This is a genomic window from Asticcacaulis sp. YBE204 (assembly GCF_000495855.1).
Lineage (GTDB): Bacteria > Pseudomonadota > Alphaproteobacteria > Caulobacterales > Caulobacteraceae > Asticcacaulis.
In genome coordinates this window covers 1-57,671 of sequence record NZ_AWGF01000009.1, presented here as the reverse complement: position 1 = coordinate 57,671, position 57,671 = coordinate 1, and the positions used below count along the sequence as shown (strand labels likewise).

Annotated in this window: 39 protein-coding genes (1 of these 39 running past the window's edge); 17 read left to right on the top strand and 22 right to left on the bottom strand. The window is 62.3% G+C overall.

The window, feature by feature from the left end; translation table 11 throughout:
- From AEYBE204_RS31205 to AEYBE204_RS31185, 5 genes are all read right to left on the bottom strand, one after another.
- On the bottom strand, positions 1-623 hold the 5' portion of the coding sequence (locus AEYBE204_RS31205) for a rhamnogalacturonan acetylesterase (protein ID WP_155908371.1). 223 nt of this gene lie to the left of the window's left edge; the window shows 623 of its 846 coding nt (coding positions 1-623); its start codon is at positions 621-623; the stop codon falls past the left edge of the window.
- Between the two features lie 64 nt (positions 624-687).
- Positions 688-1,986: a pectate lyase gene (gene pelA / locus AEYBE204_RS31200; RefSeq protein WP_023462477.1), complete on the bottom strand. Its 1,299-nt coding sequence runs from the start codon at positions 1,984-1,986 to the stop codon at positions 688-690.
- A gap of 61 nt (positions 1,987-2,047) precedes the next feature.
- The gene (locus AEYBE204_RS31195) at positions 2,048-3,382 is read right to left on the bottom strand and encodes a trehalase family glycosidase (protein WP_023462476.1); all 1,335 of its coding nucleotides are present in this window, start codon (positions 3,380-3,382) and stop codon (positions 2,048-2,050) included.
- 8 nt (positions 3,383-3,390) lie between these two features.
- A complete protein-coding gene (locus AEYBE204_RS31190; protein ID WP_023462475.1) occupies positions 3,391-4,644 on the bottom strand; it encodes a family 43 glycosylhydrolase in 1,254 nt (417 codons plus the stop codon).
- A 36-nt stretch (positions 4,645-4,680) separates the two neighbouring features.
- Positions 4,681-6,270 carry a DUF5060 domain-containing protein gene (locus AEYBE204_RS31185; protein ID WP_023462474.1) on the bottom strand — a complete coding sequence of 530 codons (1,590 nt, stop codon included), beginning with the start codon at positions 6,268-6,270 and terminating at the stop codon, positions 4,681-4,683.
- A gap of 444 nt (positions 6,271-6,714) precedes the next feature.
- Between AEYBE204_RS31185 and AEYBE204_RS31180 the strand changes: the two genes are divergently transcribed.
- Positions 6,715-10,251, top strand: coding sequence for a TonB-dependent receptor domain-containing protein (locus AEYBE204_RS31180; protein ID WP_023462473.1), 3,537 nt, complete (start codon positions 6,715-6,717; stop codon positions 10,249-10,251).
- A 62-nt stretch (positions 10,252-10,313) separates the two neighbouring features.
- Here AEYBE204_RS31180 and AEYBE204_RS31175 read toward each other — a convergent pair whose 3' ends face one another.
- The gene (locus tag AEYBE204_RS31175; RefSeq protein ID WP_023462472.1) at positions 10,314-12,692 is read right to left on the bottom strand and encodes a glycoside hydrolase family 3 N-terminal domain-containing protein; all 2,379 of its coding nucleotides are present in this window, start codon (positions 12,690-12,692) and stop codon (positions 10,314-10,316) included.
- A 185-nt stretch (positions 12,693-12,877) separates the two neighbouring features.
- Positions 12,878-15,748, bottom strand: a complete 2,871-nt coding sequence (locus AEYBE204_RS31170) for a TonB-dependent receptor (RefSeq protein WP_031230683.1) — start codon at positions 15,746-15,748, stop codon at positions 12,878-12,880.
- Between the two features lie 440 nt (positions 15,749-16,188).
- Between AEYBE204_RS31170 and AEYBE204_RS31165 the strand changes: the two genes are divergently transcribed.
- Entirely contained in the window at positions 16,189-17,592 is a 1,404-nt protein-coding gene (locus AEYBE204_RS31165; protein ID WP_023462470.1) for a glycoside hydrolase family 28 protein, read from the top strand.
- Between the two features lie 126 nt (positions 17,593-17,718).
- Positions 17,719-20,907: an alpha-L-rhamnosidase gene (locus tag AEYBE204_RS31160; RefSeq protein WP_023462469.1), complete on the top strand. Its 3,189-nt coding sequence runs from the start codon at positions 17,719-17,721 to the stop codon at positions 20,905-20,907.
- Here AEYBE204_RS31160 and AEYBE204_RS40040 read toward each other — a convergent pair.
- The 7 genes from AEYBE204_RS40040 to AEYBE204_RS31130 are packed head-to-tail and all read right to left on the bottom strand — an operon-like array spanning position 20,897 to position 27,237.
- On the bottom strand, positions 20,897-21,196 hold the full coding sequence (locus AEYBE204_RS40040) for a type II toxin-antitoxin system RelE/ParE family toxin (RefSeq protein WP_081724673.1): 300 nt from the start codon (positions 21,194-21,196) through the stop codon (positions 20,897-20,899). The two genes, AEYBE204_RS31160 and AEYBE204_RS40040, sit on opposite strands and share 11 nt — an antisense overlap.
- Before the next feature lie 3 nt (positions 21,197-21,199).
- Entirely contained in the window at positions 21,200-21,457 is a 258-nt protein-coding gene (locus AEYBE204_RS31155) for a CopG family ribbon-helix-helix protein (RefSeq protein ID WP_023462468.1), read from the bottom strand.
- 56 nt (positions 21,458-21,513) lie between these two features.
- Complete coding sequence (locus tag AEYBE204_RS31150) at positions 21,514-22,968, bottom strand: DUF1593 domain-containing protein (protein ID WP_023462467.1); 1,455 nt, start codon at positions 22,966-22,968, stop codon at positions 21,514-21,516.
- 16 nt (positions 22,969-22,984) lie between these two features.
- On the bottom strand, positions 22,985-23,980 hold the full coding sequence (locus AEYBE204_RS31145) for a sugar phosphate isomerase/epimerase (protein WP_023462466.1): 996 nt from the start codon (positions 23,978-23,980) through the stop codon (positions 22,985-22,987).
- A 10-nt stretch (positions 23,981-23,990) separates the two neighbouring features.
- Positions 23,991-25,430, bottom strand: coding sequence for an FGGY family carbohydrate kinase (locus AEYBE204_RS31140; protein WP_023462465.1), 1,440 nt, complete (start codon positions 25,428-25,430; stop codon positions 23,991-23,993).
- A complete protein-coding gene (locus AEYBE204_RS31135) occupies positions 25,427-26,389 on the bottom strand; it encodes a transketolase family protein (RefSeq protein WP_023462464.1) in 963 nt (320 codons plus the stop codon). Before AEYBE204_RS31135 ends, AEYBE204_RS31140 begins: the two co-directional genes overlap by 4 nt.
- A complete protein-coding gene (locus AEYBE204_RS31130) occupies positions 26,386-27,237 on the bottom strand; it encodes a transketolase (RefSeq protein ID WP_023462463.1) in 852 nt (283 codons plus the stop codon). The genes AEYBE204_RS31135 and AEYBE204_RS31130 overlap by 4 nt, the downstream gene beginning before the upstream one ends.
- A 280-nt stretch (positions 27,238-27,517) precedes the next feature.
- Here AEYBE204_RS31130 and AEYBE204_RS39550 point away from each other — a divergent pair, with 280 nt between their 5' ends.
- The 7 genes from AEYBE204_RS39550 to AEYBE204_RS31100 all read left to right on the top strand — a co-directional run bounded on the left by AEYBE204_RS39550 (position 27,518) and on the right by AEYBE204_RS31100 (position 35,359).
- On the top strand, positions 27,518-28,177 hold the full coding sequence (locus tag AEYBE204_RS39550; protein ID WP_052019434.1) for a DUF2291 family protein: 660 nt from the start codon (positions 27,518-27,520) through the stop codon (positions 28,175-28,177).
- Positions 28,174-29,715: a sugar ABC transporter ATP-binding protein gene (locus AEYBE204_RS31125; RefSeq protein ID WP_023462461.1), complete on the top strand. Its 1,542-nt coding sequence runs from the start codon at positions 28,174-28,176 to the stop codon at positions 29,713-29,715. The genes AEYBE204_RS39550 and AEYBE204_RS31125 overlap by 4 nt, the downstream gene beginning before the upstream one ends.
- Positions 29,715-30,761: an ABC transporter permease gene (locus tag AEYBE204_RS31120; RefSeq protein ID WP_023462460.1), complete on the top strand. Its 1,047-nt coding sequence runs from the start codon at positions 29,715-29,717 to the stop codon at positions 30,759-30,761. Before AEYBE204_RS31125 ends, AEYBE204_RS31120 begins: the two co-directional genes overlap by 1 nt.
- Entirely contained in the window at positions 30,758-31,579 is an 822-nt protein-coding gene (locus AEYBE204_RS31115) for a DeoR/GlpR family DNA-binding transcription regulator (RefSeq protein ID WP_023462459.1), read from the top strand. Before AEYBE204_RS31120 ends, AEYBE204_RS31115 begins: the two co-directional genes overlap by 4 nt.
- Positions 31,576-32,526 carry a D-ribose ABC transporter substrate-binding protein gene (locus tag AEYBE204_RS31110; RefSeq protein WP_023462458.1) on the top strand — a complete coding sequence of 317 codons (951 nt, stop codon included), beginning with the start codon at positions 31,576-31,578 and terminating at the stop codon, positions 32,524-32,526. The genes AEYBE204_RS31115 and AEYBE204_RS31110 overlap by 4 nt, the downstream gene beginning before the upstream one ends.
- 61 nt (positions 32,527-32,587) lie before the next feature.
- Positions 32,588-34,177, top strand: a complete 1,590-nt coding sequence (locus AEYBE204_RS31105; RefSeq protein WP_023462457.1) for a DUF5605 domain-containing protein — start codon at positions 32,588-32,590, stop codon at positions 34,175-34,177.
- A 504-nt stretch (positions 34,178-34,681) separates the two neighbouring features.
- Positions 34,682-35,359 (top strand): hypothetical protein, encoded by a 678-nt coding sequence (locus tag AEYBE204_RS31100; protein ID WP_023462456.1) that lies wholly within the window; start codon positions 34,682-34,684, stop codon positions 35,357-35,359.
- Positions 35,360-35,366: 7 nt separating this feature from the next.
- Here AEYBE204_RS31100 and AEYBE204_RS31095 read toward each other — a convergent pair whose 3' ends face one another.
- From AEYBE204_RS31095 to AEYBE204_RS31065, 8 genes are all read right to left on the bottom strand, one after another.
- Positions 35,367-36,098, bottom strand: a complete 732-nt coding sequence (locus AEYBE204_RS31095) for a FadR/GntR family transcriptional regulator (RefSeq protein WP_023462455.1) — start codon at positions 36,096-36,098, stop codon at positions 35,367-35,369.
- Positions 36,099-36,626: 528 nt separating this feature from the next.
- A complete protein-coding gene (locus AEYBE204_RS31090) occupies positions 36,627-37,760 on the bottom strand; it encodes an exo-alpha-sialidase (RefSeq protein ID WP_023462454.1) in 1,134 nt (377 codons plus the stop codon).
- A complete protein-coding gene (locus AEYBE204_RS31085) occupies positions 37,757-39,037 on the bottom strand; it encodes an MFS transporter (RefSeq protein ID WP_023462453.1) in 1,281 nt (426 codons plus the stop codon). Before AEYBE204_RS31085 ends, AEYBE204_RS31090 begins: the two co-directional genes overlap by 4 nt.
- Positions 39,034-41,775 (bottom strand): alpha-L-rhamnosidase, encoded by a 2,742-nt coding sequence (locus AEYBE204_RS31080; protein ID WP_023462452.1) that lies wholly within the window; start codon positions 41,773-41,775, stop codon positions 39,034-39,036. The genes AEYBE204_RS31085 and AEYBE204_RS31080 overlap by 4 nt, the downstream gene beginning before the upstream one ends.
- A 40-nt stretch (positions 41,776-41,815) precedes the next feature.
- On the bottom strand, positions 41,816-42,748 hold the full coding sequence (locus tag AEYBE204_RS31075; RefSeq protein WP_035442025.1) for a dihydrodipicolinate synthase family protein: 933 nt from the start codon (positions 42,746-42,748) through the stop codon (positions 41,816-41,818).
- Positions 42,749-42,807: 59 nt separating this feature from the next.
- The gene (locus tag AEYBE204_RS31070) at positions 42,808-43,812 is read right to left on the bottom strand and encodes an alpha/beta hydrolase (protein ID WP_023462450.1); all 1,005 of its coding nucleotides are present in this window, start codon (positions 43,810-43,812) and stop codon (positions 42,808-42,810) included.
- Between the two features lie 9 nt (positions 43,813-43,821).
- Positions 43,822-46,911 (bottom strand): DUF6298 domain-containing protein, encoded by a 3,090-nt coding sequence (locus tag AEYBE204_RS0120360; RefSeq protein ID WP_023462449.1) that lies wholly within the window; start codon positions 46,909-46,911, stop codon positions 43,822-43,824.
- 252 nt (positions 46,912-47,163) lie between these two features.
- Positions 47,164-48,204, bottom strand: a complete 1,041-nt coding sequence (locus AEYBE204_RS31065) for a family 43 glycosylhydrolase (RefSeq protein WP_023462448.1) — start codon at positions 48,202-48,204, stop codon at positions 47,164-47,166.
- Positions 48,205-48,783: 579 nt separating this feature from the next.
- On the opposite strand from AEYBE204_RS31065, the gene AEYBE204_RS31060 reads away from it, so the two are divergent.
- The 7 genes from AEYBE204_RS31060 to AEYBE204_RS31030 form a co-directional block, all read left to right on the top strand.
- Positions 48,784-49,470: a ParA family protein gene (locus AEYBE204_RS31060; RefSeq protein WP_023462447.1), complete on the top strand. Its 687-nt coding sequence runs from the start codon at positions 48,784-48,786 to the stop codon at positions 49,468-49,470.
- Complete coding sequence (locus AEYBE204_RS31055) at positions 49,471-49,812, top strand: hypothetical protein (RefSeq protein WP_023462446.1); 342 nt, start codon at positions 49,471-49,473, stop codon at positions 49,810-49,812.
- A 3-nt stretch (positions 49,813-49,815) separates the two neighbouring features.
- A complete protein-coding gene (locus tag AEYBE204_RS31050; protein WP_023462445.1) occupies positions 49,816-50,751 on the top strand; it encodes a replication initiator protein A in 936 nt (311 codons plus the stop codon).
- Positions 50,752-51,419: 668 nt separating this feature from the next.
- Positions 51,420-53,150, top strand: a complete 1,731-nt coding sequence (locus AEYBE204_RS31045) for a DUF885 family protein (RefSeq protein WP_023462444.1) — start codon at positions 51,420-51,422, stop codon at positions 53,148-53,150.
- A gap of 138 nt (positions 53,151-53,288) precedes the next feature.
- Positions 53,289-55,721, top strand: a complete 2,433-nt coding sequence (locus AEYBE204_RS31040; RefSeq protein WP_023462443.1) for a beta-galactosidase — start codon at positions 53,289-53,291, stop codon at positions 55,719-55,721.
- Positions 55,722-55,832: 111 nt separating this feature from the next.
- The gene (locus tag AEYBE204_RS31035; protein WP_023462442.1) at positions 55,833-56,804 is read left to right on the top strand and encodes a pectinesterase family protein; all 972 of its coding nucleotides are present in this window, start codon (positions 55,833-55,835) and stop codon (positions 56,802-56,804) included.
- Positions 56,805-56,885: 81 nt separating this feature from the next.
- Positions 56,886-57,671 (top strand): pectinesterase family protein (locus AEYBE204_RS31030; RefSeq protein ID WP_023462441.1); only part of this gene is annotated, 786 nt, incomplete at its 3' end.

Sequence of the window (57,671 nt, the reverse complement as noted above, 5' to 3'; positions counted from 1 at the left end):
TTCATCGCCTCGACCGGTCCCATCGCCTGTACGGCCTCCAGCGACCGGGCGTGCAAATCGACCAGCGGCACCTTCATCTCCCTGGCGACCGTCCGTGCGGCCTCGGCCCACGGCGCCAGACTGTCGTCCAGCTTGCCGTTTTTGAACCCGCGCCGCGTCAGGGGCGTGACCAGCACCGGCACGGCGCCCGCCGCGCGTACCTCTTCCACGAAGCGACGCAGGTTTTGCGGGAACTCGGTCGCCAGATCGGTCGTGCGGCCCGGCTTTCCCGGCTGATCGTTATGGCCGAACTGGATCAGGACGTAGGTCTTGTCGTAGACCCCGGCCCCGGCCTTCGCTTCGGCCAGAACCATGTCCCACGTCCCTTCGGCGCGATAACTGAAGCTGGAGCGCCCGGCGCGACCCATATTGACGCAGACCACGTTCCCCTTGACGCGATGCCCGCAAAACCCCGGCCCCCAGCCGCCATAGACCGCCGTCGTGGAATCGCCGACCAGAATGATCTTGGTCGCCGAAGCGCGTTTGATCTCGGCGCGCAGTTTCGCATCGGCCACCGCCGGGAGCGGTGTGGGGGCTTGCGCATAAACGGGCATGGCCAGCGCCGCCAGGGTTGTGAGGAGCATAAGTTTTTTCATGTAGTTCCCTGTAATTGAAAGGCCGTTTCCACGAGGAAACGGCCTTAAAACATCAGCGCTTGTAAGCCCATTTATCGTAGGCCTCGATGGCCTTTTGCGGGCCGTTGCCGAACCAGGCATAGCCGTTGCGGCGCTCCTTCTCGATGTCGTCGATCGAGTCGTAGAGCTTGCGGTCGCGGTTGCCGAAGATCGGTTTCAGGGTCTTGGCGTCATAGTAGCGCGCCCACAGCGGACCCGCCCCGGCCTGCGGCACCAGACGCTTGCCCTCATCTTCGCTCACCTTGACGAAGGCGACGCCTTCGAGTTTCGTTTCGCGCAGCACGGTCACGCCCGCCGCGACGCTGGCGATGATCTGCGGCGACGGGTTTTTCAGCGACATCAGATAGATCAGCACCCCCGCGCTTTCCGATCCCGACAGCGACGACGGTTCATAGGCCCGCGCCGTGGCCGGCGCGAGCGTCAGCACATCGTGCTGCTGGGCCCACAAGGTCTTACGGCCATTGACGGTGACCTGCGCTGCCAGCAGCCACGCAATGCCCTTTTGCTCCGCCGCCGCGGCACGGGCGCGATCCGACGCCGACACGAAAGCGAAGGCCTCTTCGCCGCGCCCGATCGCCGCCAGAACCTTCAGCACATGCACCATAGCGTCGTCATTGAGCGTGATGGCGTCGTGATATTCGCCCTGCAACGGCCAGATCTGCGGCCACCCGCCGTTGGGATACTGCGCATTGAGGAGCCAGTTCAGACCCTTGCCGAAGCTGGTGCGATAGACGTCGCCGTCCTTGCCCGGCAAGGCCGTGGCAACCCGCGCCAGAAAGCCCAGTTCGGTCGTCGCCGCGCCGTTGTCGATGGTGCCCACATAGGACCAGCGGATCTCTTTCGGCGGCACCGCCGGATCGACTTTGAAGGCCGCCACGTCGCCGGGGACGTAGGTCTGGCCTTTCAGGCGCGGCGGCGTATTGCGCAACTGGTTCTTGCCCCAGCCGCCCGCCGGGGTCTGGAAGCTGACGATATTGTCGGCGATAGCCCGCGCCTCAGGACCGGCGTACCAGTCGGCGGGCCTGGTGAGCGGCATGGTCGGTGCCGTGCCGCCCTTGGGGTCCGCCGGGATCTCGGTCAGGCCCTTGCGCTCGGCGATCAGGGCGGCCTTGTCTGCCGCCCCTTGCGCGTCGGATTTGGCGAGGTAATCGAGCCACGGCTTCTGTTCGCCCGCGGGCAGGGCGGCGATACGCTCGCGCGTCAACGGATGGGCGGGTTCGTTGACCCCGACCTGCGCCGCGAACAGCGACGACGGCAGGGCGGCCGATCCGGCGAGAAGCGTCATCGACGCGAGAAAATGGCGACGCAGCATGGTAGTCTCCCCATAGATATTTGTTGTTATATGGGCCATCGAAACATGTCCCGTTGCTTGTTTACATCTCAATCATTTCCAGCACCAGCAGGTTCCAGTTCATGAACCCTTTGTGGCTGAGGGCTTTCGCCGTATCGGGATGATAATATTCGTTGAGCGAGCCCGACGCCGCCAGATCGTCGGCCAGAAGCTTCACCGTCTTCGCCGACAGGTCCGCCGCTTCGGCGGCAAAGCCGTAGTTTTTCAGGCCGCGCCAGACGAAATAGTTGACCACGATCCACACCGGCCCCAGCCAGTTCGACGGGTTGGTGCTGGCGCGCAGGTCGTACATCGACTCCGCCGCCGACAACGAGCGCACACCCGCTTTCGAATGGAAGGTGCGCGGATCGAGATAGTGCTGACGCAGGGCCTCGGCCTGATCCTTGGTCGCCAGACCGCACCATAATGGCAGGAAACCGGTAAAGGTCTGGATGCGCAGAGGAATCGTCTGCCAGTCCATATCCATGCCACGCGCAATATTGGGAATCAGTTCGGCGCGACGGTCCTTGCACTGCACGTCCGCCGTATAGAAGAAGCGGTCGCGGGCGTCCCAGTTGTGTTTATGGATGGCCTTGGCCAGTGGTTCCAGCCGATCGGTAAAGGTCTTTTGCCACTCGGTCTTGCCCAGCCGCTTGGCGATTTCCGCCGCCGCTTTCAGATCGCTGTAATAGAGGCAGTTGAGCAGCAGATTGGCCGAGGAAAACTCCGGCCGCCCGAAGGTCGTCGGGTCGTTGTCGTTGCCGATGGCCACGTCATTGCCCCAGACCAGCAGCCCCGAAGCCTTCAGATTGTCCTGCGTCCACGACTCGTAAAAGCGCAATAGATTCTCGAACCACGGCGCGAACCAGCTGATGTCGCCCGTCTCGTCCGCCGCCATCAGAGCCAGTTGCGCCAGGATCGGCTTGGCCTGATTGCGCGGATTGGGACGCTCACCTTCGAGGCAATGCAGCGGGTCGGGGTTTTCCACCGTGATCAGCATGGGGATGCGGCCTTCCTTCGACTGATGGTCGAAGAAGTTGGCCAGAGCCCCGCGCGCGTGTTCGGCGATCCCCTTGCGCAACGCGGCGTCGTTCGTCAGGCGCGCGACGTGGAACAGGCCGCGCACCGTCCACATCGTGTCCCAGTCCCATTGCTCGGTCGAATACTGGCTTTTCGGCAGGCTGGGCGAAATGCTGGGATATTTGAGGTAGCCCGCCGGCTGGCGCAGCAGCTGCTTCGCATTACCGGCGAAATAGTCGATCAGCTTGCGCGCATCGGCGGGCGACGCGGTCACCTTGGACGTCGCCGCCGATGCGGCACCCGCCGCCAGCGTACCTCCGGCCATACCGGTCAGAAAATCACGTTTGGAAACCGTCATGATGCGCCTCACACTAAGGGTTTGAAGGGTTGATCGGCAGAAGCCACAACGCGCCCGCTTGCGTCGAATTCGATGGCGATCAGGCCGGGTTTTTCGCGGAACGGCATCTGGTCGTCATTGCCGAAAAAGGTCTGCCACCACTTGCCGGACGTGTCGCGGAAGACATTGCCGCCTCCGCCGCCCCGCGGGCCTTCATGGCGGTTACCATAGGGACCGGTCAGCTTGTCGGAGGTGACGAACATGAAGGAATAACGGCCTTCGTGGTGGTTGCAGGCGCCCAGATAATAGGTCTTGCCGCGCTTGAAGATCGTGACGCCTTCAAAGCCCGCGCGTCGGACCGGCTTGCCATCCTTCTGCGCCGCCGGATCGACGCCGGAGTCGTCATAGACGATGTCCTGCCAGTCGCCCGCGAAGTCGCTGAAATCCGGCTTGATCTCGCGGATGCGCTGACCGGCGCCCCACGACAGATAGACCTTGCCGTCGTCGTCGCGGAACAGGGTCGAGTCGATCCCGCCCTTGATCGGCTCTTGCGAAATCACGTGGACATAGGGGCCTTCGGGCTTGCCGGTCGTGCTTTTCAGCACCCCCATGCCGACACCGCTGATGCAATGGCAGAGGTAGTAATTGCCGTTGATATAATGGAACTCCGGCGCCCAGATCGAGCGGAACGGCACCCCTGCCCGCGCGGTCCAGTTCTTTTCCCACGTCCCGTCGCGTTCGATGCTCCAGATCAGGCCGCGATATTCCCATTTTTTAAGGTCGCGCGAGCGGTAAAGCTCGATCCCGTCGGTAAAGGCCCAGCAATTGTCGCCGGTCGAGCCCGACATATAGTACCAGCCGTCGCCGCCCCCTTGCACGATGGTGTCGCGGATATGGACGTCCCAGATCGGGCGGATGGCGGGCAGCAGGCCCTTGGCCACCGCTGAGCCGCTATCGGCTGTGCCCCAGTCGGCGACCGGATATTTACGCGCCACCGGGCCCTTGTAACGCACATCGATCAGACCGGAGACCCAGCCGCCGGTTTGGGTGGCCTTGGTCACCGGCTGACCGGCGCCGCTGATGCCGGAATAGGGCCAATAGTCCTTCGCCGGGGCCGGGATGATCCGACGGCTGTTGTCGGCGTTGTCGAGTTTCGGCGTCCCCGGCCTGGGGTAGGTCGGGTACAGAATGCCCGAATTCGACTGCGCGAAAGCCACGCTACCGGCTGCCCAGAAGGCTGCCGCCGCGCCGCCGCTCAGGATGCTGCGGCGATGAATGTTCATATGAGACACGGTTTTCCTCTTATTATTATGGGAGTGTCAAAGACGCAGGAAGCGCACCGCCTGAAACGGTTTGCCGGGCAGGATCAGCTTGGCCTTGGTGGTAAAGTCACCGGCGACCGGCGCAATCGTCATCTCCCACGGATCGATAATCTCGGCGCGGAAGCGGCCTTCGGGCAGGGGAAATTCGTACCAGACCGGACGGTGAAAATCGAGGAAGTAGAGCAACCCATCGACGGTCTTGCCGTCGCTCCTCAGGGTCGAAGCATAGCGGTAATAGGGCTTTTCCGGCGGCACCAGACCCGGCGTCACGCCCGGTCGCGCATTCATTTCCTCGACCAGTTGGCGCAGGAAACCGATCCGCGCGGGGCTGGTGCCTTTCAGCTTGCCGCCGTGCGACCACCACAGGGTCGGGGTCGAGTCCTCGCTATAGTCCGCCGCCGCGTCGAGCAGGGTCTCGCCGTGCGAGACATAACCGCCCGCCAGCACGCCGCGCCAGAAGCGCCAGGTCAGTTCTTCACCGGTGATATTGCCCCACCGTCGGTTCAGATTGCCTTCATAGGACACCTCGTCATTGAGGACAGGCTTTTTCCAGACCTTCAACTGCTCCGGCGTCGTCTCGAAATGCTGAGGTTTGAACGGCAGGGTCTGCATGCTGGCGTGGGTGACGATCGGCTGGCTGTAGTCCCACGGCGTCACCGAATAGTGGACCGAGCGCAAATGGTTATACGGGTCGTGTTGGGCGACCAGCCCCAGCAAACGCTCGAAATCCGCCGTCGTCTTGCCCTTCATCAGGTCGTATTCGTTGGCCAGCGACCACCAGATATTGGAAAAACTCGACAACCGCGCCATCAGGTAACGCACATAGGCGTCATCCTGCACCGGGGTCATCGACGCATAGCCCCAGCGGTCGTAAGGGTGGAACAGGATGAGGTCGGCCTCGATGCCCATTGTGCGCAGATCGGCAAGCCGCGACTCCAGATGCCGGTAAAAGGCCGGATTGGGCCGGTCGTAATCGCTCTTGCCCGCCGCATTGCGCTCGAACGGATAAAGCCCCGGTTCGTTGTGATTATATTCGTAGTGCTTCGGGAAGACCGCCATGCGGATCTTGTTGAAGCTTGAGGCCTTGAGCGTCGCCAGCGTTTCCTGCTGCAAGGCTTCCGACTGATGTATCCAGGCATAGCTGGTCGTGCCGAACGGAAAATAGGGCCTTCCGTCCCGATATATGAAATGCACGCCCTGAGCCTGTACCGGCCCATGCGATCCGTTTGTTGCAGGTGCGCAATCGAACCGGCCGGTCTTGCCGTCGAGGCCCTTGATCGGGCTTATCGTCCGGTACGTCCAGCGGCCCACCGCATCGGGCATGAACCGTATGCGGTAAATCCCGTCGCCGTCGTAAAATCCGTCGACCGTGACCGAACGTGCGTCGAACGTGAAAACGGCCTGAACTGTATGATCTGAAAAAGGATTTCCGCTTTTCGGTCCCGCCAGGGTCAGTTCGAACCGGTCCCACAGTCCGACGGACGGCGGCGCGGTTTTCGCCGCCGCAGGCAGGCTTGAGGCCACACCAAGGCTTACCGGCACAGCCAGAATCGCGCGACGGCTGAGCGCCATATCGTCCGTTTTCATGTGAAGCCTTTCTCGTTTCCTGTGCAGTGCGGTATCGAATTTTATGTTTTTTTGACCGGCAGCATCACCTTCGATCTTTCGTCCGGCGACCGGATTTTGTCCAGTGCATAATTTGGCTCAAGGCCTGAAAAAACACCATGCACAAAAAGGAATTTTATTGGAAAATCCTTTGCATACACCTGCCGGTCAGTCCTGCATCTGCCCTTAGCCCTTTGAAAGGCAACTACAAATTTTCATGGGCTCAAACCTCCCGACGACCATTTCACCTGTTGAAATATTGACACATCAATTTCGATTATTTTTGTTTTTGCAAAATACGAAAATTTTCGATTTTCAATGCAGCCAGATTGCGTCTATTATGAAACAGCGTTTCAACAGACGTGCACCGCCGCCCGCCATCCGTGAGATGGGAAAACAATAAACGGCGGCCAAAGGAGAGGAAAAATGCTTACACAGAACACGCCGCACCGGCGCCGTTCCGCCTTGACGGGCGCATCCATCGTCGCCCTGTGCCTGGCCATCGGTGCCCCGGCCTTCGCCCAGAATACTCAGAACACCCCGGCGGCCAAAGACGACACCACCACCGTCGTCGTCACCGGCTATCGCCAGTCGCTGCAACAGTCGCTGAGCCAGAAGAAGAATTCCGACGCCCTGATCGACGTCATCACCGCCGAAGATGTCGGCAAGTTCCCCGAATCGAACCTCGCCGAAGCGCTGCAACGCCTGCCGGGCATTTCGATCGAGCGCGAAAACGGCGAAGGCCGCACCATCACGGTGCGCGGTCTGGGCGGCGATTTCGTGCGCACGCGCCTCAACGGGCTGGAAACGGTGGCCGCGTCCGGCGTCAACGAAGGCCAGACGGCGGTCAACCGCACGCGCGGTTTCGACTACAACGTCTTCGCTTCCGAGCTGTTCAGCTCGCTGTCGGTGCGTAAATCCGCCGAAGCCAACGAGGACGAAGGTTCGCTCGGCGCGACCGTCGATATCGACACCGGCCGCCCGCTCGACATGCGCTACGAAAAAGGCAAGACGCACAAGGTCCTGTTCTCGGTGCAGGACACCTATTACGACAATGGCGGCGAGCATAATCCGCGCTACGCCGTGCTGTTCGCCAAGAAATTCATGGGCGGCAAGCTGGGCGTGCTGTTTTCGGGCGCCTATTCCAAGCGCGATACGGGCCTGAGCTTCTACGACCGCAACCCCGGTCAGTTCGAATTCTATTACCGCGGCTCCAACCACGGCACCGCCAAGGTCCAGAACGGCACGGGCTCCTCGGTCGCCCCGGTCTGTTCGACGACGGTCAATACCGTCAATGCGACGACCAATACCTCGCCGCTGAACTGCTTCTACGGCTTCGCCTCGCCCTTCCCGACCACCGTCTCGCCCGCGCCGTCCGGCCTCGGCACGGTCGCCAACGGCATCTCCTCGGCGTCCTACATGTACGGTTCGGACCCGGTCGCCTGGGCCAAGCTGAACCAGAACCTCAACACGACCATGCCGTCTCTGGCCAGCCTTCAGCAGCAGGACATCCAGCAGGAACGCCTCGGCCTGACCTTTACGACGCAATGGAAGCCGACGGACCGCACCAAAATCACCTTCGACGCGCTCTATTCGGAGTTCACGGTCGATAACCAGTCGCACATTCTGGGTTCGTTCGGCCTGAACCGCCACTTCTTCAACGACCGCGCCGAAATCGGCCTGACCAACACCACGACGGGTCTGCGCCCCTATTCTACGGCGAACAATAACTATTTCGCCGACCGTCGCGGTGTCTATGGCAACCGTTGCGACTACAATGCGGTGACCAACCTCTGTCAGGGCAGCCTCGGCGACGCCACCAAGCCCGTCTTCTCGACGACGCAATACTGGAACGGCACGGCCTATATCCCGGTCGCGACGGTTCTGACGACGGGTACGGTGGCCGGGAACACCTGGTCGACAAACCCCTACAACCTCGACACCTACGACTATTACAACAACCCCGGCTCGGTCGGTTACAGCGCCGCCGGAGCCGCCGCCGACCGTCGCGGCATCCTGATGTACGATCAGATCATCGGCAAGGAAGCCGTGCTTCTGCGCGACATTTCGATCAACAGCGCCAATCAGGTCGAATATATGAAGCTCGACCGCGTCGACTGGCAGACCAACGACGCCTACGCGAAAAACGAGACCTATTTCAGCCAGATGGGCTTCACCCTCGACCACCGCTTCAGCGACAAGTTCGTGATGCAGGCGGTCTATGGGGCCTCTTACTCGCAACTGAAGATCGACGGGGGCCGGACCGACATCTTCGCCCTCGACAAGAACGGCTTCATCTACGATCAGCGTTCGACCGGCAACGGCATGCCCGTCTACAATCCGGGCTTCAATGTCGCCGACCCCAACGAATACGGCGATATCGTCAAGGGCTATGCCAGCATCAGCCGCTACGTGCGCTCCTCGGTCAACCGCTACGAGACCCTGCGCGCCGATTTCAAGTACGACTTCAATGACCGCTATCGTCTCGATTTCGGCTATTCGAAGCGTATCTATCAGTTCTCGACCCGCGCCAGCACGGTGGGCCGCAGCGTGCTGCCGACCATCGCCGAACTCAACAAGTACGGCCGCGAGCAGAACAAGGCGGAATACGCCAATCTGAAACTGGCCGATCTGGGCTCGGTCGTCAGCTTCGGCGCCGGTCTCGACCTGCCGGCGGGCGTGCCGACCAAGTGGTGGTCCCCGGATCGCGACACCTTCTCGCGCATCCTCGGCTACGAGTGCAACTGCGTCAACGCGTTTGCCGACTGGCGCCTGCAAACCTCGCTCGGCGATTCGTTGTCGGTCAAGGAAACCGACTCCAGCCACTATATCCAGGGTACGTTCAATATCGACCTGTTCGGTCGTCCGCTGCGCGGCAATACCGGTGTGCGGGTCGCCAATACCAAGGTCGAAAGCGCCTCGAACGGAACCTCGGGCGTGTTCAACGGTACGGGTTTCACCGGCAGCAACGAATATACCGACGTCCTGCCGTCGCTGAACCTGACCTATGAAGTCATCCCCGATGTCTTTGTTCGCTTCGCGGCGGCCAAGACGATGGCGCGTCCGTCGCTGGGCAATCTGACGCCGGGCGTGACCGGCATCACGCTCAACGCCGCCCCGGATTCCGGCGCCAACGCCCCGCGCCTGACCATCGGCAACCCGAAGCTGTCGCCGTTCCGTTCGACCAATTTCGACCTGAACGTCGAATGGTACCCGACCCGCGACACCCTGCTGTCGGTCGCCTTCTTCCACAAGGACATGGGATCCTATCCGCGTCAGCAATCCTACTACGCCAAGCTGAACGAGTTCCTGCCGGCGGAAACCTACAGCGCCGTCCGGGCCGGTCTGACCACCCTGACGCCGGTGCAGGCCGCCTATATGGATACGGGCGAAAACGTGTGGAACATCACCACCTATGTCGACAGCCCCGGCGGCATCATCAACGGTATCGAACTGCAATACCAGCAGACCTTCACCTTCCTGCCCGCGCCGTTCAACGGTCTGGGCGTGCAGGCCAACGCCACCAAGCTGGACTCCGAGCTCAACTACCTGACGCAGTCGGGCCGCTGGGCCGCCGCGCCGTGGCCCTTCGCCTCGCCGCAAGCGTTCAACTTCACTGTCTTCTATGAAAAGGGCGCCTTTGAAGGCCGCGTCGCCTATTCGTGGCGCGACCGGTTTGCCAGCCGCTTCCCGCAGGCCGAAGGCACCTGCTCACCGGGGATCACCACCAATGCCGGCGGGGTCTGCGGTGCGCCTTATAACGACTTCCTGGGTACCGAAGCGCAGCAATATGTCGACCTGAAACTGTCCTACAAGTTCAGCGACAAACTGCGCGGCGACTTCTCGATCCAGAACGTTCTCAACGAACCCGAAGTCCAGTGGCTTTATGAGCCGAGCGTCGTGCGGAAATACTCTGCCGGGGCCGGGATCATCATGTCCACGGGCCTGCGGTACACGTTCTAACCTCTTCTCCTTACATCCCCAACTGAAACGCCGCAGCCCCCAAGCTGCGGCGTCTTTTTATGTCAGGCGACGGTCAGGGTGACGGTTTGCAGGTCGCGGCTGTTCGGCCCCGTCATGACCGTAAACGTACCCGGTTCAACAACGCGTTTCATGTCGGTGTCGTAGAATTGCAGGTCCTCAGGCGTGATCGTCAGTTCAACTGTCGTGGTCGCCCCCGGTGCCAGAGTCACGCGTTTGAACCCTTTCATTTCCTTGATCGGCCGCGTCACCGAGGACACGTCGTCGCGGATATAGAGCTGCACGACCTCGTCGCCCGCGCGCTTGCCCGTATTGCGCACCTCGACCGAAACCGTCACGCTGTCGGTCGTCTTGATGGTCGCCTTCGACAGGCGCGGCGCGGACAGGGCGAAGCTCGTATAGCTCAGCCCGAACCCGAACGGATAGAGCGGCGTGTTGTCGCCACCCAGATAGTTGCGGTTGGCCGTCGGCTTGGCGTTGTAGAAGACCGGCAATTGCCCGACGCTGCGCGGCACCGAGATCGGCAGCTTGCCGCCCGGATTGGCGCGCCCGAACAGCAGGTCGGCGGCGGCGTGGCCGGTTTCCTGCCCCAGATACCAGCCCTCGATGATGGCATTGGCCTTGTTTTGCAACAGGTTGATCGACAAAGGCCGCCCGTTGAGCAAAAACACCACCGTCGGCTTGTTCAGCGCGAAGATGGCGGCGGCCAGATCGTTCTGTTGCCCGATCAGGTCGAGCGAGTCGCGGTCGCCGAGGTGCGTCTCCCACCACGCTTCGCGTGAGGTCTGTTCGTTGTCACCCAGCACCATGACGATGGTATCGGCGGATTTTGCCGCCTCGACCGCTTCGGCGATCAGTCTGGCATTGACCGCCGGATCGGTGAATTCGACCTTGTCCTCGGCCCAGTCGCGCACCTTCGTCAGGCGCACGGCCTCACGGTACTCGAGCGTGAAGCCCTGCGTCTTGGCCTCTTTTTCCAGTCCTTCGTGGATCGAGACGACGTGGCGCGGGATGTCGGAATAGCCACCGATCGGCGTGTCCTTGGCGTGGGTGCCGAGCAACAACAGCTTGCCAACCTTTTTACCGTCAAGCGGCAGGACGCCGTCGTTCTTGAGCAGGACCGCCGAACGCACCGCCGCCTCGCGCGCCAGTTTCACGGCGTCGGGCGTGGCGGTCAAACCGTCGGCGGCACCGGCATCGACATAGGGCGCTTCGAACAGCCCGCCGAGGAACTTCAGCTCCAGAATTCGCCGCACGATGGCGTCGATCTCGGCCTCGGTGACGCGGCCCGCCTTCACCAAGGCGATGAGATTGGGATAGGCCTCGCCATCGGGTGTTTCGATATCGACTCCGGCCTTGACGGCGCGATAGGCCGCCTCGGTCAGGTCCGGCACCAATCGATGCCGCGTCTGCATTTCCTTGAGTGCGAAATAGTCGGACACGGTGACGCCTTTAAAGCCCCATTCCTTACGCAAAATGGTGGTCAGCAACCACCTATTGGCGTGGGACGGAATACCGTCGATCTCGTTATAGGAGGGCATGACTGCCGCGATCGGCGTTTCCCTGACGATTTTTTCGAACGGCGGGAAGAAGACCTCGCGCAGGACACGCTCCGAGATCTGAGCCGGAGCGGTGTTGATACCGCGTTCGGGCTGGCCGTGGCCGGTCATGTGCTTGAGCGTGGCGAAGACCTTGTCCCTGGCCAGCTTTCGGTTCGTACCCGAAAAGCCGGTCACCGCCGCCTTGCCCATCACGCCCATCAGGTGCGTGTCTTCGCCATAGGTTTCCTCGACGCGGCCCCAGCGCGGATCGCGGCAAACATCGACCACCGGCGCCAGCGCCAGATTGGCCCCCCGCGCCCGCATTTCCTTCGCGCAAACCGAGAAGACGCGCTCGACCAGTGCCGGATCGAAAGACGAAGCTAAAGCAATCGCCTGCGGGAAGCAGGTCGCGTCGCGCGCCGTATAGCCGTGCAGGCTCTCTTCGTGCAGGAACAGAGGAATACCGAGGCGCGTCTGCTCGACCGCCCATGTCTGCGCCGCATTGGTATAGGTCGCGGTCTCCAGCGCGTTGCGGTTGGCCATGCCCGCATCGGCCCCGGCATTCGTGTTCTTGACGCCCTTGCGGTCGGAGGGACGGGCGATCATCCCCAGCCCGTTCGGATAGGCCTGAGACGCCTTCGCTGCGTCGAAATCGCCGCCCACGGTCTGGATGCGGTCCTTGTGCAGCCAGACGCACTGCATCTGGGCGACCTTCTCCTCAAGCGTCATCCGCCCGATCAGGTCCGCGACGCGTTGCTCGACCGGTAAGGCCGGATTTTTGTACGGCAACGTAGCGGCGGTCGCGCGGCGGGCAGCCACGGTCAAAGCGGCCGTGCTGACCCCGGCGATGACATGCCGGCGTGTTGGATAAGGCCCTGTCATGGTGCTTCCTCTTTTTTTTTGGCAATCTGGCACTGGCTCTGCTTCCCGTCAAAACGAAAGAGGCGCCGGTTCCTGTCATAGGGAACCGGCGCCCAAGTTTACCGACTGTCACAACGGGGAGTCGGGTCGTAAACCGCATCAGGGAGGGAAGCGACCCGATGCGGGAGGTGTACGGAGTCCGGCACTTAGTAATTATACCGGACGCCCAGATAGAATTGCCGGCCGGCTTCGCGGTAATCGCCGACACGGTGAGTTTTGGAATCGTCCCAGCTGACGTGGGCTTCGTTACCGAGATTGAGCGCCTCCAGGCTGATCGACACCCGCTTGGTCAGTTGGTAGCTTACCGACGCGTCGTAATAGGTCGCCGACTCGATACCTCCCAGATCGGTGTTGAAACCGCCCGGCACCGCACGCAGATAGCCGTCGCGATAGTTCATCGACACACGGGCCTGGAACGGACCGTCTTCGTAGTAGAGGGTCGCATTATAGGCCTTTTTCGACAGGTTGAGCAGGTCGGCCTTGACCGTCGTCGCCCCCACCGCCGTCGAGGTGAAGTAATCGATCTGGCTGTCGACATAGGTGTAGTTGAGCAGGGTGCCGAAATTGCTCAGCTTGCCCGGCAGGAAGGTGAAGGGCTGCTGATAGTTCAGCTCGAAGCCTTTCAGCGGCCCGCCCGGCGTATTGATGACGTTCGAGATCGAGAAGTCGTCGGTCGCCGCCACGCCCGTATTGGCGATCAGGCTGACGGGCAGGCCGGTCGTCGAATAGGGCGCGATGCGCGTCACGCTCTGGATATAGGTCTTGATATCCTTGTAGAAGAAGCCCGCCGAGACGATGGAGCCCGAATTCGGATACCATTCGAACGACAGATCCAGCGTATTGGCGCGGTACGGCAACAGGTTCGGGTTACCGGTCGTGACCGTGCGCGACCCGCCGGCCACCGACACGGAGGTCGCCGCCGCGATATTGGCCAGAGGCGGGCGCACCATGACGCGGGCGGCGCTGAAACGAATCGCCGTCTGGGAGGTGGGTTCGAGGATGAAGTTCATCGACGGCAGGAAGTCGTCATAGGACCGCTCGACCGTCGTATAGACGAAGCCCGAGGCGTTCACCGTCGTCGGTACATTGGTGTAGAAGTGCGAGGTCTGCTGGGTGCGGACCTGACGGACGCCCATGTCGCCGCGCAGACGCATGCCGTTGATATCGACATTGAAGTCGACCATGGCGTAGATCGAGCTGTCCTGTTCGGTCACGCTGCGGTTATCGCCACGCGCCGCCGCGATGGTTTCCGAAATGGCGGCGCGACCCGTGCCGGACAGGATGCCGAACTTGTCGACATAGGCCTGCACGTTCGGCACGATCCAGCATTTCGGCGACGGCGACGGCACATCGATATCGTCGAGACCGCAGAAGGACTGCGTGATATCGGCCATATTACCGGTAAAGGCCGGCCAGTCGGCTTCGCCCGACACGTAGCGGAAGGCGACGGATTCGAAGTAATATTCTTTCCATTCCGCGCCCACGTGCAGGTTCAGCTCGTCGCCCAGATTATAGGTCAGGCCGCCGCGCACCAGCTTATAGGCATTGTCCGTATAGTTCGGGCGCAGGCGGATTTCCGGCCCGGTCGAGCCCGTGCCGCCCGGTTGCGTGACGCGCGGCCCGAAGTACCAGTTGGAGGCATTATTGACGTCGAAGCCGTAATTGATCGCCGGGTGGTTCTGCCCCGCGCCACGGATATCGAAGGAATAGCCGTCGACATTGAAGCGGTCGATCTGGGTCGCCAGATCGAGATAGTTGTCGAAGTCCGACTGCGACCAGCCGATCATCCCGTCGAAGTGCAGCTTGTCGCTGAAATCGTGCTGCACGCGCAGGGTCGCCTGAGCGAACTTGGTCGTGAATTCGTCGAGATTGTGCTCGGCGCGCATGTCGACATTGTCGAACAGGCCGTAAACCGCCGTGCCGTTGGCATCGAGTTCCAGCGCGCGGACCAGCGTTTCCGGCTTGCCGCCCTGAGACGCGCCACGGCTGAAGCCGATGGGCTCCATCGTGTAGTTGTCCTGCCGCGTTTCGTACTGCGAATAGAGCAGGTCGGCGGTGATCGTCGTGGCGTCCGACGGCCGCCACTGAATGCTGCCGGTCAGGCCCATGCGTTCGACTTCGCCCTTGGTGTGGACGTAGCGATAGAAACGCGGATTATAGGTCGTGGCCGAATTGGCCTTGTTATAGAGCGCCGTATAGGCCGCCAGCTCGCCCGCCGGGACGTCGCACAGCCCACCTGTGCCGGTCGTCGGCTTGCAGAAACCGCCGTCACCCGTGCCCTGGTTCCAGCCGCCGGAATTCGAGGTCTGCTGATCGATCGGCGTGGTCGAATAGGCCGCCGAGAACAGGACGCCGATCGTGTCGTCGGCAAAGGTGTCAGAGACCAGAAAGGCCGTGCGGTAGCCCTGCTTGCCGCTGTGGTCGTTATAGCTGACCTGACCCGAGGCTGCCGCCTTGAAGCCCTTATAGTCGAACGGATGGCCGGTATAGAGATCGACCGTGGCCCCCAGCGAGCCTTCGGGCAGCTTGGCCTGCGCGGTCTTGTTGACGTCGATACGGCTGAACAGTTCCGAGGCGAAGACGTTGAAGTCGAAGCCGCGCCCGCGATTGGCCCCGCCAGCCAGACCGTCGGTCGAGGCCTGAGATTCCATGCCGTTGATCTGGACGCGCGTGAAGTCGGGCCCAAGGCCGCGCACGGAAATCGAGCGCCCCTCGCCCTGATCGCGCGAAATCGAGACGCCCGGCACGCGCTGGATCGATTCGGCCAGATTGTTGTCGGGAAACTTGGCGATGTCTTCGGCGATGATCGAATCGACGACGCCGGTCGAATTGCGCTTGATGCTGAGCGCCTTGGCCAGGCTGGAACGGTACCCCTTGACGACGACCTCGGTCACGTCGGCGTCGGGCTTGGCGTCCTGCGCCTGAGCGGTCATCGCCGTCAGCCCCGCCGCCATCAGAACCCCAATGGAAATACCTGTTTTCAGACGCCCGCGCAGAGACCCATACTTACAAACCATAATACCCTCTCCTGATAGTCGATTGCGTTTCCTCAGGCGGCTCATGGGCTCGCCCTTTTATTATGCTCACACCACGCATGACACCGGTGTCAGTTAGCGGTATCCTAATTCAGATTTGCCATACCGGCAATATCTATTTTTTTCGTTTTCTTTCGTTTGTTGTTTGCGCGCGCACGATGATGTAAAACGCATGGCGCGCCAAACTAACTTGTTATGTTTGTTGTATTTTTTAACAATACAAATTCGTATTATTCGTGCATCAGGCTAATTATTTCATTGCGCTGCGGCATTTTGAAATATTTATATGAGAAATAATTATCGATTTTTTTCAATCGCGAAATCGCCTCGCGACATTCCCTCTTGGCGACGCCCGCGCCCCACGTTAAACATAACAGGTCTTATAAAAATCAGCTTCGAGCTGCATAACCGGGAGTTACGCCATGACCACCCCTGCCCTCGTCGTGTCGCGTCGCGGCTGGCTGATGCGCGCCAGCGCCGCCCTGCTGACCACAGGTATCGGCCTGCCCGCACGGGCGGCGGATAACTGGGCACCGGCGGAGGTCATCCTGAAACGCATCAAGGCGCCGGTCTTCGCCAAACGCGATTTCGACATCACGCGTTTCGGCGCGTCGCAAAGCGATCAGGCGAAAACCACCGCCGCCCTGACACAGGCCATCGCCGCCTGCGCCAAGTCCGGCGGCGGGCGCGTCGTCGTCCCGGCAGGTGTCTGGCCGACCGGACCCATCCATCTGAAAAGCAAGGTGAATCTCCACATCTCGAAGGGCGCGACCCTGAAGTTTTCGACCGATCCGAAGGACTATCCGCTGGTCGTGACGCGCTTCGAGGGCGAAGAGCTGATGAACTATTCGCCGCTGATCTATGCCTATGGTCAGACGGACATCGCCATCACCGGCGAAGGCACGCTGGACGGTCAGGCCAGCGATCAGAACTGGTGGAACTGGGTGACGCGCAAGGACGCGGCCATCATGACGCCGCGCAAGGCCGCCTTCGACCGCCTGCACGCCCTGGCCGAAAAAGGGACGCCGGTGGCCGGGCGCATCTTCGGCGACGGGCATTATCTGCGCCCGAACTTCATCCAGCCCTATAATTGCAAGAACGTCCTGATCGAGGGCGTGGCCATCAAGGGCTCGCCGATGTGGATCGTCCACCCGGTCCTGTCGCAGAACGTCATCGTGCGTAATCTGCGCATCGAAAGTCTGGGGCCGAACAACGACGGCTGCGATCCCGAATCGTGCCGCGACGTGTTGATCGAGGGGTGCGAATTCATCTGCGGCGACGACTGCATCGCCATCAAGAGCGGGCGCAATTTCGACGGCCGCCGCGTCAATGTCCCCTCCGAGAACATCATCGTGCGCAATTGCCAGATGAAGGACGGCCACGGCGGCGTGTCGCTGGGCAGCGAGGCGTCCGGCGGTATCCGCAACGTCTATGTGCGCGACTGCCACATGGGCGGGCCGGAGCTTCTGCGCGCCCTGCGCCTGAAGACCAACTCCTATCGCGGCGGCTATATCGAAAACGTCGTCTTTCGCGACGTGAAGGTCGATCAGGTGGCCGAGGGCGTGCTGGAGGTCAGCCTCTATTACGGCGAAGGGGCGAACGGTAAGTTCTATCCCCGCCGCGTCGGCGGCATCGTCATGGACAATGTGGTGTGCGAAAAGAGCCTTTATGCGCTGGATGTGCGCGGCTATGCCGACCTGCCGGTGGATTCGATCGCGCTCAGCAACTGTACCTTCCGCGGCGTCGCCAAGGGTAATCGGCTGGAACACGCGCAGGTCAAGGCTTCCGGGGTCACGATCAACGGTCAGGCGTGGACCGGCACCTGACGGCACAAATCGAAACAAAACAATAAAAATCGAAAATTAACCCTTCCCGTCACGCGCCGGTTGTGGCACCCATAACGGTATAAAAAGCGTCCACCAAGGCCGCAGGATTCAGGAAGGAACCCTCTAATGACCCGGCTGAACCGCCGTCACTTTCTGGCCGCCAGCGGTCTCGCCGCTACCGTCGCGCCGACCATGTCCCGGTCCAAGACCTTGGCGAAAACAGCCCTTGGCGTGACCGATCTGCGCGCCGAGCAGAGCGAAAACCTTCTGGGGACGCAAGCGCGCGAACCGCGTCTGTCGTGGCGGCTGACCGGCACCGAACGCGGGATCATGCAGGCCGGGTACCGCCTCCGTGCCGGTTCGAAACCAGGGACGGCGGACCTGTGGGACTCCGGCAATATCGCCTCGGACGCCTGTTTCGACATTCCGTACAAAGGCAAGCCGCTCAACGCCATGCAGCGCGTCTGGTGGACGGTCGAGGTCCGCGACGCCAAAGGCCGCACAGCGACCTCGGCACCGGCGTGGTTCGAGACGGGTCTGCTGGCCCCCGGCGACTGGAAAGCGCAATGGATCGTCGCCGAAGACGCTCTGGCCGAAGGTGACCGCAAGGCCGGTCTGCAATGGATATGGTCGGAAAAGGCGCTCGACAACCGCCTGCACGCCTTCCGCCTCGACTTCGATGTGCCCGCCAACCTCGCCTCGTCCGAGGTGCTGATCGCGGGCAAGGACTGGATTCGGGGCGTGTGGGCCAATGGCGAACAATTGCCGACACCGGATCAACTGGTGCCGAACTGGGGGACGCTGGTGCCCGTTCCCGCGAAACTGAAACCCGGCAAGAACAGCGTCTGCGTGCTGGTGCAGGCCGAAACGACCGGCTTCTTCCCGGTCGACGGCGGGGCTTTTGCCGCCCTGATCCGTCTGCGCCTGTCCGACGGCACGATAAAACGTCTGGTCAGCGACACGAACTGGAAGGTCCGCCCCCTGCCGCCCGAAGCGTGGACGACGGCCGATTTCGACGCCTCCGGCTGGGTCAGGGCGCAAAAATCGGGCGCCGATGCTCAGAACGATCCGCGTCCGGCGGAACCGGCCATGCTGCTGCGCAAGGCCTTCACCCCCGCCAAAAAGGTGGTCAATGCCCGCCTCTATGCCACGGCGCTGGGGGCCTATGAGGCGCGCCTGAACGGTCAGCCGGTCTCGACCGCGAAGATGGCACCCGAAATCTCCGTCACCAAGGACCATATCTATTATCAGACCTACGACGTGACGAAGCTGATCCGTGCCGGAGACAATGCCCTAGGCGTGGTGATGGGCGACGGCTTCTACGCCTCGGCCTTCGGGTGGCGACTGGAGCGCTACGGCTTCGGCCCTGCCCCGCGTCGTCTGCTGGCGCAACTGCGTCTCGATTACGCCGATGGCACGTCGGAATGGATCGTCACCGACGACAGCTGGCGCATCGGGCAATCGCCGATCGTCACCTCGGAAATCTATGACGGCGAGGTCTTCGACGCGCGCCTTAAGACCGACGGCTGGGACAAAACCGGCTTCAACGCCGCGCGCTGGCCCGCCGTACGGCTGGGTCAGGCCCCCCATACCAAAATCGTCGCCCAGACCGGACCGCTGCTCGTCCCCGTTTCCAAACGTCGTGGCACGATCACCCAGCCGAAACCCGGCATCTACGTCATCGATTTCGGTCAGAACTTCGCCGGGTGGGCACGCCTGAACGTCAAGGGCACGTCCGGCCACACCGTGACGCTGAAATTTGCCGAGTACCTCAAGGCCGACGGCGAGGTCGATCAGGCCAATCTGCGCATGGCGAAGTGCCGCGACATATACACCCTGCGCGGCGATGCGGGCGGGGAGACTTTTGAGCCGAGTTTCACCTATCACGGCTTCCGCTACGTGCAGGTCGAAAACTTTCCCGGTGTGCCGACGCCCGCCGATATCGAGGGCATCGTCGTGACGTCCTATTGCCGCGAAACCGGCAGGATGACCTTCGACGACCCGATCATCCAAAAGTTCTGGCAAAACTCCGTGTGGAGCCAGCGCTCGAACTTCTTCATGGTCCCGACCGACTGCCCGCAGCGCGACGAGCGCATGGGCTGGATGGGCGATATTCAGGTCTTCCTCGACGCCGCCACCTTCAACATGGAATGCGACCCGTTCATCCGGCGTTACCTCGATGAGGTGCGCGCCTCTCAGACCGCCGAAGGGGCCTTCCCCATCGTCTGCCCGCAGCCGGAATCCTTCCCGGAAGTGACGACGGCGGGCTGGTCGGAAGCCGGCGTCATCCTGCCCTGGACCCTGTGGCGGCGCTACGGCGACACGGCGGTGATCGATGAGAACTGGGTCGCCATGACGAAGTGGATGGATTACCTCTTCAAGTACAATCCCGACTATGTCTGGCGCAAGGAACGCGGCCTCGACCTCGGCGACTGGCTGTCGGTCGATGCGGTCAAACCGGACGACGAGACCACGCCGCGCATCCTGTGCGCGACCGGCTACTGGGCCTACTGCGCCGACCTGATGACCCAGATGGCCGCCGCCACGGGCCGCGAGGCCGAGGCCGCGAAATACCGCGAGGTGCGCGCCAAGATCGGCGCGGCCTTCGCGAAAGAGTTTGTCGATAAGGACGGCAAGGCCGGTAACGGCAGCCAGACCTCGCAGATTCTGGCGCTTTATTTCAACCTTGTGCCCGCCGAGCGCCGCGCCGCCGCCGGTGAGATACTGGCCAAGGAAATCCGTGGCCGCGGCATGAAGCTGTCGACCGGTTTTTTGGGCACGCCTTATCTGCTCGACGTGCTGGCCGACACCGGGCATCTCGAAGAGGTGTCGGGCCTGCTCAAGCAGCGCGAAAAGCCGTCCTGGGGCTATATGCCGCTCAAGGGGGCAACGACCATGTGGGAGCGCTGGGACGGGGATACGGGCGATCTGGCCATGAACAGCTATAACCACTACGCCTATGGCGCGGTGTGCGGCTTCATGTACCGGCGACTGGCCGGTCTGGCACCCGCCGCGCCGGGCTTCCGCAAGATGACGGTCGAGCCGATCTACCTGCCCCATGTCGGCAAGGTGACGGCGAACTACGAGTCGTGTCTGGGGACGATGGCCGGGGCCGTGACGGGGAATGCCTCAGGCCTGAAAACCTACGACCTGACCGTGCCGCCGAATGCCGTGGCCGAAGTCATCCTGCCCGACGGTGCCTGGCGCGAAGGCGGCAAGGCCCTGACCGGTCACGCCGATATCCGAGCCTTACGCCGTGATAGCGGCAAGGTGCGCTTCGAAGTCGGTTCGGGAAGTTACCGGTTCAAGATTTAGGAAAGGTGCCGGACGGCCAGTCACGGGCGGTGTGGATGACACGTAGGACATAGACCGAGTCATCCGGCCACACCTCATAGCAGAGGATATAGGGCACGCCGGTTACCGACTTCTCGTAGCTGCCTGTGACCCGTCCGGGACGCCCGGTTAACCGGCGACCCAATGCGTCAGCAGCCGTGTTCAAACGGTCGAGCACCCTTTGAGCCGCCAGAGGATTATCGGCGGATATGTGGGTAACCTGCACCTTGACATCATCAAGCGCACCACGCGACCAACGAACCGTCGCCAAGACTTACGCCCGGCCCGTTTGCGCCGCATCGATGATGGATTGTAACTCGGCCATCGCCTCTTCATGGCTGACCGTACGACCCGCACGAGCGTCTTCCATGCCTTGCCTGATGCCTTCGACAATGGCCAGTTCGCGCTCGACATAGGCGCTCACCGCTTCACCGGCCAGCCACGATTGGGTGCGCTGCGTGCTCTCGGCCAGCCGCTCAAGACGCGCCTTGACGTCGGTGCTGACGCGGATGGTCAGGGTGGTGCTGGGCATGGTCGGCTCCGGGTGTGTGCAGATGTACACATCCTAACACACCCGGAGTCTGACCGCTAGGGCTTGGGCTCAGGCTGCACGTCGATGATCACCCGCTTATAACGCGTCAGGCGCGGTGTGCCGTGGTCGGTGACGGCCAGAATGACGTGGATCGTCCCCGTCCCTGGCTTGTTGACCCGGTCCTTCTTGACCGTCAGCCACGCTTTTTGCTGATCGAAGTTCTGAACCGGCAACTTGACCCCGGTGAACGAGTTCATCATGCCGCGCGTCCCGGCCTCCTCATAGACGAACCAGTTGTAGGACACCGCATCGCCGTCCGGATCGCTCGTACCGACGGCGCTCAGATCCACACGCTCACCCGGTTTCGCCTTGATATAGGCCGGCATGTCGAGCTTGACGACCGGCGGGTGATTGGCCTTGTCGTAGGGCCTGGTCGTCCAGTCCATGCGGGCGGCGAAGTCGTTTTGATAGGCCTCGCGCCAGCGCCAGACCGTGGCGTGCATCGTGGTGTGCCACTCGTTATCCAGCCCCAGCACCTCGTCCATCGCCGTCGTCCAGATCGGCCGGGTTTCCGGCTCGAAGAACCACTTCTGCGTCGGTGGGGTGTAAAGCTCGTACCGCCCGCCCCAGTCGCCCCAGTTGGGGTGTTCCGGCGCGCTTAGGCCATTGTCGACCAGATAGAGGAAGGACGGTGTATCGCCTTCCATCTGGAACTTCCACGCGGGATAAACCGCGCCCAAAGGCCCCTTGGTGCGGATATTCTTGTCCAGCCACTCATTGGTGACCAGCGACCAGTCGGCCCCGCCGAAACGGCCGTGGAACTTGTCGCCGCCGATGCCGATCCAGGTCGACATATGGAAATTGCCGCCGGGATTGACGATGTAGAACAGGCCCGGAAACTCACGCCTGATCCACGGCCCGGCATCGTCCTGATCCGAAATCGCATAGACGCGGAGTTTCGACACGAATTTCGCCACCTCGGCCTTCGACCGTGTGGCCTTCACCTTCCACAGGGCTTGCGCCAGCACGCTGGGGCCGCCCCAGACCGTCACCCAGACCGGGCGCGGATCGTCGCGATCGACCGCCTTGATCAGAAGCTCGGACCCGGCGGAGTCCTTGCCCTTGCCGATGGTTTCGATCCCGTCGAAATTGGGGCCCGACGCGATGGTGGCCCGCAGGGCCTGCTCGGTCGGGAAGCCTTTTTCATGCAGCTCCAGATTATCGCGCACCTTGCCATAGGCTTCGACGACGTGATCGATCTGCTCCGGAAACACTCCGGCGCTGTTCTTCGTCGCCACCAGACCTTCGATATCGAACTGGTTGGCGTAGGTCATCAGACGGACCATCGACTGCCGGTCGTCGGGATCGCCGCCGATATCGGTCAGGACGAACAGGCGCGTTTTTTCACGGGCGGCGCTGGCCTCAACCGCCGAGGTCTGGGCCGCCACGGGCATACCGGTCGTCAGCATCAGCCCGGCGCACAGCCACGCGGCCATATTGGATTTCGTCATCGTCGCCTCCGTACTTTTAACCGAGATTGAACAGCGCCGCCCGCGCCAGATTGGTCGCGACCACGGCATCCTGACGCGATTGCGCATCCTTCATGGCGTCCCAGTCGAGCCGGTCGAGCGCCTGATCGATGTGTTTGAGGAACGAAATCGCGCTCTTGGCCGCGCCGACGCAGTCCTCGCGGAAGGGGAACTGATCGAGCTGCCAGACGCCTTCCCACCTGTTCTTGCGCAGGACGTAGAAGAATTCCATCAGCTCCATCGGGTGGATCGAGCCGGCGATCATGTCGTCGTCCCAGCCGCGCAGGTTATCGTTGACGTCCATGCCGAACAGGCGGCCATAATCGATGGCCAGCTGCGCCGAATCCGCCGGGGACTCGCCGCCGTACAGCGCGTGGCCGAAGTCGAGCAGGATGCCGATATTCGGCAGGCCGATCTTCTCGATACCCAGAAGCGTCCGCGCCACCGAGTCGTAGCTCATGTGGTTGCGCGGCTCGCGCGGCTTGTATTCGATGACGAATTTCAGGTCCGGGTTCTGGCTGGCCAGTTCGCCGACGCCGTCCATCGAAAGCTTCCACAGGTCGTGATAATCGACCTGAAACGGGTAGTCCCAGCCGTCCTGACCTGGCCACAGCTTGACGTAATCGGCGCCGAAGCGACGCACGACCTTCGCCGCTTCGTTGCACATTTCGTTGGCCAGACGGCGCACGCCCGGATCGGGGTTGGTGAAGGAACCCTTGGCGAACACCTGCGTGTAGATTTCCGGTGTGATGCCGATGACCGAGAGATTGTTGCGCTTGAGCGCCGCCTCGACCTCTTCGAAGGATACGCCGCCGCCGGGGAAGGGATAGTTGATATCGACCACCGACAGGTCGCCGACCTGACCGGCCAGATCGATCATCTCCAGCAGGCTGCGCTGGGGGCCGTAACCGTCGGTGGCGTAACGATCGACATAGGTCGCGAAATGCCAGATGCCTGCGCCATAGCGTTGAGCGGGTTTTTGCTGTCCGGTCATGAGTAACTTCCTATTCCTGTTTGGCTTTTTCTATGGCCGCGTACCATTGCGACAAAATCTGAGTACGCGCGGCCTGATCGAGACGTGGCGTGAATATGGTGTCTTCGGCGTCTGCCGGCCCCTGCCACAGGCCGAGCGCCTCGCCCGCCATGCGCGCCACGCCGCAGGCCGTGACCTCGGTCACCGCCGGACGACGAACGGGCCGGTTGAGGATGTCGGCGAGGATCTGCATCAGCACATCGCTGGCCGCTGCGCCGCCGTCGACGGAGATGTCGGGCAGTTCGGAACCCAGATCAGCTTCCATGGCGACGAAGACATCGCGGATTTGCAGGGCGATGGCTTCCAGTGCCGCGCGCGCCACGTGGGCGGGTTCGGTGGCCAGGGTCATGCCGGTGATCTGACCCCGCGCGCGATCCTTCCAGTGCGGCGCCCCAAGCCCCGCCAGCGCCGGGACGAAGACCACCCCGCCATTGTCGGGCACGGTTTGCGCCAGTGCGGTCAGGGCCGCTTCGTCTTTCAGATTGAGCAGCCGCGTGGCAAAGGCCGCCGCCTGACCCGACACGGAGATATTGCCTTCCAGCGCGTGTACGACGTCACCGTGGCGCGACCACGCCACCGTCCCCGACAGGCCGTGCGTCGAATGCGCCCGTGCCCCGGTGACCGCCATCAGCGAACTGCCGGTCCCCAGCGTCGCCTTGATGCGACCGGGGGCGGAAATGCCGTGCCCGAACAGGGCGGCGTGCGAATCGCCCATAAGGGCGTGGATCGGAACACCGTCAACCGTATGCCCAAACAGGGCGTCCGAGGACCTGATCTCCGGCAACAACGACAACGGGACGCGGAATAGCTCGGCCAGATCGGCATCCCAGCGCCCGGTATCGATATTCATCAATTGCGTGCGCGACGCGTTCGAGGCGTCGGTCGCGTGGACCTTGCCACCGGTCAGGTTCCACAAAAGCCAGCTATCGACCGTCCCGGCGCGCAACTCGCCGCGTTCGGCCCGCATCCGCGCGTCGGGCAGGTTGTCGAGCAACCAGGCCAGCTTCGCCGCCGGAAACAGCGGATCGATGCCGAGGCCGGTCTTTTCGACGATCATCGCCTCATGCCCATGTTCGCGCAACAGAGCGCAAGCATCGGAGGAGCGCCGGCACTGCCAGATAACGCACGGCCCGACCGGTTCGCCCGTCGCCGCGTCCCACAGCAGGATCGACTCGCGCTGATTGGAAATGGCGATAGCGGCGACATCGCGCCCGGCGCTGACCTCCTCTATGGTCTCGCGTACCGTCCGCCAGATGCCACGCGGATCAAGCTCGGCCCAGCCCGGCTGAGGGTGAGTCACGGTCATCGGGCGCGAGGCTCTGGCGACGATCCCGCCCTGCGGATCGATCAGGAACGCCTTGGAATTGGTCGTCCCCTGATCGATGGCCAGTATGAGCGGCGATGCGCTCATCCGGCCCGCCGCGCGTTCAGCAGCTCGCGCACGTTCTGCGCAATGCCCTCGGCGGTGAGGCCGAAATGCTCGAACAGGAACTCCGCCGAACCGGTCGGGGCGAAGTTGGGGAAGCCCAGAATGCGCATCGGGCACGGCTGATGCACGGCCAGCACTTCGGCCACCGCGCCACCCAGTCCTCCGCGGATATTGTGTTCCTCGACGGTCACCACGGCGCCGGTTTGCCCGGCCTCGACGATGGCGGCTTCATCGAGCGGCGAGATCGACGACAGGTTGACGACGCGCGTCGCGATCCCCTCGGCGGACAGGGCTTCGGCGGCGGCCAGCGCCCGGTGAACCATGGTGCCATTGGCGATGATCGCCGCATCGTGACCCTGACGCAGGATCTCGGCCTTGCCGATTTCGAATTTTGCGTTTTCGCGCGGCAGGGCCGGGACCGGCGTGCGGCTGACGCGGATGAAGACCGGCCCTTCGAGCGCGGCGGCGGCCTTGATGGCTTCCGCCGTCTCCCACGGATCGGACGGCACCAGGATGGTCAGGTGCGTCAAAGGCCGCAACCACGCCAGATCCTCGATCGAATGGTGCGTCGGCCCCAGATCGCCATAACCGACCCCCGGCGCCATGCCGCACAGCTTCACATTGGCCTGACTATAGGCGATGTCGGCCTTTATCTGCTCCAGCGCCCGCCCGGTCAGGAAGCACGATGCCCCCGACACGAACGGAATCTTGCCGCCATTGGCCAGACCGGCGCTGACGCCGATCATGTTCTGCTCGGCGATGCCGACATTGACCAGACGGTCGGGAAAGCGGTCGCGAAACTTATTGAGTTTGGACGAACCGACGCTGTCGTTGCACACGGTGACGATGCGCGCGTCGTTGGCCGCCAGCTCTTCGACGGCCTTCACATAGGCGTCGCGACAATCGAACATATCGCTCGCCACAGGGGTAGCCGCACTCATAATTCCAACTCTTTCATAGCGGTAGCAAACTGTGCCGCCGTCGGCACACCGTGGTGCCAGGACGCCTTGTCCTGCATGAAGGAGACGCCTTGCCCCTTATGGGTGTGCGCAATGACGCACAGCGGTTTATCGCGGTTTTCCGGCGGCGCTTCAAGCACCGACAAAAGCCTCGCCACGTCGTGGCCGTCGACCTCTTCGACCGCGAAGCCGAAGGCCCGCCACCTGTCGGCCAACGGCTCCAGCGCCACGGTTTCCTCGGTCCCCATGCCCTGTTGCAGGCGGTTGCGGTCGACAATGACGGTCAGGCGATTGAGCTTTCGGTGACCGGCGGTCATGGCGGCTTCCCACATGCTGCCTTCCTGAAGCTCGCCGTCGCCGGTGAGGACGTAGGTGCGGAAATCGGCCCTGTCGATCTGACCGGCGATGGCGATGCCGACGCCGACCGGAAAGCCATGGCCTAGCGGCCCGGTATTGGTCTCGATCCCCGGCAGATACATGCGGTTGGGGTGGCCGTTCAGCCGCGACAGGGGCTGAAGATAGGTGTCGAGTTCGGATTCGGGGAAATAGCCCGCCGTCGCCAGCACCGAATAAAAGGCACCCGTAATATGCCCCTTGGACAGGATAAAGCGGTCGCGCGCCGGATCATTGGGGCGCGCCGCGTCGTAGCGCATGACGCCGAAATAGAGCGTCGCCAGAATATCGGCTGCCGACAGGTCGCCGCCGGGATGCCCCGCCTGCGCGTCGAAAACCATCCTGAGGGACCGGCGGCGAATCCAGTTCGCGCGCTCGGCAATATGGGCAATGCGGGCATCCCGGTCGGGGGCGCGCACGGCAGCCGTGAGAGACATATTCAATCCTTAAACAGACCGCTCATTCCGGCGAACCCGGAAGCGGCATAACCCATTCCTCCCGCGCCACCTTATCTATGGTGTGCGCTACAGGGTGTTCATCACCTCTTGATCATCACCCTACCCCCAGCCGTCGCGGTTGACAATAAGGTTCACTTTCGTTTTTTATCGATTTATTCCTTTTTGTCGCGATTGACAAGAATTTCAAAAAATGTAGCCTGTCGAAAAGCAATACGACTTCGGCTCCGTTCAGGGGTCCGGACATAAGAACAGGCAGGACATGCGACAGACACTCACCAACCGCCGATGGCGCGGACATCGTCATGCGTCGGCGCTTGCAGTCATGATGTGCCTGTCGGTCGCGCTGCAAGCCTGTACCGTCGTGTCGATCGAAGAGGATCGCATGGCGCGCGCCCAGCAAAGCGACAGTTTCGACGCAAAGGCCTTTGCCGAACAGGTGTGGACTGCGAAGGTACTGCCCGCCACCGACGGTCGCGCCCAGCCGGTCGACACGCTTCTGACCGCGCTCAAAACCGACGCCGCCACCGCCGAAAAAAGCTTCGGCCGTCAGGCGGGCGAAGGCTCGCCCTACACCTATGCCATCACAGGGGAAGGCATGGTCACCGCCGTCGATGCCTCAGGTCCGGCAGGCACAGCCACGGTGCGCGTGGGTGACACCGACGTACTGATCCGCACCGGTCCCTATGTGTCGGGCACCACGCTGCGCGACAGTCTCGCCTTTATCTCGTTCAACGATTTCACCAATCAGCTCGTCTATGCCGACGTGTCGAAATCCCTGAACGACAAGGCCTTGCGCGCCAATGCCGCCGCTATCGGCGCCTTGCGCGTGGGACAAAAGGTTCGCTTTACCGGCGTGTTTGCACACGCTGCCGACGCTCAGGTCCGCCTGACGCCGGTGCGTCTGGACGTCGTATCATGACCCTGCTGCGGGCCGAAACCATCGTCAAACGCTACGGCGCGACCGAGGCCCTGAAAGGCGTCGATTTCGACGTCCATGCCGGGGCGGTCAATGTCCTGATCGGGGAAAACGGCGCGGGCAAGTCGACCCTGATGAAGATTCTGGCCGGGGTCGAAACCCCGACCTCGGGCCGCCTGCTGCTCGATGGCAAAGAGGTCCGCATCGGCTCGGTCAAGGACGCCGCCGCTCACGGCATCAGCATCGTCCATCAGGAGCTGAACCTGTGCCCGAACCTCAGCGTCAGCGAAAACATTTTCCTGGGCCGACATAACGCAGGCCTGGGCAAGAGCCTGATCGACCGCCGCAGCGAGCGCGCGGAAACCGCCGCCCTGATGAAACGGCTGGAGCAGGATATCGACCCCGACACCCTCGTCGGCGACCTGCGCATCGGTCAGCAGCAGATCGTCGAGATCGCCCGCGCCTTGTCGGACAAGGCCCGCGTCCTGATACTGGACGAACCGACCAGCGCGCTCAGCCCGACCGAGGTCGAGGTGCTGTTCCGCATCATCCGCGACCTCAAGGCCGCAGGGACGGGTATCGTCTATATCTCGCACCGCCTCGAAGAACTGCTGCGCATCGGCGACCACATCACCATCCTGCGCGACGGATCGTGGCAGGCCACCGCCCCCGTCGCCGAGGTATCTATGCCGTGGATCGTCCGCCACATGCTGGGCCACGACGGTCAGACCGCCGTCGCCACCCCACGCGATAGCAGCGCCACAACCGTGCTGAGCGTGCGTGATTTGACCCTGACGCGCCCCGACGGCGGTTACAGCCTCGACCACGTCGATTTCGACATCAAGACCGGGGAAATCGTCGGCATCTACGGCCTGCTCGGCGCGGGGCGCAGCGAGCTTCTGGAGTCGCTGATCGGTGCCTGTCCGGCGCGCGGCACGGTCCGCCTCGACGGCAAGGATATGATGGGACTCAACGTCTCCTCACGCGTGGCGCGCGGCCTGTGTCTGGTTCCCGAAGACCGCAAGGCCGAGGGTCTGTTCCCCAATCTCAGCGTCGGCGGCAATCTCGGCCTGTCCAGCCTGCCGAAATTCAGCCGTCTGGGCCTGATTTCCGAAACCGCCGCCGGACGCGCCATCACCGCCATGATCGGCCTGATGGGCGTCAGGACGGCGTCGCCGGACCTGTCCATCGGTGCCCTGTCCGGCGGCAATCAGCAAAAGGTCGTCATCGGTCGCTGCCTGATGCCCGGACCGCGCGTCCTGCTGATCGACGAACCCGGTCGCGGCGTCGATATCGGCGCCCGTCACGACATTTTCGCCCGTATGCGCACCCTGGCCGAAGGCGGGATGAGCGTCGTTTTCACCACCTCCGACATGGCCGAGGCCCAGACCGGGGCCGATCGCGTGCTGGTCATGGCGCGAGGCCGTATCACCGCCGATTTGTCGCCGTCCGAAGCCACGGAGGCCGCCCTGATCGCCGCCGCCAATGGCGTTCCCGAACCTGACCCCAACCTGACCCTACCTGAAATGAGCCCCGCCTGATGAGCGCCACCACCCCAACCACCCCCGCGCCATCCGACAGCAAAGGCGGCGCGCTCAGCCTGATCCTGCAACTGCGCACCTATATCGCGCTGATCGCCGTGCTGGCCTTCTTTGCGTTCGCCGCGCCGAACTTCCTGTCGGTGGCCAGCTTCACCATCATGCTTCAGCACATCGCCATCATCGCGATTCTCGGCATAGGGATGAGCTTCGTCATCCTCACCGGCGGCATCGACCTGTCGGTGGGCTCCACCGCCGGTCTGGCCGGGATGGTGGCGGGGATGCTGATCCTCAACGGCATCGTGCTGGAGCCCCTGGGCATCGTCATCTATCCGTCGATCCCATTGGTCGTCGTGATTACACTTGGAGTCGGCGCTCTGGTCGGCCTGATCAACGGGGCGCTGATCACGCGCTTCGGTGTCGCGCCGTTTATCGCTACGCTGGGGATGCTGTACGTGGCGCGCGGCTCGGCGCTTTTGTCGTCAAACGGCACGACCTTCCCCAATCTGGTCGGCACCTCAGCCCACGGCAATACCGGTTTTCCGTTCCTCGGCGCCGGACAGTTATTAGGCGTGCCCGTGCCGATCTGGCTGATGATCGTCATCGCCGCCATCGCCATGCTCGTCGCCGGTCGCACGGCGTTCGGGCGCTACGTCTACGCCATCGGCGGTTCTGAACGCGCCGCGACTCTGGCCGGGGTGCGCGTCAATAAGGTCAAGACGCTGGTCTATATCATCTCGGGCCTGTGCGCGGCGCTGGTCGGGCTTATCATCTCATCGCAGCTGGTGTCCGCCCACCCGGCGACCGGCGAGACGCTGGAGCTGTCGGCCATTGCCGCCGTCGTTCTGGGCGGGGCGTCGCTGTCGGGCGGGCGCGGCACAATCCTCGGTACACTGATCGGTGCCTGCGTCATCGGCGTCCTCTCCGACGGCATGATCATGATGGGCGTGTCCGAGTTCTGGCAGATGGTTATTAAGGGCAGCGTGATCGTCGCCGCTGTGGTACTGGATCAGATTCAAAAACGATTCATTACCGGGGCCCGTTCATGAAAAAAAGCGATACCGCGCGCAAGATCAAGGACAAGGTCGGCATCGCCAGCACGAACCTGCTGGCCGATACGCGCCGCAAGAAGATCATGGAGTGGCTTCAGGAAGAGGGCTCGGCGCGGGTGCGCGACCTGTCGGAAGCCTTCGGCGTGTCCGAGGCCACCATGCGGCAGGACCTCGAAAAGCTGGAGGGCGAAGGCCATATCGTGCGCGAACACGGCGGGGCCTTCCTCAAATCCGTGCCGCAGCAGGTCAAGGCGCTGGCCTTGCAGCACATGGTCAATATGGACGCCAAGCGCCGCATCGGCATCGCCGCCGCCGCCCTTGTCCACGACGGCGAGACCATCATCCTCGATTCGGGCTCGACGACGACCGAGGTCGCCAACCATCTGGTCGAGCGGCAGAACCTCAATGTCATCACCAATGCGCTGAACATCGCCCTGACGCTCGGCGGTCTGCCGAGCTGTTCGGTCCACATGCCCGGCGGTCATTTCAAGCCGCCCACACTGTCGCTCAGCGGTGAGAAATCCGCCGACTATTTCAATGGCATCTACGCGGAAAAGCTGTTCCTGGCCACCGCCGCCGTCTCGTTCGAGGCCGGCCTGACCTATCCGTCCATGGCCGACCTTTACGTCAAGCGCGCCATGATCAAGGCCGCCTCGCGCGTCTATCTGGTCGCCGACTCGACCAAGATCGGCCGCACCTCGTTCTCGTCTCTGGGCGGGCTCGACACCATCCACACCCTGATCACCGATACCGGCATCCGGCCCGAAGACCGCGAGGCCTTCGAGCGGCTGGGCATAGAGGTTATTATTGCATGACGCGCTACCTGAAGTTCCTGCTGCCCGCCCTTGTGGTGATCGCCGCCCTCGCCTTCTTCGCCCTTGCGCCGAAGAGCCGCGATAATCTGGTGGTCATCATCACCCCGTCGCTCGACAATCCCTTCTTCGGCTGGGAAGCGCGCGCGGCGGAGGCGAGAGCGAAGGCACTCGGGTACAAGACGCTCACCTTCTCGCACGGCGACGACGCCTATAAGCAGAACGAGCTGATCGACACCGCCATCGCGCGCAACGCCGCGGCCATCATCCTCGACAATGCCGGGGCCGACGCCTCGGTCGCCGCCGTGCAAAAGGCGCGCAATGCCGGGATCGCCGTTGTCCTCATCGACCGTGAGATCAATGTGCGCGGCGCGGCCCACGCCCAGATCGTCTCGAACAACTATCAGGGCGCCACCGTCGGCGCCGAAAGCTTTATCACCGCGATGGGCGGCAAGGGCGCCTATGTCGAGCTGGTCGGCAAGGAGTCCGACACCAACGCCCTGATCCGCTCCAAGGGCTATCACGAGGTGCTGGACCAGTATCCCGGCATGAAGATGGTCGCCCGCCAAAGCGCCAACTGGTCGCAATCCGAAGGCTTCACCGTCATGCAGTCTCTGCTTCAGGCGCACCCCGAAATCAAGGGCGTCATCGCCGGTAACGACACGATGGCGCTGGGCGCACTCGCTGCGCTGGAAGCCGCGGGACGCACCGATGTCGTCGTGGTCGGCTTCGACGGATCGAACGACGCCCGCGACGCCATCCTGCGCGGTCGAATGACCGCCACGGTCCTGCAACCAGCCTTCCGTCAGGCGCAATATGCCGTCGAACTGGCCGACACCCACATCAGGAGCGGCAAGACCGGTCAGGTCGAGAAGCTGCTGATGGACTGCGTGCTGGTCGATGGGACCAACGCCAGACAACTCGATAATTTCGGCCTGAAAAAGGGCTGAAACGACCTTCCCTGCGCGTCATCGCGCCCCAATAAAACATAACATATATGAGGAGACGACCATGTCCTTTACCCGACGCGCCGCCTTCACCCTGCCGGTTGGTCTATATGCGACCGCGGCTTTTGCCGCGCCCAAAAAGCCGGTGACACCCGCTACGCCTGCGCTGGAACGCTGGGGCCTGCATGAGATCAGCCTGAAAGGCCCCGACACCGGCAACCCGTTCCTCGACGTCGATCTGAGCGCCGATTTTACCGATGGCGCCGAGGTCGTGCGCGTGCCGGGCTTTTACGACGGCGACGGGAACTACTGCATCCGGTTCAGCCCGCCGAAGACCGGGACCTGGCGCTGGGTGACCAGAAGCAACATCAAGGCGCTGGATGGCCAGACCGGTCAGGCCGAAGCCCTCGCGCCGTCGAAAAACAACCACGGACCGGTGAAGGTGACGCTCGACGGCTACCACTTCACCTATGCCGACGGCACGCCCTTCCGCCAGATCGGCACCACCTGCTACGCCTGGGCGCAGCAGTCGGACGCGCGCTGCGCGCAGACGATCCAGACCCTGACCGGCTCGCCCTACAATAAGCTGCGCATGTGCGTCTTCCCCAACGTCGCCGCCGAGCCTATCCACCCGTTCGTCCAGACCGGCACCGGCGACCGCGACTGGGACGGCACGCGCTTCAACCCGGCCTATTTCCGCCGCTTCGAATCGCGCGTCAAAAGCCTGCTCGATATCGGCGTCGAAGCCGACATCATCATCTTCCATCCCTACGACGAAAAGCGCGGCTTCTCCGATCAGAACCGCGTCCACGACGAGCGCTATCTGCGCTACCTGATCGCGCGGTTATCCGCGTTCAGGAATGTGTGGTGGTCGGCGGCCAACGAGTACGACGACATCAAGACCAAGTCGATGGCCGACTGGGATCATATTCTGGAACTGCTGCATTCCGAAGACCCGCACCACCGTCTGCGCTCGATCCATAATATCAAGGTGCTCTACGACAACAACAAACCGTGGATCACCCACGCCTCGGTGCAGAACGGTACAGCGGTACTCGACGACCGCACAGCGGAAACCTATCGCAGCGTGTGGAAGAAACCGGTCATCTTCGACGAGGTCTGCTACGAAGGTGACATCGCGCTGCGCTGGGGCAATCTGAGCGGTCAGGAAATGGTCATGCGCTTCTGGCATGGCCATATCGCGGGCACCTATGTCGGGCATTCTGAAACCTATACGCCGAACAAGTCGGGCGCCGACGGCTCGTGGCTCGGTAAGGGCGGAACGATGCTCGGTACCTCGACGCCGCGCCTCGCCTTCCTGAAAAAGGTGATGGAGGACGGCCCCGCCCCCGGCATCGACCCGATCGACAAGTGGTGGGAGCGCCACATCGCCGGCAAGGAGGGCCGTTATTACCTGCGCTATTTCGGCGATCAGGCCCCGGCGGAATGGGCCGTCGACCTGCCGCGCAACGGGCTGAAAGGCGGTGAACAGTTCAGGGTCGAGGTCCTCGATACCTGGAACATGACCGTCACGCCGGTCGAGGGCGTCTTCACCGTGCAGAAGAAGGACAATTATAACTTCCACGACCCGGCCCGCCCGACGATCACACTGCCTGGAAACAAGTGGATGGCCGTGCGCATCACGCGGGTTTAGTGCGGTGAGGGAGACGGGACGTTCTCCCCGGATGGCCACAGATGGTCTTTATGATCGGTCGGGTCTGTGCCGGGTGGCAAGGTCCGCAAGGTTTGAAACCACAGATTACACAGATTTCACAGATTAGACGCGCCAAGGCGCGTCATTCATGAGACACCGCACACACGGTGTTTGAGACTTATCCTCGCAAACCGCAACGAACCTAATCTGTGAAATCTGTGTAATCTGTGGTTCTCCCTCTTCCTGCCTGATGTCGTTACCAAAGGTTTTTAGCCACAGATAAGGCACGGATGCCGCGCAAGCGCGGCGAACACGTCCTTTGTGGGGCATCGGTAGCGCCTGTGACTCGGATATCCGTGGCCAATCTCTTATCTGGCGCTACGCGCGCTCAAGCTCCCACTTATCCGCCCTCACCATCACCCGCACCATCTGTGTGCATCTGTGGCCATCTGTGGAAAACCTTGAACTTACCCTCCCACAAACGCCGCAGCGTAACATGAAGCGATGGACGATCATGGCTTCAACCCGGACGACGACGCCCGCGCACTGAGACAGCGCCGCGCGGAGCTGCGCGAATTTGCGGCCGAAATCGCCGAGGCCATCGAAGACATCGACCTGCCGGAAACCTATCTCGATGGCGAGCGCGCCGTCCGCATGATCCGGGTTGCCGACGTCGTGCTGATGCGCGTCACCCGCCCCGATCAGCGCGACACCATCCGTCCGGCACGTCAGCGCCTGCGCGATCAGGCCGACCTGATCGTTCAGGCCGTTCGCGCCCTGCCCAAACCCACCGATTTCCTCGAAGGCGAACGCGCGGGGCGGTTTATTCTGGCCACCGAGCGGCTGTGGACGCAGCTTTACGCCCCGCCCAAGTCGCTGACCTCGGCCCAACTCGATGAAATCGAGCGCGAAATCGAGGCTGAAAAGCCGAAAGACAGCTACCGCCAGCGGCTTCTCGAAAAACTGTTGTCGATGAAATACAAGCGCGACGCCTTCAAAGGCCACTTTGATGACGGCTCGCCCTTTGACCGCAACCGGCCGGTCACCGTGCCCGATCTGGCTGTGATTGAAACCGCCGAGGCCACGGGGTTCTGGCCCGACGGCGCGCCTTATGATCCGGACAGGCCCTACGACAATCCCGCCGCCAAACGCCCGCCCCGGATACCCTTCAACAGCAGCTGACCCGGTTTTAGCTGATGGATTGCGGACGACGCTTGCGCCACGACGATTCGATATGGTCGCGCATGGCGCGCGCTGCCCCGTCGGGATCGCGGGCCACGATGGCGTCATAGACCTTCTGATGCGCCTCGTGCGTGTCGCGGATATGATCGAGGGTCAGCTTGCCCGCATAGGCGAAATTGCTGAGCGCGCGACCCTGAATCCCGTTGATGATCGCCTCGCTCAGACGGTCGCCGGAAATGCGCATGATCATGTGGTGCAGCACCACGTCCTCGACGACATAGGTCACCGGCTCGGACACCAGCCCGCCGAGCTTCGCCATCTGGACCTTCAGTTCGGCCAGGTCGGCGTCGCTGGCCTTGCGCGCCACCTTGGCCGCCATCGACGCTTCGAGGGCGACGCGGATTTCGACCAGATTGTCGAGATAGCCCAGGCCGTCCTCGCGCTGGAACAGGGCCCCCAGCACCATCGGATCGAGCAGGTTCCAGTGCGTCTGGGCCTGCACGATGGTGCCGCGGCCCTGCTGCGACACGACCAGCCCCTTTTCCGTAAGAGCCGTCGTCGCTTCGCGCACCACGGTGCGGCTGACTTCGAACATGTCGCAGAGGATGTTTTCCGGAGGCAAGGCCGATCCCGCCGCATAGACTTCGGTAACGATGGCCGTCACCAGGTCTTCCACCACCGCCACGGCGAGACGCGGTCGCCGACGCGTCTGACGAGCAGAAAAATCGTTTGCGGCCAAAGCGGTATCCCTCGGAGCGATTCACACAGGGCGTGAGACTTAGCATAGCTAAGAGCTCAGCCATAGCCGTTAGAGCGATATGTCGAAACGAAGTTCGGCGAAGCCATTAGGCGAAGCCAAAAGTGTAAGCGGTTTTCGACGATAATATCGCGACAAAACAAAAATCAGATCGGAATGACGATTCTATCGAAGTCATTCCGATCTGGATTATGTCACACAAATCCCTGCCGCCAAATGATGAAAAAAAACGGAGGGCGACGGATCGCCCTCCGGTAAAAAGGATCATCTATCGACCCGTGGCACCCTACAGCCATAGCCCTGAAGATCCATGCGGCCAAAACCGGAATTTCCGCGCGCAAGGGACAGGGGCCGCCAGCACCGCCTCACGTCCTTTCAGGAGAGGGATGAGGTCCGGAAAGGACCTGAGGAACACTGACGACATCGATACCGAAATTCATAATATAACACCGGCTTACATACAATAAAATATAATATGTAATATGATTATCGATGAAATTTCGGTACGTCTCAGACCAGCTTTTTCGGATCGATGACGACGTGGCGGATACGGCGGCGGCCTACGGTGTAGGTGATGTGCAGCAGGCCATCGGAGGACTGGATCACCGCCGGATAGGCGTAGCCCGACACCAGCGGCTTGTCCTCCAGCGTCAGGACATTGCGCCAGTGGATGCCGTCGTCCGACAGGGCGATATTGAGCGGCCAGCGGTCGCCCTTGCCCGGCTCGTCCGGACGGTGGCCGGAATGGTTATAGACCAGCAGTTGCCGCCCGTCCTTCAGCGTCACGGCGTCAGTGCCCGAATTGGGATTGGGCAGGTCGATAGCGGCGATGCTGCTCCAGGTCAGGCCGTTGTCCTTCGACCACGTCATCCCCAACGCGCCCTGTCGCGTCCGGGCGATGGCCTCAAGCCGCCCGTCCTTGTGGAACAGGACGCTGGGCTGAATGGCTTCGATCGAGACTTTCGACCGCACGGGCGCGGTCTTCGTCCAGCTCTGCCCCTTGTCGGTCGAGCGCTCGAAATGCAGCCGCCAGCTGACATTGGTCGAACCGTCCATGCCCTCGCCGCCTTCGGTGCTCGACGGCGACAGCCACGACCCGTCGGACAGGACCACAGGCTTGTTCTTGATGGGGCCCAGAATACCGTCCGGCAGGCGGCGCGGCTTGGTCCATGTCTTGCCGTCATCAGAGGAACTGATCACCATGCCCCACCATTTTTGCGGACTGGGGCCTATCTTGTAGAACAGGTGCAGGTCGCCGGTCGGATCCTGAAACAGGACCGGGTTCCACGTCGGCAACCGCGTCCCGTCGCCCTGAACGCCATTGGCGACCTCGACTCCGGGCGACCATGTGCCGTTTTGCAGGCGCGCCAGCCAGATGCCGACGTCCGGATTGCGTTCCTTGGTGCCGCCGAACCACGCCGCGAGGATCGTCTTCGCCCGCGTCTCGACGAGGGTCGAGGCGTGCGGCTCGATATAGGGCGCGCTGTCGTAGGTGTTGACCCGGCTGAGGATCGCGCCGCCGGATTTGACCGGCTCAGGCGCGAACTTCTCGGCGTCGGCTTGCTGGGTTTGCGCGCGCAGCGGCAATGGAAGGATCGCCGCCAACGCCCCGGCAGCAACGGATTTCAGAAACAGGCGTCTCATGTGAAGGTCTCCACGGACAGATCAGAATCGGGCGCAATCGGTTTGCGCACCACGAACAGATAGACCAGCGCCGACAGGCTGGCCGCCGCGGCACCCACCAGAAGCGCGGGCACGAAGCTGCCGGTCGTCTGCACGATATAGCCGGTGACGATAGGGGCCAGCGCCCCGCCGATAAAGCCGCCGAAGTTCTGCAAGCCGCCCAATGAGGCGACCTGGGTCGGCGGCGCGACGGCGGAGACCAGCGCCCACGAGCCGACGCTGGCGACATTGGCGAGGAAGATGACGGCGGAGATACAGGCCAGCGCCAGCGTGTTGCTCTGAACCAGCGCGGCGGGGACGGTGAAGGCTGCCATGCCGAACATCGCCCCGATGGCCAGATATTTACGCCCCTTGACCGTCGAGCCTGTAAGCTTGACCAGCCGGTCGGATAATCCGCCCGCCACCAGACAACCGATAAAGCCGAAGAAGAAAGGTACGAAAGCGGCAAACCCGGACCGGATGGTGTCCATGCCGCGTTCCATCTGGAGGTAGTTGGGCAGCCAGCTCAGATACAGCCAGTTGAGATAGACCGAGCCAAAGAAACCGAAAATCATGCCCCAGGTCGTCGCATGTCTGAACAGCGCCCCCCACGCCTTGATCCCGCCGGAAGCTTTCTTTTCTTCGGCGGCAAGGCTGATCTTGGCGCGATCTTCGTCCGACAGCTTCACGTCTTCCGGATTGCGATAGGCCGCCCACCACAAAGCCGCGACGAACAGCCCGGCGACGCCCAGCACGACGAACACGGCGCGCCAGCCCCACAGCACCAGAAACACGCTGAGCAAGGGCGGCGCTATGGCCGTCCCCAGCGGGGAGGCCGAATTGAACACCCCCGTCGGGAAGCCGCGCTTTTCCGGCGGAAACCAGTCGCTGACCACCCGCGCCGCCGTCGGATATTGCGGCGACTCCCCTACCCCCAGCAGGATGCGCGCGCCAAGGAAGGTGGCAAAGCTGGTGACCAGCCCGCACAAAGCCTGCGCAATCGACCAGAAGGCCACCCCCAGCGTCAGGAACAGGCGTGGCCTATACCGGTCGATCAGCCCGCCGACCGGCAATTGCGCGATCGCATAGCTCCACGAAAAGGCCGACAGCAGAAGCCCCATTTCGATCGGCGACAGGCCCATCTCTTCGCGAATGGCGGCATTGGTGACCGACAGGGCGCTGCGGTCGAGATAGTTGAGCGCGCCGGTAATCACCAGCAGCACCAGCGACAGGCGTTGAACCGAGGTCAGGGATCTCATGCGACCGCTCCTGTAAAACGATAGTGACCGGAGCCGACAAACCGGGCGGCCTTCGCCCCCGGCACGACGATGCGGGCCTTCGCCCCCGGCGGGATATCGACCTCCATATTGATGGTCTTGCCCTCGCGTTTCCAGCGGCTGCGCACCTCGCCGAAGACGGTCGTGTGCGCCACATCGGCGGCGGTCAGAGTGCCGACCGGCTTCGGCGCAACGGTAATGACGCGGCCTTCGGCATCGGCGAAATCGACGTGGATGCCGCCGATCCCGCCATAGAGCCAGCCTTCGCCGTGCCCCAGCATGAAGTGGTTGAGCGACTTGGTCGGGTCGGCGTTCCATGCCTCGGTCAGCGCCGTCGCCCCCTTGGCCAGCTGGTAGCCGTAGCTAGGCCGGTCGGTGACCGACAGCATGTCGAACAGCACGTCGTCGCGGCCGTACATCATCAGGGCCCGCACGACGTAATGGAAGCCGACATCGCCCGCGGTGACGCCATTGCCGCTGGCGCGCACGGCCTTGACCAGCGCCGCCAGCACACGTTGTTCCTGCCCCGCAGGCACGATGCCGAGGGCCAGCGGCATGGCATTGGCCGTCTGGCTGTCGCGGTCGTAACTGCCGGTATCGGGTTTGAAGAAGCGGGCATTGAAGGCGTCGCGCACCGCGGCGTGGCGGCGCGTGGCATCGGCAATTTCAGTGGCGGGACGCTTCAGCACCATCGCCACCTTGCTCAAGGTCTCGAGCACCTGAATATAGGTCGCCGTGCCGCTCAACGCGCGGTGGGTCAGGCGCGACGGACCCAGCTTGCCGTCGGGCGCCATGTCGTACCAGTCGCCGAGCCCGAAATCGACGATATGCCCGTCGGCGCGGGAGGCGAGATAATCGGCATAGCGCCGCATGGCCGGATAGCCGTCCGCCAGCACCTGAGGATCGCCGTATTGCCGATAAGCCGCCCACGTCGCCAGCGCCACCGCACCGCCCCATTCCGGCGAATTGCGCGCGTCCTGATCGCTGCCGTCGGGGTTCAGGAACTGCATATATTCCGGTGCGATGCCTGGCACCATGCCGTCGGTTTTCTGCGTGTCGTTGATATCGTGAACCATCTTCTCGTACATCGTCACCGCGTCACGGTTATAGAACACCGTCAGGGCATTGAGGTGGTTCTGCTCCAGCCAGCCGAGCTTTTCGCGGTGCGGACAGTCAGTCAGGACGCTATAGGCATTGCTCAGCACGGCCCGTTCGATCAGGCGATGGATGCGCCCGAACAGTGGGTCGCTGCATGCGAAACGTCCCGTCTGCGGCAGATCGGTGTAGCAGAACTGACCGGCGACCGAGACGATTTCCGCCTGCCCGGCACTGACCTTGCCTTTCGGTGCCGCGCCTTCGATCTGGAGATAACGAAAGCCGTGGTAGTTGAAGCGCGGCACGAAGCGTTCCTCGCCGCGTCCGGCCAACGTGTAATTATACTCCACCCAGCCTTTTTCCGGCCCCGCATTGAAACTGCGCTGCCAGACCATGCCGTCCTCGCCCGGCGTCTCGAAAGGCCGGATACGCACCGTCGCGCCTGCCGGTCCGCGCACCACCACGTCCGGTCGCCCAGCAAAGTTCTGCCCCAGATCGTAGACGAAGACACCGGGTTTCGGCTCTGTGATGGCGACGGTCTCGAAGCGCTGATGCTGACGCACCTGCGGGATCGGCTGGGCGCGCAGCCTGCCCTTGGGCGCAGGCACTTCCAGCGCCGCCCGCCAGCCGTCGGTCGTGGTGTCCGCCAGCGTATCCCAGTCGGGGCGTTCGCGCCGCGCATCGACATCTTCACCGCCGAAGATCGACGAAAACAGGATCGGCCCCTCGCTGACCTGCCAGGTTTTGTCGCTGACGATGCGTTTCACCGACCCGTCGGCCATGAACAGGCTGAGGTGCAGGCTGAATTTCGGCTTGCCGTAGCTGTGGCTGAACTTGGTCTTGCGACCCTTGACGCGTTCGGCATTGTACATGCCGTTGCCGAGCCACACCCCCAGCCGGTTGCCGCCGGTATTCACCAGCTTCGTCACGTCGTAGGTGGTGTAATAGATGGTGCGGTCGTATTCGGTCCAGCCGGGATTGAGCAGGCTGTCGGTCACCGGCTTGCCGTTGACGGTCAACTCGAAATGCCCCAGCCCGGTCACCGATACCACGGCGCGCGCGACCTTTCCGGCGTCGAAGTCGGTACGGAAAATCGGCAGAACGGTTTCTTCCGGCGGGGTCAGGACCATGTTCATGCCGCGGACATGCGTTCCGGGTACAGGGTCGGTCTTGGCGGCGATCCATTGGCCCTGCCATTCGGAGGGATCGATAACCCCCGTCACAAATTGCGCGGCCTCGCTCCATTGGCCGTCGGTGACCACCGCCCAGTAATAGGGCGTGTGCGACGCCAGCTTGAGCGGCGTTTTCGGCTGCGTGTCCAGGCGCCCCTTTTGCAGGCCGCTGTCCCACACATCGCCCTGACGGCGGTTCACCGCCGCTTCGCTCGACGCGACGATCACGCGCGATATCCCCGGCATCACATCGCGCGCCCCTTCGGGGGCCACGATCTCCCAGCGAAAGCGCGGGCGGCGGGTATCGATGCCGCGCGGCGCCGTCAGCCATTCGATGCGCAGATTGACGGGCCTGACCGATGCGGCGGCCCACGCGCCGGACGGCAGGCTGGCCGCCCCGGCCAGCGCCGAGGCCGCACCCAAGGCCATACGACGGCTGATGCCCTTCGCCATGTTTCGTCTCCTGTTTCACACCGGGCCTTTTGGCCTCTGATTAGGCGGCAACGGTCAGTTGCCGGACCGCCGCCCGCGCCGTCTCGATCGACGCTTCGATATTATCAAGCACGTCTTCGACCGCCCAGCAACGCGCATGGAGGTCGAAATCATCCCCCAGGGCCCGCGTATGGATAGACCCGAACGTCCCCAGTCGCTGATGGTAGCGCTTGGCCAGCGCCGGATAGCCGAACATCTCGCACAACGAGCCCACCGCCAGCACCGGGGCGACCTGCGCCGCGACCTCAGGATGGCGCTCGCCCTGCGTCAGCAACCACTTGTACAGGTCCGGTGCGAAATTGGCGAAGATGCCGCAAAAACCGCGCGCCCCGGCGGTCATGGCATCGAAGGCAATCGCCGCATTGGCGTTGCTGATGGCCAGCCGCGAGCCCCTGGCCAAAGCCAGACGGCGTTTGACCACCGACAGATCGCACGACACGTCTTTCAGAATGACAAAGCGATCCATATCCAAACAGTGCTGCAATTCAGCATCTGTCAACAAACGCCGCTGCGGGCGGGGACACTCGTACAGACCCAGATCGATATCCTGCGGCAAGGCCTGAACCAGACGGTCCAGTTGCGGCAGAAACGCCTGCTCATCCATTCTATTCGTAATCAAGACCACCGCATCGGCCCCGCTGTCGGCTGCGGCGCGCAGATCGGCCTTTTGCGCGGCTTCATCCTCGCTGACGTGGCCCGAGACCAGCACCTGCACCCGGCCGCGGACGGTTTCGACCACAAACCGGCCCAGTTCGCGCCGCTCCTGTGGCGACAGGAAAAACATCTCGCTGGACAGGCAGACGGCGAACAGAGCGTCGGCACCGCCCGCGATATACCACTCGATCAGACGGCTCAGGCCTTCGTAATCGATACGGTTGTCGGCGGTGAACGGCGTCAGCATGACGGGAACAATACCGTTGACGGGGCCTGTCATTCTGTCCTCCCACCCTCTATGCCGCCCTGCCTATCATTATTCATATGACATCACAACACTTAGCTGGCCAAGCCCTGTTTGCGGGCGAACCCCATGAACAGATCGGGCCACGCCGCGCACGGCGACCCGACGGTCTTGCGGATGCCGAATCCATGCCCGCCTTCGGTAAACAGGTGCAGAGCGACCGGCACCTTATGGGCTTTCAGAGCCGCCCGGTATTCGATGGCATTTTCCGGCGGCACAGCGGCATCGTCTTCGGCGTGAACCAGGAAGCACGGCGGCGAGGCAGCGGTGACATTGCGCGCCGGGGTCAGCAGAGCCTCCATTTCCGGTGTCGGATTATCGCCGATCAGGTTCTTGCGCGATCCCATATGGGTCACGCCCGGCGTCATGGTCTGCACCGGATAGATCGGCGCCGACAGGAAAGGCCGCGCCGACAGGGCGTCGGCGGCGTCGACGGCCTCGTAGGTCCTGGTATCGAAGCGCGCATTGAGGTCGCAGCACAGATGGCCGCCCGCCGAAAACCCCATATGGGCCACGCGCGCCGGATCGATACCGAAGTCCGCCGCCTTGTGCCGGATCAGACGCACCGCGCGCTGAGCATCGGCCAGAGGCGCGTTGTAGCCCTCGGTCCAACCATCGGCCGGCAGTCGGTAGAACAGAACGAAGCAGGTGAAGCCCAGTTTCGCAAAATGCCCGGCGATTTCATAACCTTCGCGATCGACCACCACCCAGCTATAGCCGCCGCCCGGCGTGATCAGAAGCGCCGCGCCGTTCGGTTTGGCCGGACGAAAGACCGCCATGCGCGGCTGGCTGATGCCAAGGGTAAAGCGGTCGTGAATGGCCGGGTCCTTGCTGCGTTCGGTCGTCTTTTCCTGCGGCAGGACATTCGGCGCACCGGGCGCGCCCTTCGGCCACAGGTCGATGGTTCCCGACGGTTCCGGCCAGCTTTCGACCAGAGGCCCGGCGTTGGGAGCGGGGGTCTGAGCGCGCGCCGAGGTGGCCAGAACGGCGGCCAAAGTCCCGGCGATCACGTCGCGGCGATGCGGTTTGAAATCGGTCATATCGTTCTCCTATTGCGCGGTTTCCGGCGTCAGCCACGCGGCCCAGCTATGGCCCGCCGGAGCCGTCAACGGCTGATCGGCACGCCATTGACCGCCGTCCGCAGCACCTTCCGGGGAAATCCACGTGACACGAAAAGACCCCGCGACCTGCGCCGGATCGAGCCGCACCGCCTTGCCTTCGGGCGAATAGACCAGCCACGCGCCAGACGGATGCTTCGACGCCCATGCCGTGTCGCGCCCCTCCACCACCGCCTCGACGGGGACCAGACCGGCGCGTTTGGCGTCGGGCAAGGCGGCTTCAATAGCGGCTGTCAGCTCCGGATAACGGTCCTGCGTCGTCAGCACGACGATGTGCGGATAGCGGTCGCGATATTCGCGCCACGCCCGATACTGCATGGGCTTGGTCGTCTTCCACAGACCGTCGCGCATGGCCCCGTACAGCGAGGTCGCCTTCAGCTTTTGCGGATCGACAGGCAAACCGGGATTGGCGGCCTTCAAGGCCGCGACATCGGACTCGCGCACGATGTCGTCGGTCTGCTCGCGTGGTGCGCGGTTGATGCCGCTCTTCACCGAATAGAGGCTGCCGTCGGGGCGATAGACCCAGTGATGGAACTCGACCGCCGCTACTTTAGGGCCGCGCACCGGATCGGCCAGAATACGATCGAGTTGCGGCTTAGGCAGTTTGAGATTGATATAAACCGGCTTGCGATTCTGCTTGGACCATGCCGTCAGTTCGTCGAACCAGAAGTCGAGGAAGCGATCGTCGCCCGTATATTCCTGATCGATGCCATAGACGACATTGGTGCGGTCTTTCAGCACGTCGAGGCTATGTCGAATATAGCGGCGGTGCAGGTCGCGGCGCAGCGGATCGCTCACGTCGTAGAAGATATTGGCGGCGGGCACTTCGAACGGGAGCCCCGTCGGCTGGATCGTGTTTTCCGGCCGCCACGCGAAATCGGCATAGTGGGCGCGGCTTTCGAGCAGATTATGCTGGAAATAGAAGTTGTAATAGAGGATGCGCCCGCGCTGATCGGCCAGCTTTGCGAAGTCCGAAATACGGTCGAAATACCACGGATTATATTTCGTCAGATCGTACTTGCTCAGACCGTCCCAGGCCACACCTTCGCCGCTGCGCGCCCACGGCTGCTCCAGAAGCGGGCCCCACACCTCGCCCGTATCGCGTTCGGCGGAGCCGTCGTAATTGTGATTGACCCGCCGCCGGTCGTACCACAGCGGGTAGAACTGATTGAACGCCATGCCGGGCTTCATCGCCTCGACCACGGTCTCCAGATCGTCGGTATAGCCCGTCCCCGTCCGCCCCGGCACGTAGCGCACCAGCGCATGGCCGAAGGTGGGTGCAAGCGTCGGTGGGATCTGGCCCTGAAACCACGAATAGCTCATCACGCCGGTCCAGGCCGGCTGCCCGTCGATGACGAAACGCCCGTTTTCAACCCTAAGCGGCCCTTTCGGCACCGGTTGCGCGGTGACCAGACGCGACTCATAGGCCTTGATGTCGGCGGCGGTCAGCACGGGTACACCGGTCGCATCGGTCGATACCGCCTGACGCTCCAATGCCTTCAGCCCCGCCTCGCCCAGCCGGTCGAACAACTGCACGCGGTACAGGCTGGACGGCCCGATCGGTTCGCCACGATAAAAGTCGCGGAAGGCCACGGCGCGCGTGTCGGTGACGATGCCGTCGCCGTGGACGGTCGCCATCGACCCGAAGGCCAGATTCCACGCGCCCGGCGGATTGCGCGCCTCGATATCGGTGGCCTCCGAATTCCACACCACGGAATTGGCGGCGGCCCAGCCCGCGCCTTGGCCGTCCGTATCGCGGTCGGTCAGGCGCAGGGCGTCGCCGCGAATTTTCACCCGGTCGAACAGTACCCCCGACGCCCAGCTTTCCAGCGGCCCGCTGTCGTCGAGCGATTCTTCGGTGCGGCAATCGAGGAAGACGTTCGGTCCCGCCGCCGCATGACCGGTCGACAGGTCGTGGCCGCCGTGACGGCTGAAACAGCGCTGGATCAGGGTTTGCTGCCCCGCCGTGTAGAACATGCGGCGGCGGAACCCGCCGACCTCGCCCACGGGATCGAGTGCGGCGATGTCCTGCACCGTCACGCGCCGCGCGTCGGGTCCGATATGAACGGCGTAGCTGACGAAATGACGCGTTTCGACGTCGCGCACCCAGACGTCCTCGACCTTGTCGAGACCGATGGCGACCCAGCTATGGTCCTCGTCCTTAGGGCGCTTTTGGTCGTAGCTTGATACCAGCCGCAGGTTCTCGATGCCGACCTGACGCAGACGACCCTCGAAGGCATAGGCTGAGACATAGGCCCCGTCTTCGGGCGCCAGGGTCGTCGTCAGGGACGCATCGAGCGTCACCGTCTTGCCGGTGACGGCGACGATGCGGCGCTCCCAGACGATGTCGCGCGTCCCGGGTTGCCAGTGCAGGCGGTTTTCAGGTCGCCAGCCGGGGAACTGATCCATCTTGAGCGCGGCAATCCACGCCTTGGTCGAAGGCCGGTGAACCACCAGGGCGTCCCCGACTTTCAGCCCCGTCGTATCGGCCAGTTCGAGCGTCGCCGTGCCCGTCGGCGCACGACCCGACACGTCGCGGCGGGTATTGGCGGTTTCGGTCAGGCCCCCCTCCCCGGCCACGTCGATCAGGGTGCGCCGATCGTGCCCGTCAGCGATCAGGATGGTGCCTTTGTCGCCGGTACCCGATCCACGCAGGACAATGCCACTGGCAGTGATACGAAGCTGCCCCTTGATACGATATTCGCCGGGGGCCAGCAGGATCACGCCGCGGATGCCACTGGCGTCCGGCTGACGCGCCGCAACGAGGTCGATGGCCGCCTGAATCGCTGCGCCCGCGTCCCCGCGAACCGGTTTCACGACCAGAGTCGGCTGCGGCGACGGCAGGGCCACCCCGCCCCCGCCATACCCCGCATGAGAAAAGTCGATCATTCGCTGGCCGTCGGCGGTCGTTGCATAGACCAGCCGTCCGTCAGTCCCCGTCGAAATCGTCGGCGCTTCGGCAAAAGCACCGGCACTCACCGCCAGCCACAGGGTCGCAGATAAAAGGAGGCGCAATTTCATGGTCTGACTCTTCGCTGATGGCATAGGTTCGGCCACGGCAAAGACGTCCGATCTCAAGGGATCGAAAAACGGTAGACTGCCCGGTCCGGCCTTTGGCCTGTTTATATATGGCCGGTCTTCACCGTCCCTGTGCAGGCGATGTTAGCGCTATCTTTGACGCTCTGGCAAGTCAGACCAAGGTATATTTTAAAGCACGTCAAGACGCAGGGGGCTCGGCCCCCTGCACCCCGAAACCCAATAGCTATCCGATAGCTATTTCAAAAGGCCGTTGGCGACGGGTTCGCCGAAATCGGGCGTACCATCCGCACGGTAGGTGAAATACTGCATCCGGGTGTGGCGATTGGGATCGTGCAGCGGGCTCTTGACCTGCTCGTAATCGCGCCCGTGATAGACGAGGACGTCCCTGCCCTTCTCATCGACGGTAAAGCTGTTGTGGCCCGGCCCGAAGACTTTGTTTTTGGCCGAGGTTTTGAATACCGGTTGCTGGGATTTCACCCACGAGTCCGGGTTCATAAGGTCGGCATCGGCCCTGGCCGTCAACATGCCCAGACAGTAGTTGGCGTCGGTCGCCGCCGCCGAATAGGTCAGGAAAATACGGTCGTTGCGCACCAGAAACGCCGGGGCTTCGGCGACCTTATAACCGACGATTTCCCAGTCGAGCGTCGGCACCGTCAGGCGCACGGGCTTAGTCCCCAGTTTGGTCGGCGAAACCAGCGGTGCGAGGTAAAGGTTGCTGTTGGTGGCGATTCCGGGTTCCTTCTGCGCCCAGCACAGATAGCGGACACCCTTGTGCTCGAAGACGGTCGAATCGAGGTTGAAGCTGTCCCAAGGCATTTCGACCTGCCCCGTCAGGCTCCACTTGCCTTTGAGCGGGTTCTTTTCCTTACACGACAGGACATAGGTGCGGATATGGAACTTGTCGTCGCTATTGCCGGCGGCGAAATAAAGGTGCCACTGGCCACCGAACCAGTGCAATTCCGGCGCCCAGATATAGCCACCCATCTGACCGGTTGCGGGCCGCTTCCAGACCACGACCTCTTCGGTCGTCGTAAAGCCGCCTAAAGTTTTGGAACGACGCAGGATGAGGCGGTCGTATTCGGGCACCGAGGCCGTCATATAGTAATAGCCGTCGGTGTGGTGGAAGATTTGCGCATCGGCGCGTTGCAGGACGACGGGATTGACGATGGGGGTCGCTTTGGCCTGAACCTGCGACGCCGTAGTCAGGGCGGCTCCGGTTGTGGCGGCACCCAGCATGAAATGACGACGGGAAAAGGGAGGGGTGCGGGTCGTCATGTCGTCTCCTGACTGCTGGACTGTTGCGATGGGCGCAATCTGATTTTGTCGGACAATTTTTACCGTCACGATACGGGCTTGTCAAACCGGGTCCGCAAACCAGGGCGCCTATCTGATAGCTACCAGCTTTATGGTAGGCATTTCTTTGCGGATATCTGATTGGTACCTTGCTTTAGAATGCTGATTTATTTCAGTTTATATTCACATGTTTCGGGGTGTGGTGTCCGCGACCCCACGACGTTTAAGTCTTAATTCTTGCCCTTCAATCCGATAGCTACCCGAAAGATATCCTCACGCTATCCGCTAGATTTATACAAGCTTTCGGTTGGCTATTAACTTTCCGTTAGCTATTGGAAAGCTAGAACATAGCTAACGGAACGCTAACCGCAGGCTATCGGCAAGATATCAGACAGGTCACGGGCAGCTTCGGGCTATCTACCTGTTAGCCGTCCTCTAGCTATCGGTAAGCGCTTCGCTGGACCCTCAGGTCGAATCGGCGCAGTTTGCGTTAACACTCTATTAATTTTTGAGCGCGCCCGCAAGCCAACAGCTATCGGGTAGTTACCCGGGAGTCCGCCAATGCCGGTCATTTCGTTCATTTCGCCCAAGGGCGGCGTCGGCAAGACAACGGCAGCGACGCTGATGGCGACGCAGCTGGCACGCAAGGCCAAGGTCATCGTCATCGATGCCGACCCGAACCGTCCGATCCATGCCTGGTCGCAACTGGCCGAATGCCCGGCCAATATCCGCATCGTGTCGGACGCCAATCAGGAAAACATCCTCGACAAGATAGAAGAGGCCGCCGCCGAGGCGCCCTTCGTGGTGGTCGATTGCGAAGGCACGGCGTCGCTGACGGTCGCCTATGCCATCGGAGCCTCGGATCTGGTGGTCGTACCGACTCAAGGGTCTCAGCTTGATGCCAAGCAGGCGGCCAAGGCCTTGAGTCTTATCAAGAATACCGAGCGTCAATCGCGCCGGCCGATCCCGCACGCGGTCCTTTTGACTCGCACCAATCCGGTCATCAAGCCGCGCACATTGAGCGCCATCCACGAACAACTGCACAGCCACGGCATCAAGCTGTTCAACACGCAACTGCACGAGCGCGAAGCCTTCAAGGCGATGTTCTCGTTCGGTGGCACGCTGGAAAGCCTGGATCCCAAACAGGTCGCCAATATCGACAAGGCCATCGCCAATGCCCGCGACTTCGTCAGTGAAGCGATCGAACTGCTCAAAGAGGGCCAGAACCTTCAACAAGAGGTAGCTTAAGTGTCTGAACGCGCTTCTATTTTCGACGACGATCTCGATCTGTCGGCCTTTACGCCCAAGACGAAGCCCAAGCCCGACAAGGACGCTTTGCGCGCGGTCGCCGAGGCGCGGGGCTTTCCGTCGCGCGAGGCCCTGACGCCGGAACCGACGGCAGCGGTCGAGCCCGTTCTGCAACGCCGTTATCGGACGGGCCGCAATCGCCAGCTCAATCTCAAGGTCACCGACGAGGCCCTGCGTCGCTTCTATGCGTTGGCCGATGCGCAGGGGCTCGTTCTGGGTCAGGTGTTCGAGCAGGCCGTCGAGGTGCTCGAAGCCAAGTTGAAAGCCGAAGGAAAACTGTAAGTCATGGTTCGCCGCGCTTCGGAATCGCAATTCGACCTGTTCATCCCGCTAGTCAGCGACATGTCGCTGAAGGACCAGCGCGAGGTGATGGAGCGGCCGTTTTTCTCCCTCGCCAAGCGCAAGCGCCTCAAACCGATCGAATATACGTCGCCGGACGGCGATACCTGGGTCAAGGTCTCCGGGAACGCCGAATTCGGCATCGCCACGATCTGGGACGCCGACATCATGATCTGGGCGTCGTCGGCGCTCAACCGGCTGAAAGAGCAGGGGGTCAACGACCTGCCGCGGACGCTGAAAACGACGTCCTACGACCTGCTGCGCGCCATCAAGCGCGATACCGGCGGCAAATCCTATCAGGAACTGAACGCGGCGCTGCAACGGCTGGAATCGACGACGATCCAGACCTCGATCCGCGCCCCCAAACGCAAGGACAAGGCGCAGTTCGGCTGGATCGACGCTTTTCAGCTTGAGGTCGACCCGGTGACCGAGGCCCCGCGCGGCATCTCGATCACCCTGTCGGACTGGGTCTATCAGGGTATCGTCACCGAACGGTCGCTGCTGACCATGCACCCGGACTATTTCCTGCTGACCGGCGGCATGGAGCGGGCGCTCTACCGCGTGGCGCGCAAGCATGCGGGTGACCAATCGGACGGCTGGACGTGTCGAATCTCTTTACTTCACGAGAAAACGGGATCGGATAGCCCGTTGAAACAGTTCACCTATTTGCTGAAACGCATTCTGGTGAAAAACGCCTTGCCCGAATACGAGATGACGATGACCAAGACGGCGGACGGTTCGCCCGCCGTCCACTTCATCCGTCGCAATGCCGAGGAACGCGCCAAGGTCCGCGACGCCCTGAAAGCGCTGGAACGTCAGAATTTGGAAGATGAACGCGCGCTGGAGGTCGATGGCCTTATGCACAAACGGTTTGCCGATTAAACCATCGGGGGATCGGTGACTATATCCACGGGGGATTAAAGACCGAACCAACGGGGGAACAGTGACCGATTCGCCGCCCTTGAGTCGGGGGATCGGTGACCGGGACTCTGCCCAAAGTCTTTACAGAGTCATTATTGACGCTTTTCCTTGGGTTTTTCGGCTTTTGCGGCGCTTTCGGGGGATCGGTGACCGCTTTTGCGGCCGGAACTATAGTTAAATACCGTTCACAAGCTGTGGAAAAGCCTTGAATTTTCCGCGATACCTGACGGGGGAAGAGTGACCGGACCCACGGGGGAACAGAGACGGCTCACGCGGGGGAACGGTGACGCAAGGACGGGGTATCAGAGATTAACAAAGCCTTACACCACTGATCTATAAGGGGAAATACGACCGTTTCCGACCTTAACTTACTTAACTAGATTCACTAACCTTTCTCTTTAACGCAGACAGTTTGCGGCGGTGATCGTGCGATGGCTGGCTTTTGGCGACCTTTGAAGGGTCGCCCAAGCCCGCCAACCGACGAGGGGAGGGGAGTCACCGGGATTTGCCGGAGACCACCGGAACCGACCTTTCGGTGGCCCCGACCAAAAAAACTTGTCAGGTTCCGAGACTCGGCATCAATCTGCCCGATCATGGCTATCCCCTTAACACACTTCTCAGCCGTTTTAATGGCCTTGGCCCTGAGCATCGTTCCGGCCACCGGGATGGCGCAGGCGACCGGTGAAGGTGCGCGCCTGAAGGCTATCTATAGCGCGGAATGGACGTGGCGAGGGGCGCAACAGGCCGACAGCGAGGAGACCGAACGCGGCGGCATCCCCGACCGTCTGGCCGATGTCGGACCGGCGGCACAAAAACAGCGCCTCGAATACTGGCTCAAGGTGAGGGCCAAACTACAGGCTATCGACCAGACGGCGCTCAGCCCGCGCGAACGCGACGACTACATCGTTTACAAAACCCAGATCGACGCTTTGATCGACGGACAGGTCTTTCGCGACTACGAAAAGCCGCTCAATTCGGACTCGGCCTTCTGGAGCGATCTGGCCTACGGCGCGTCGGGGTCATTCCGGACGGAGACCGATTACCGGAACTATATCAAACAGTTGAACGACGTCCCGCGCTATTTCGACCAGAATATCGACAATATGCGCGCAGGCCTCAAACGCGGGTTCACGCCGCCGAAAGTGACCCTCACCGGACGCGAGGCCAGCATCGCCCGCGTCGCCGACGCCCAACCGCGCGACACGGTCTATTTCAAACCGTTCCTGACCCTGCCGTCGGGTTTCAGTGACTCGCTCAAGGCCGATCTGCAAGCCCAGGCCGAGGCCGCCATCGCCACCCGCGTCATCCCGGCACATCAGAAACTGCTGACCTTCATGGTCGCCGACTATATCCCGAAAGCCCGCACGGGACTGGCGGCCACCGGGTTGCCCGACGGGAAAGCCTACTATCAGGCTCAGATACGCGCCTATACGACGCTCGACCTGTCGCCCGACGAAATCCATGCCATCGGTCTTCGGGAAGTGGCGAAAATCCGCGCCGACATGCAGACGATCATGACCGAGGTCGGCTTTAAAGGCTCTCTGGGCGACTTTCTGACCTTCCTGCGCACCGACCCTCAGTTTTACGCGCAGACGCCTCAGGACCTGCTGTATCGGGCCGCGTGGGTGTCCAAACGCTTCGATGCGAAGGCCGGGGACTATTTCGGGCGTCTGCCGCGGCAACGCTTCGGCATCTATCCGGTGGCGCCGGAAATCGCGCCGTTTTACACCAGCGGTCGAGGCGGGCCGGGCGCCTACTGGGTCAATACCTACGACCTGAAGTCGCGTCCACTCTATTCACTGCCGGCGCTCACCTTGCACGAATCGGCGCCGGGCCATGCGTTTCAGATGCCTTTGTCGTTGGAAAACAAGGATCTGGCCGATTTCCGCCAACGCACCTATATCTCGGCCTATGGCGAGGGCTGGGCGCTCTATGCGGAGTATCTGGGGCTGGAGATGGGCATCTACGAGACGCCCTATGAGCGGTTCGGTTACCTGTCCTATCAGATGTGGCGGGCGGCGCGTCTGGTGGTCGATACCGGCATCCACGCCAAGGGCTGGACGCGCGAACAGGCGCAGGCCTTCATGCGCGACAATACGGCCTTGAGCGAGCACGAACTGACCACCGAGGTTGATCGCTACATCACCTGGCCGGGGCAGGCGCTGAGTTACTATCTCGGTTATCTGACCATCAAAGAGGCGCGTCAGAGGGCCGAAACGGCGCTCGGTGACCGTTTCGATATTCGCGCCTTCCACGACACGATCCTCGATCTGGGCAGCGTGCCTCTGCCGCTGGTGACGGCGCGCGTGGAACGGTTTATCACTGACGGTGGCAAAGGACCGTACGCGAAAGGGGATTGAATCCGGTCACCGTTCCCCCGATAATCGGGCCTGAAACCCTTATGCAATCGATAATCAGCGACGGGCACAGGTTTTGCGTTTGATTTTTTGCTCCCAGCTTTTATATTACAAATAATCATACAAAAGGGGAGCGACAAAATGCCGAAAACACACTGGGGTACCGCCACGGCGCTGGCGGTCATGATGATGGCTGTGCAGGCCTCCGCCAAGACCGTGACGCTCGATGCCAGCAAGGCTCCACCCGCGCCGCTGCAAAACACGCTGAAAATGGGCGCCAATCGATCACCGTCGGGCGAGACCATAGAGGTCAACAGCCAATACCTCAGGATCGGCGGCAAGCCGGTCGTTCCGGTGATGGGCGAATTCCACTATACCCGCTTCCCGCACGCCTACTGGGAAGAACAGATCCTCAAGATGAAGGCCGCAGGCGTCAATGTCGTGGCGACCTATATCATCTGGCAGCACCACGAAGAGCTGCCGGGCAAATTCGACTGGTCCGGCGACCGCGATCTGAAAACCTTCGTCGAACTGTGTGCGAAACACGGGATGTATGTCTATCTGCGCCCCGGCCCGTGGGCCCATGCCGAGGTGCGCTTCGGCGGCATCCCCGACTGGGTTGTCGATTCGGTGCCGACGCGCGGCAACGACCCGGTTTATCTCAGCTATGTCGATGCCTTCTACAAGCAGACCTTTCAGCAGGTGAAGGGCCTACTGTGGAAAGACGGCGGGCCGGTCATCGGCTTTCAGCTGGAGAACGAATATAACCGTAACGGCCCCAATCAGGGTCGTGATCATATCGCCAACCTGAAGGAAATGGCTATTGCCGACGGTTTCGACGTGCCGCTCTATTCGGTGACCGGCTGGGACAACGCGATATTCCCGCGCGGCGAAGTCATCCCGGTCTTCGGCTCCTATGTCGACGAGCCGTGGTCGGCCTCGGCCGCCATCCTGCCGCCGAAATCGAGCTACATGTTCCAGTTCGGCATTCGCAACGAAAAGGGCCTCGGCGCGCAGGGCTCGACCTCGTCACAGGACGACGGGGCGCGTGACAGCGACATCACGCCCTTCTTCGGCGCGGAATATGGCGGCGGGGTGCCGCAGATGTACCGCCGTCGCCCCATCATCCAGCCCGACGATATCTCGGACATGGTCATCACCAAGGTCGGCTCCGGGGTCAACCTGATGGGCTATTACATGTTCCAGGGCGGGCAGAACCCCGGCGGCTATCCGTCGCGCGACGAAAGCGTGGCGACCGGCGGTTTCAACGATGTCCCCAAGCGCGGCTACGATTTTCAGGCGCCGCTGGGTCAGTACGGGCAGGCGCATCCGGTCCTCAACCAGTTGAAGCCGATCCATTATTTCCTCAAGGATTTCGGTGACCGGCTGGCGCCCACCCACGTCTATGCGCCCGACACGCAGGCGGCGGATTCCAAAGACCTGAAAACCCTGCGCTGGGCGTTCCGCGGTGACGCAACATCGGGCTTCGTCTTTGTCAACAACCACGTCCGTCAGTACGGCATGGCCGAACACGCCGACACGCGGTTCACGGTGAAACTGGGCACGCAAAGCCTGACCCTGCCGTCGAAGGGCGTGACGGTCAGGGACGGCGACGCCTTTATCTGGCCGGTCAATTTCGACCTGTCAGGCGTGAACCTCATCTGGGCGACGGCGCAGCCGGTGACGAAGATCGCCGACGGCGAGGGCGACCTCTACGTTTTCAAAGCGACCGGCAATATCGCGTCGGAACTGGTCTTCGATAATGCGCAGATCGCCTCGGTCAAGGGCGCTAAAAAGACGGTCGTCGATGGTCGCGCGGTCCTGACGATCACCCCCGGCAGCGGCGCGCTGGTCACGGTGAAAACCAAAGACAGCAAAACCGCCCGCGTGCTGGTCCTGACCAATGTTCAGGCCGAACACCTGACGAAAGTGGACGTCAAGGGCAAACCACATCTGATCCTCAGCGACGCTCACGTGTTCGGAGATGACGCGCAGGGTTTCGAACTGCGCTCGACCAATGCCAGTTTCAGCTTCGGCGTCTATCCGGCAGTGGATTTGACCGGCACCTTGAGTTTGAAATCCGGCAAGGCCGACGGCATTTTCCGTAACTTCACCGCACAGGCGACGCCCAAGACCCTGACCGCGACGCGCACCGTCCTGCGTCCGGCGGGCAAGGCCCCGCCGCTCAAGACCTACGGCCCGAAAAACACCCCGGTCGTGCCGGAACCCGAAAGCTTCGGGGCTTCGGCGGGCTGGACGATCGAGGTGCCTAAGGGCGCACTCGACGGCGTGGCCGATGTCTATATGGACGTGACCTATCAGGGCGACGTGGCGCGCCTGTTCTCCGGCCCGGAAATGCTCGACGACGAATATTTCAACGGTCAGGTCTGGCGCATCGGACTCAAGCGTTATGCCGCGAAACTGGACAAGCCGCTGACCCTGACCATCATGCCGCTGCGCGAGGATTCCAAGGTCTATCTTGACGCGTCGGTGAAACCGGTGTTCGAAAACGGGCAGGTGGCGAAGATCGAGTCGCTGACCCTGACGCCGGAATACAGCCTGAAGGCGCGGTAAAAACAATTATCACAGGTGATAATTCATCTGGTCAAACGTCGCCGGTTATGTAAAGTTAGCGCTAACAAAGGCGCGCAGTAACGCGCAGAACGTTGAAACAGGGACTATCACATGATTTTATCGCGCAGATCGGTTCTGGGCGGGCTGACCCTGTCGGGCGCGGCGGCTCTGGCTGCCTTCCCGACGATGGCCCAAACGCGCCCCGTATTCAAGGTGCCGGAGCAGTACAAGACCCTGGCCGAAGCCTTTACCGCTGTCGGGGATACCGGTGCGACGATCGAGATCGCGCCGGGTACCTATCGCGAAAAGCTGACCCTCGCCAAGACCGACGTGCATCTTGTTGGCACCGGCAAAAAACCGGAAGATGTGGTCATCGTCTGGGGCGACAGCTCGAAAATGGCGGGCGGGACCGGTAAATCCGCCTCGTTCACTGTGACCGGCGACGGCTTTCGCGCCACCAACCTGACCATTTCCAACGACTATAACCACAATGCCGACCCGTCGCAGGCCGTCGCCCTGTACCTGACCGCCGACCGCGCCGTCCTGACGAAGGTGCGACTGCTGGGGGCGCAGGACACGCTCTATGCGGCGTCGAAAAAGCCGACCCAGCCCAGCCGCCAGTACTATACGGACTGCTATATCGAAGGTCATGTCGACTTCATCTTCGGCAATGCTCTGGCCTTTTTCGACCGCTGCCACCTGCACATTCTGGCGCGCAGTTCGGCCTTTATCACGGCCCACAGCCGAACCGCCGAAACCGAGACGACCGCCTATGTCTTCGACCATTGCCGGATTACGGCGGGCGAGGGGGCGACCTTCTATCTCGGTCGCGCGTGGCGGCCGTATGCGCAGGTCATCTTCCTCGATACACAGATCGACGCCCCGCTGCATCCGGAAGGCTGGCGCGAATGGACGCCGGGGAAAACCGAGACCTACGCCACCGCCCACTATGCCGAATATAATTCCTCCGGCATCGGGGGCGATATGGGTCAGCGCGTCTTCTGGGCCAAAAAACTGACGGCGGATCAGGCGGCGAAATGGCGACTTGAGGCGGTCTTCCCGGACCGGAACTGGATCGGATAAATTAATAGGTGAGGCAGCGACGGATAAAGATAAATCGCACGTGTTAGCGCTAACAACATAAAAAACCCAGTGAGGAAATTCATGTTACTTTCACGCCGACATTTTGCCGGTGGTCTGGCCCTTGGCGGTATCGCCGTAGGTCTGACCGCGCCGTTTGCTTTTGCGCAGACCCGTACAGTGCTTAAGGTGCCGCAGGATCACAAGACGATTGCTGAGGCCCTGACCGCGCTGCCGGAGACCGGCGGCATCATCGAGATCGCACCGGGTACCTACAAGGAAAAACTGGTCGTCGCCAAACCCGATGTGGTTCTGAAAGGGCAGGGCAAGACCGCCGAAGACGTTTTGATCGTCTGGGGCGACAACGCCCATACACCGCGTCCCAATGCCACCATGACCGTGTCGGGTAATGGTTTCCGCGCCTCCAACCTGACGATCCAGAACGACTACCACCTCAAACAACCCGATGCTCCGGCGCAGGCGCTGGCTCTGTCCATCGATGCCGACAAGGCGGTGGTGACGAAGGTGCGGCTTCTGGGCGCGCAGGACACCCTGATGGCCGGATCGAAGAGGGGCCAACCGAGCCGTCAGTATTACAGGGACTGCTATATCGAGGGTCACGTCGACTTCATCTTCGGCAATGCCCTGGCATTTTTCGACCGTTGCCACCTGCACGTCATCGACCGTGGCAGTGCTTTCATTACCGCGCATGGCCGGGGCGTCGAGACGGAAACCACAGCCTATGTCTTCGATCATTGCCGCATCACCACGGCGGGCGACGGCGACTACTATTTCGGCCGGGCGTGGCGCGCCTATGGTCAGGTTGTGTTTCTCGATACGCAGATCGACGGCAATATCCATCCGGAAGGC

Bases quoted from the DNA above. Each gene is read 5' to 3' on its own strand.
- AEYBE204_RS31150 (WP_023462467.1), bottom strand. From the start codon at position 22,968: ATGACGAAATCCAATATGGCCGCGTGGCTGTGCGCCGGGCTGATGCTG.
- AEYBE204_RS31140 (WP_023462465.1), bottom strand. From the start codon at position 25,430: ATGAGCGCATCGCCGCTCATACTGGCCATCGATCAGGGGACGACCAAT.
- AEYBE204_RS31165 (WP_023462470.1), top strand. From the start codon at position 16,189: ATGACCACCCCTGCCCTCGTCGTGTCGCGTCGCGGCTGGCTGATGCGC.
- AEYBE204_RS31115 (WP_023462459.1), top strand. From the start codon at position 30,758: ATGAAAAAAAGCGATACCGCGCGCAAGATCAAGGACAAGGTCGGCATC.
- AEYBE204_RS31045 (WP_023462444.1), top strand. From the start codon at position 51,420: ATGGCCTTGGCCCTGAGCATCGTTCCGGCCACCGGGATGGCGCAGGCG.
- AEYBE204_RS31075 (WP_035442025.1), bottom strand. From the start codon at position 42,748: ATGACAGGCCCCGTCAACGGTATTGTTCCCGTCATGCTGACGCCGTTC.
- AEYBE204_RS39550 (WP_052019434.1), top strand. From the start codon at position 27,518: ATGCGACAGACACTCACCAACCGCCGATGGCGCGGACATCGTCATGCG.
- AEYBE204_RS31125 (WP_023462461.1), top strand. From the start codon at position 28,174: ATGACCCTGCTGCGGGCCGAAACCATCGTCAAACGCTACGGCGCGACC.
- AEYBE204_RS31060 (WP_023462447.1), top strand. From the start codon at position 48,784: ATGCCGGTCATTTCGTTCATTTCGCCCAAGGGCGGCGTCGGCAAGACA.
- AEYBE204_RS31035 (WP_023462442.1), top strand. From the start codon at position 55,833: ATGATTTTATCGCGCAGATCGGTTCTGGGCGGGCTGACCCTGTCGGGC.
- AEYBE204_RS31145 (WP_023462466.1), bottom strand. From the start codon at position 23,980: ATGACCGGACAGCAAAAACCCGCTCAACGCTATGGCGCAGGCATCTGG.
- AEYBE204_RS31185 (WP_023462474.1), bottom strand. From the start codon at position 6,270: ATGAAAACGGACGATATGGCGCTCAGCCGTCGCGCGATTCTGGCTGTG.
- AEYBE204_RS31080 (WP_023462452.1), bottom strand. From the start codon at position 41,775: ATGGCGAAGGGCATCAGCCGTCGTATGGCCTTGGGTGCGGCCTCGGCG.
- AEYBE204_RS31170 (WP_031230683.1), bottom strand. From the start codon at position 15,748: ATGGTTTGTAAGTATGGGTCTCTGCGCGGGCGTCTGAAAACAGGTATT.
- AEYBE204_RS31130 (WP_023462463.1), bottom strand. From the start codon at position 27,237: ATGTCTCTCACGGCTGCCGTGCGCGCCCCCGACCGGGATGCCCGCATT.
- AEYBE204_RS31040 (WP_023462443.1), top strand. From the start codon at position 53,289: ATGCCGAAAACACACTGGGGTACCGCCACGGCGCTGGCGGTCATGATG.
- AEYBE204_RS31065 (WP_023462448.1), bottom strand. From the start codon at position 48,204: ATGACGACCCGCACCCCTCCCTTTTCCCGTCGTCATTTCATGCTGGGT.
- AEYBE204_RS31120 (WP_023462460.1), top strand. From the start codon at position 29,715: ATGAGCGCCACCACCCCAACCACCCCCGCGCCATCCGACAGCAAAGGC.
- AEYBE204_RS31195 (WP_023462476.1), bottom strand. From the start codon at position 3,382: ATGACGGTTTCCAAACGTGATTTTCTGACCGGTATGGCCGGAGGTACG.
- AEYBE204_RS31135 (WP_023462464.1), bottom strand. From the start codon at position 26,389: ATGAGTGCGGCTACCCCTGTGGCGAGCGATATGTTCGATTGTCGCGAC.
- AEYBE204_RS31155 (WP_023462468.1), bottom strand. From the start codon at position 21,457: ATGCCCAGCACCACCCTGACCATCCGCGTCAGCACCGACGTCAAGGCG.
- AEYBE204_RS31180 (WP_023462473.1), top strand. From the start codon at position 6,715: ATGCTTACACAGAACACGCCGCACCGGCGCCGTTCCGCCTTGACGGGC.
- AEYBE204_RS31085 (WP_023462453.1), bottom strand. From the start codon at position 39,037: ATGAGATCCCTGACCTCGGTTCAACGCCTGTCGCTGGTGCTGCTGGTG.
- AEYBE204_RS31110 (WP_023462458.1), top strand. From the start codon at position 31,576: ATGACGCGCTACCTGAAGTTCCTGCTGCCCGCCCTTGTGGTGATCGCC.
- AEYBE204_RS31050 (WP_023462445.1), top strand. From the start codon at position 49,816: ATGGTTCGCCGCGCTTCGGAATCGCAATTCGACCTGTTCATCCCGCTA.
- AEYBE204_RS31175 (WP_023462472.1), bottom strand. From the start codon at position 12,692: ATGACAGGGCCTTATCCAACACGCCGGCATGTCATCGCCGGGGTCAGC.
- AEYBE204_RS0120360 (WP_023462449.1), bottom strand. From the start codon at position 46,911: ATGAAATTGCGCCTCCTTTTATCTGCGACCCTGTGGCTGGCGGTGAGT.
- AEYBE204_RS31190 (WP_023462475.1), bottom strand. From the start codon at position 4,644: ATGAACATTCATCGCCGCAGCATCCTGAGCGGCGGCGCGGCGGCAGCC.
- AEYBE204_RS31160 (WP_023462469.1), top strand. From the start codon at position 17,719: ATGACCCGGCTGAACCGCCGTCACTTTCTGGCCGCCAGCGGTCTCGCC.
- AEYBE204_RS31100 (WP_023462456.1), top strand. From the start codon at position 34,682: ATGGACGATCATGGCTTCAACCCGGACGACGACGCCCGCGCACTGAGA.
- pelA (WP_023462477.1), bottom strand. From the start codon at position 1,986: ATGCTGCGTCGCCATTTTCTCGCGTCGATGACGCTTCTCGCCGGATCG.
- AEYBE204_RS31105 (WP_023462457.1), top strand. From the start codon at position 32,588: ATGTCCTTTACCCGACGCGCCGCCTTCACCCTGCCGGTTGGTCTATAT.
- AEYBE204_RS31070 (WP_023462450.1), bottom strand. From the start codon at position 43,812: ATGACCGATTTCAAACCGCATCGCCGCGACGTGATCGCCGGGACTTTG.
- AEYBE204_RS31090 (WP_023462454.1), bottom strand. From the start codon at position 37,760: ATGAGACGCCTGTTTCTGAAATCCGTTGCTGCCGGGGCGTTGGCGGCG.